This is a genomic window from Copranaerobaculum intestinale (genome assembly GCF_009831105.1).
In the GTDB taxonomy this organism is placed as follows: Bacteria; Bacillota_I; Bacilli_A; order Erysipelotrichales; family Erysipelotrichaceae; genus Copranaerobaculum; species Copranaerobaculum intestinale.
This window is the reverse complement of sequence record NZ_WUUQ01000001.1, coordinates 922,745-979,300: the sequence shown is the minus strand read 5'-3', so window position 1 is coordinate 979,300 and position 56,556 is coordinate 922,745. Positions and strand designations below refer to the sequence as shown.

The following is a 56,556-nucleotide window of genomic DNA, read 5'->3' as shown; positions in this document are numbered from 1 at the left end:
AGAAGATGCCTTCTCCTCACCTATCCGGTTTTAGCTACCGTTTCCAGCAGTTATCCCGGGCACATGGGCAGGTTACCTACGTGTTACTCACCCGTTCGCCACTCACTTCCAAGAAAGCAAGCTCTCTTTTCCGTGCGTTCGACTTGCATGTATTAGGCATGCCGCCAGCGTTCATCCTGAGCCAGGATCAAACTCTCCATTTGATTGTTTGTTTAGCTCTTCTTTACACTTTCACGTTTCTGTTTTCTTGAGTTTCTTTTGAATTGACGTATTCTGTTTAGTTTTCAAAGATCGTCGCCCTCGCTTGAGCGCTTGTATATAATAGCAAATCTCTTCTACCTATGTCAATCCTTTTCTTTACCTTTTTTATTTTTGTTTCAAAACAAAAAAACAGACGTGTCAAATAGCATGAACACATCTGTTTAGATTTTTATGATATTTTCTTTTCGATTACAGCTTCTAAAGCAATTTTACCGCTCTTCAAAACCGATACCGTATACTCAACCGGCGTATCTTTTTCAAACAATAGACGGGAGAATCGAAAGGTCGGTACATTATCCTCCAAATCCAGTAAGCGCTGTTCTTCTTCATTTGGCAAATACGGGCGATATTTTTCTTTACCGTGCACCATGCGGATACCGCTATGGGAGAATACATCGTATAAGCTCTGATTTTCCAGTTCTTCCTGATGCAGATATAAAAATCGTTTGCCCGGCAAATAGGTTGTCTCTAACAGCACCGGATCTTCATCGATCAGACGAAGCCACTGGATCATAATAACCTCTTCTTGCGAAGACAGGGATAAACGCTGCTGTATTTTCTTAGACGGACATCTCATCCGCTCAAACTGAGTAATCAAGGTATGCGGAGTTTGGTTGAGCTTCTTTGCTTCCTCATTAAAACTGAAGAATCCATTCATTTCAATAGATACCTTCGGTTCAGCAACAAAGGTTCCTAAACCATGCTTTTTTTCAATGATACCCTCATTTTCCAATTCCTGCATTGCCTGCCGAACCGTTGCACGACTAACTTGAAACTGATTCATCAGTTCCACTTCAGAGGGAATTTGTTCCCCCGGCTTTAATCCACGGTCACTGATATAGTTCTGAACGCTCTCCATGATTACCACATAAAGCGGTCTGCGATCAAATGCCATTCCTATCACCTGCCTTTCTCATTATACCATACCTATTTTGGAAAAATATACCTCGCTACGGTTAAAAGACTTTGAAATATACGCCAACCAGAGAAAATACAACTGTCAGCGCGATCAAGAGGATCGGACTTGCTTTCTTCTTACGAATCAGCCAGAAAATAAATAATGTATACAGCAGCGGCAGCATGCAAGGCATGATCTTATCAAATAAATCAGCCTGCAGGGCAACCTTTGCCTTACCGGCAGTAATCGTAAGCTTGGTACTCAAAGATACATAAGATGCAATCAATGCGCCGATCACCGTCATTCCAAGAATCGATGCGGAGCGCACAACTTTTTCACTGATATCCTTTAAACGATCGATAACCCCGACCCCCAGTGAATAGCCCCAATGGACAAATCCAAAGCGCACCAGGTTCTCCACGATATTGAATGCCAGAATAAAGAAGATCGGACCCAAAATATTGCCGTCCATCGCGAAGCTCACTCCGATACCAGCCAAAATCGGCATGATCGTAAACCAGATCATCGAATCTCCGAGGCCAGCCAGCGGTCCCATCAATGCAACCTTTACACTCTTGATCAATTCGGGATTTTCCTTACGTTCTTCCATCGCCGCACTGATTCCCAGAATCAAGCTGATCACATACGTATGACAGTTGATAAAGTTTAAATGATTATGCAGCGCGGTCTGCTTGTCAGCTTCATTGGTATGTACCTTATTGATAACCGGCAGCAGGGAGTATGTAAAACCGATAGCCTGCATGCGCTCATAGTTAAACGAAGCATTGATCAGCATCGTGCGCAGAGCAACTTTATTCAGATCTTTTTTGGTGATCACACCCGGTTTTGTATCCATGTATCCTTTAGAGTCCGTCATGATAATCCTCCTCTTCCGCTACCGCAATAACTTCTTTTTTCTGATGATAGATATAGTAATCGTAAACGGCAATACAAGCCGCAATTGCGGAAACTGCCAGAATCGGCAGATTGCCGTAAGCTACAAAGATAAAGCCGAGTGCCAGGAAAATAACATATTCCATCTTAAACATCGTATTCAAAAGGATCGCGAAGCCAATTGCCGGCATAATGCCTCCGGCCACCGTAAGACCGTCCACCACCCAGGTCGGCAGCAGTGATACGATAAACTGCGCTTTATCAGCACCCAGATAAATCGGCAGGAATGCCACCAAAAAGTAACAAATAAAGACAATTGCCAATGCGCCGAACTGGATACCTTCGATGCCCTTGGTTTTATTTTTATCCGCAAATCCATCAGCGATCGGCATAAACATGGAGAATACGGTATAGATCAGGGTGATGATCCCCTGCATCAAAATCGAAAACGGAACGCCGATACCGATAGCCGTAGAAGCTCCTTCGTGACTGGCGATAGCAAATACGACACCGATGACCGTACCGATCACCATGTTCGGCGGCTGTGCTCCGCCAATCGGCATGAGTCCCATCCACATCAATTCAAATGTGGCACCGATCATAAGACCGGTTTTAACATCACCCATAGCGATACCGATGATCGTACCTAACACCAACGGACGGTATGTCTGAAACACTTCCATATAATAATCCACACCGGCCAAACCGGCGATCAATGCGATAAGCAGTGCCTGTGCAATAGACATCTTTCTAATCCTCCTTTATGACAGCCGCAAAATCAGCTGAATTTTCTGACGGCAGCATCCGATATTCCACATGTACCCCACGCTTCATCAGCTCACTGATAGCGGCTTTCTCTGCTTCATTCACATAAACGGTTTTAAATAGCTTTTCTTTCCCCTCCGCCATATGAATATTTCCGATATTCAATTCGTTTAAGACAATTCCTCCCTCAACCAATTTCAAAGCATCGAGGGGACTTTCAAAAATCAAGGCTATTTTGCGGCGGGGATCTGCTCCCGGTAACAGTTCCAGCGTTTTTTCTACAGTGAAGAAACGCACCGGCATCGCATTGGCGATTGCCATGCTGAGCAGGTTCTGCTCCATCGGATCCTGCGCCACGCGATCATTGACCACGATGCAGAAATTTGCGGCATAATTTTTCAGCCAGTTGGTTGCAACTTGCCCATGAATCAGACGATTATCCACTCTTGATAAAACGATATTCGGCATTTAAAGCACCTCTCTTTCATAGATATTGACACGGTTTGCCACCTTTGGCACGAGCTCATCGCTGCTTGGCCAGTCGGCGTTCACCCCTTTTTTCAAAGCAATCAGGGTAATAAAGGTCTGCATTGCCAAGGCATATAAGAAGATACCGGCAACCGGACAGCGTTCAAGCTGCGGATGCGCTTTAAATTCGTAATAGAAATTTGGCTTCGTGATTTTCTGCGGCAGCGGCTGATAGCCGAATCCGACAATCGTTCCGTGATTTTCATCACCGCTTACTTCACTCATCATATCGAGATCATACTTTGCAATATATGGATCCGGATGAAGGTAAAACAAGCAGAGCACTGGTGAAGTCAAAATCAGCTTCGGTCCATGACGGAATTCTACCGAAGAATTGTAATTGCTGAGATAGCGGCCATTTGTAAACTCCACTGCTTTCAAAGCAGTTTCCGCCGCCAGCACTTCCATTTCCCGTGAACCCAGCGCGGTCAGCGAAACTGTGTCTGAAGCGGCTATTTCATGCATCATGGAAATGTTCTCATGAAATAAACGATCCGCTTCGCTTGCAAAATACGGAATCAGGGATTCATAATCACTTAGATGCTCATAATCAAACAGCAGCATTGCCTGTAGTACCAGGCAGGTAAATTCCGCTGTGGCCGCAAAGCTTTCACCCTTGGTCTGCTTCGGCAACGGGATATACAAAACATTATCCTGACCGGCATTTTCCTGTACTAGAATACCGTCCTCCACACAGACGATCATGATCTGATACAAGGATTTCACCATTTTTTTCGCCAATCGGTTGCAGGCCACTCCCTCCGGGGTACTTCCGCTGCTTCCAAAGGAAACTAACAAAAGCGGCTGATCAGCCTGAAAATATTCCTGCGGATCCAGAATAACCTTGGTTGATGGTTCACAGACAATCTCCCATGGTGTGTGCATCGCCGCGTGATGGGCAACGCTGCGGGCAGCCAGATTAGAACTGCCGGCTCCCATCAACAATACTTTTAGATTGGTTTCCTGATGCAGTTTTGAGAAAAATGCCTGAATATCCGATTCGTGTGATCGAATACTCTCATACACCTGTTTCCACAACTGCGGCTGACGTTCAATTTCATAAGCCGCATAATAGCCATGCTTGGCTTTTAGTTCCTCTTCGTCGATTCCAATATATTTCATCTTGTCCTCCATTCGTACGTACGTCTATACATATAATAAGAGAAGTTATGTATTTTGTCAATGCTGGAATCCAAAAAATTAACAAATACATAATAAATACCGTATTCCCCATATCCTTACCTTCTAAGATAGGTTGTTGTCCCCTATTGATTCAGGCTTGCCTGCGTTATTAGCTTGAATGTTTTATTCGTTTCCCTCCTTACACATGGATATCACAGCTTTCATTGCCCGTACATGTAATACCGCATTATTCAAGAATTCATGTAAAAAACAAATGTCTTATAATGTATGACATTCATCATTCACAGAGAATACAATCACTGCCCTTTTCACAATAAAAAAACTACCCTTTCGGATAGTCTATTGAGCTGCTTCTCGCGTCTTGCCGCAAATTTGATAATTTGGACAGCTGCTGTTGCAGGCAGTTGAAGCCAGCGCTCGCAGTTCTCCCGGCACAAATGAGGTAATCTCGTCATCATCGTAGCCGACGACAAAGTTTTTTTCACTGATAATGATCGGACGTTTCATCACCGAAGGATTTTTTTGGATAAAATCTACCAATTCCTTCATTGAAAAATCATCAAGATCTTTCCCCAGTTCTTGAAATGCTTTTGAACGGGTAGAAATCAAATCAGCGGTTCCGTTTTCAGAACGCTGCAGTAAATATTTTATCTCTTCTTCTTTCAGTAAAGTTGTAAATATGTTTTTTTCCACAAATTCCAAATGGTTGTCTTTCAGCCACTGTTTAGCCTTGCGGCAGCTGGCGCAGCCCGGAGATGTATATAATATAATCATGTAGTTACCTCCTACCTCATTATTATATAGTATCTGCAAAATGATGAAAAGAAAAATGTTTGTTTTTTCACCCTTGCATTTTAAAATTGGCAGTAGTATGATAGTACCAACTTGAATGATGATGAAGAATAAGTAGTGAAAAAATGATATGCTGAAGAGAGTTTGCGGCCGGTGAAAGCAAACGCTGTCCTTTTCATGAATTGGGTCTTCGGAGTTCGGGCATGTCCCCGGCAGCGGCCGTTATCCGTTACGAGCGGTTTTGATACAATCAGAACAAGTCGGGTGGCACCACGCATACATTTCGCGTCCCAACAATATATAGGGACGTTTTTTTATGTAAAGGAGGAAGTTTTATGAAAAGAATGCTTACCGGTATTAAACCGACGGGAAAATTGACGCTGGGGAATTATATCGGTGCGATCAAGCCGTGCCTGGATTACCAGGATGATTATGAAATGTTCATTTTTATCGCCAATCAGCATGCGATCACGATCAATATCGATCCAAAAGAACTAAAACAGAATACGAAGGACTTGATCACTTTGTATCTGGCCAGCGGTCTGGATCCAAATAAGGTAACACTGTTTCTACAAAGTGATGTGCCTGCTCACGCACAGCTTGGATGGGCAATGACCTGTCATGCTTATATGGGTGAGTTAAACCGCATGACCCAGTACAAGGACAAATGTGCAAAGGGTGAAACCAATCTGACTGCAGGATTGTTTACCTATCCAGCACTGATGGCTGCGGACATACTGCTGTATGATGCTGATTATGTGCCGGTAGGCGTTGATCAGAAGCAGCATGTCGAGCTGACCAGAACCTTGGCTGAACGTTTTAATAACCGTTACGGAGAAGTTTTTCGTGTACCAGATCCGCTGATTTCAAAAGTCGGTGCGAAAATTTATTCATTACAGGATCCGACCAAGAAGATGTCTAAATCTGAAGACAATCCAAAAGGAACGATCAATTTACTGGATGAGCCAAGCGTAGCCCGTAAAAAGATTATGTCCGCCGTAACTGACAGCTATGCAAATCTTGTATACGATCCTGAAAAGCAGCCCGGGTTGGCTAACCTCATGCAAATCTTATCGGTAATTACCGGTGAAGCGATTGAATCGATCGCTGATCGTTTTAACGGCAAGGGTTATGGAGAATTGAAAAAAGAAGTCGGAGATGCCGTGTACGAATTGCTGAGCGGTCTGCAGGCTCGCTACCATGAAATTCAAAATAGCGGTATCGTGGAAGAAATACTTGCCCAAGGAGCTGCCAAGGCCAGCGTAATTGCAGATCGCAAGGTTGCGAAAATCTATCGTAAATTAGGTTTCAAACTGTTTAAAAAATAAGGTTTCACGCAAATATGCAAATTACTTCGAAATCGATCATGACTGATACCCTTCTACAAGCATATAAAACTAATTTTTTGTTTACAGACTAAAGCGAATCGGATATAATACTCAAGGGAATGATGTTCTCCCTTGGGAAACCTAAACCGCTTATATAAGCTGATGACTTCTGTGATTTTTATGTCGCAGAATGCATCAGTTTTTTTGTATTAAAAGGAGATAGGCTATGTTGACTTCACTTGCGTTTATTTTTTTATTAGGCTTAGCTATGGCTTCAATCTGCCAAAAGATCAAATTGCCGCGTATTATCGGCATGCTGGCTACCGGCATTGTACTAGGTCCATATGTTTTAGATCTGCTTGATCCATCCATTCTATCCATTTCATCGGAATTGCGGCAAATGGCTTTAATCATTATCTTGATCAAGGCAGGATTATCCCTTGATCTTGCGGAATTAAAAAAGGTAGGAAGACCTGCAGTCCTGATGTCCTTTGTGCCGGCTTGCTTTGAGATTTTGGCATTCGTACTGTTTGCCCCCTCTATTCTGAGCGTAACCAGAATGGAAGCAGCGGTTATGGGCTCCGTGCTCGCGGCCGTGTCACCAGCCGTGGTCGTACCGCGCATGGTTCAGCTCATCGATATGAAATACGGCTTATCCAAAAGCATACCCCAGTTAATTTTGGCTGGTGCTTCCTGTGATGATATTTTTGTCATTGTGCTGTTTTCCACTTTTATTAACATGACGCAAGGAGGAAGCGCAAATATTTTAGATTTTATGAGCATTCCGATTTCCATTGTGCTGGGAGTGATCTTGGGTGCTGTTATCGGATATCTTCTCAGTCACTTTTTTGAAACCGCATATGCACATAAGCATTACGTACGTAACAGCACGAAAGTTGTCATTGTGCTGGGAGTATCTTTTATTCTATTAGCGATGGAAACATGGCTGAAGGGTATTGTGTCTGTGTCCGGTCTGCTTGCGGTTATGAGCATGGCCTGCACCTTAAAAATCAAAAGTATAGCATTTGTATCAAAACGGCTGGCGGAGAAATTCGGCAAACTATGGATCGCGGCGGAGGTTATTCTCTTTGTGCTGGTTGGCGCTGCAGTGGATATCCGCTATACGGTGACTGCTGGTTTGGCTGCCGTATGTATGATTATGCTTGCGCTCATTTTTCGGGCCGTCGGAGTTTCTATTTGTCTGATCAAAACGAAGCTCAATCGAAAGGAACGCCTTTTCTGTATCCTCGCTTATCTTCCGAAAGCGACCGTACAGGCTGCGATCGGATCTGTTCCGCTCGCTATGGGCCTTGCTTGCGGCAGACTAGTTCTCTCGGTTGCGGTATTGGCTATTTTGATCACCGCTCCGCTGGGCGCCATCGGCATGGATATGACATATAAAAAGCTCCTTTCCAAAGCAGAAGCATCGTAAAAGGGCTAAATTATCTTCGCTTTTGTCGGTGTGAGAAATAAAATGCTTCGCTATAGCAATCAGATCAATTCCATATAAATGCACAGCGGTAAGCTTTTCTAGTACACCCCGCAGCCGACCAGTTCCACAGCTTATTCCCCTTCTTTGGAAGTGCCGTCATGCTGAGCCATCTCATGATAAGTCTGGTGAGACTGTTCTGCTTTTTTCTCCATGCTTATGTTCTTCTTCCTCTTTATTTTTCATCATAGCATGTTGATTCATTACCGGCAAATTCACATACTGAAAATTTCTTGGCGAGATCTGTAATAAAAAACGTCAGCTAAACGCCGGCGTTTTTCTTATACAAGGGTAAAATACAGGATCACGATAATGCCGAGGACAATCCGATAATATCCAAACAGCTTGAAATCATGCTTACGGATATAACTCAACAGCAGCCGGATGGCAAAGATAGATACAATGAAGGCTACAACCGTACCCACCAGCAGCAATCCCCACTGTTCAGCCGTAAACATACCGACCTTCATAAAATATTTAACCAGCTTTAAGCCGCTGGCACCTGCCATTACCGGCACGGCCAGAAAAAAGGAAAACTCACTTGCGACATAGCGGGAACAGCCCAGCAAAATCGCACCCAAAATCGTAGCCCCGCTGCGGGATGTGCCGGGTACCGCTGCCAGTACCTGAAAGCATCCGATGAAGAACGCTGTTTTATACGACAGGGTTTCTAATGATCTTGTAGTTGGGGTATGACGCTTACTTTCTATCACAATAAATGCAATACCATAAATAATCAATGTCGCCGCAATCACATAAACGCCGGACAGGTAATCCTCCAGAATCATATCCAAAGGAAGTCCGACAATCGCAATCGGAACTAAACCGACAATAACCTTCTTCCATAAATCAAAGGTTTGGCGCTTTTCACTGATTGATTTACGTCCGGAAAACGGATTCAGCTTATGAAAAAACAATACACAGACCGCAATGATCGATCCGAATTGAATAACTACTTTAAATACCTCAAAAAACGCAGGGGTCGATGTCATCGGCCAGATTTTATCAAATAATATCAAATGTCCAGTGCTGCTGATCGGCAGCCATTCCGTGATTCCCTGGATAATTCCAAGAACGACGGCTTTTAATATCTCTATCATATCCATATAGTCGTACTCCTTTTGTGTTTATTGTATCCGATAGGAATCAGAATTACAATTCATGATGAGGAACAGATTAGTTTTGCTGAAGATATTCCAGTACATATGCTTTAAAGATACGACCTCGTTCTTCATAGTTTTTAAATTGATCATAGCTGGAGCATGCCGGACTAAGCACGACCACGTCTCCGGGAGCTGCAAGTCCTACCGCTCGATCAAACGCTTCTTTCATCGTCTCACAAATATTTACATGCGAGAAGATCGGCTGAAATTTATGACGAGTTTCTCCGAAGGCGATGCAGCACTTGATTCGATCATCAAATTCTTTCAATTCATCGAAGGGAATCCCCTTATCATGACCGCCGGCTAACAGAATTATATTTTTCTCAAAGGACTGCAAAGCGGTCACAACCGCTCCGGTATTGGTTGCCTTGGAATCGTTGTAAAAGGTTACCCCGTTTCGTTCACCGATATATTCCAAGCGATGTTCCACTGCCTGAAATGCTTTGATTCGTTTTTGGATGGAGGGTATTGATACACCCAGCTTATATGCCATGCAGGCAGCCACCATGGCATTTGCGACATTGTGATCACCGACGATCTTTAAATCATTCTGATGAAACAGCAGCTGTTCATGCAGATAGATGCCCCCGTCTTTGCGATATAGATCTACATCCTGGCGAATCAGGGAAAAATCAATGACCGTCGATGGAATATCCTTCGCATATTTCATTACCAGCGGATCATCGACATTGCGTAAGAACCAGTCATCCTTGTGTTGATTTTTAAAAATCCGCATTTTGCTTTTATAATAAGCCTCCACACTGTCCATATAATCCAGATGATCCGGTGCCAGATTACAGACGACACTGACCTCAGGGCGGAATGTATCAATGCCCAGAAGCTGAAAATTACTGAGCTCCAAAGCAATATCCTTTTCTTCCTCACCAAAGATCAGGGCTTGTTCACTAAGCGGACAGCCGATGTTGCCGGCTGCTAATGCCCGACCATTTTCCTGAAGCAGTTCATAGAGAATCGAAGTGATGGTTGTCTTTCCATTGGTACCGGTAATCGCACCGTAATGGAACCTTGGTGCACACGCATAGGCAATTTCCACTTCAGTTAAAATCTTCGTATGCTTTTCCACAAATTTTTTGATGAATGGATTATGATATGGAATGCCTGGATTCTTTACAATGAAATCCCACTCGCCATCCAGCAAGAAGTCCGGATGGCCGCCGTCAAAAACCGCAATACCCATATCCTGCAAAGCTTGTTTATGAGCGATACATGCGCTGTCGGTAATCGTAATATCCGCGCCGCGGGCCAACAGCAGCTTTGCCGCTGCTTCACCGCTTTTAGCACAGCCGATAACCAAAACTTTCTTGTTCTTAAAATCCATCCTACATCACTCCCAACCAGCAGCCGATTGCCGCAAATACCAATCCCATGGACCAAAAAATCAATACTACCTGTGTTTCTTTGAAACCGCTCAATTCAAAATGATGATGTAGCGGCGCCATTTTAAACACTCGCTTTTTCGTTAATTTATAACTGGTAACCTGAATGACTACCGACAGCACTTCCAGTAAGAATACACCGCCGATAATCACCAGCAGTAATTCCTGTTTCAATACCATTGCGGTTGCGGCTAACAAGCCGCCAAGTGCTAATGATCCGGTATCACCCATGAATATTTTAGCCGGATGCAGATTATAGCGAAGATAGCCAAGCAATGCTCCGACCACTGCCAAAAGCAGCATTGCCAAATCCTTGTTATCCTGCAGCAAAGCAAAAATCACATAGGGAGAAATTGCGATGATGACCGTTCCGGCACTTAAACCATCCAGTCCATCGGTCAGATTAACCGCATTGCTCTCTGCCGTAAACATAATATATACGAGAACAAAGTAAAGCCATCCCAGATCCAGGGTTTGATCAAGCAAAGGAATGTATACGGTCGAAGATGCGATATTGCGATAAAACAGATAAAAGGCAACTGCCAGAATTGACTGCAGCAGAAACTTCATACCGGGACGAAGTCCTACATTATCTTTTTTCACAACAATTATATAATCATCCAGAAAACCGATCATACCATAACCGACATAAGCCATCGCCACCAGCAGCATCTCTTTGGATGCGAATGCTGTATGATCCAGCACCACAAGAACTAACAGCGGTACAAGGATAAATACGACACCGCCCATCGTCGGGGTACCGCCCTTAATCAAATGCGACTGCGGGCCGTCCTTACGTATCTCCTGACCGAATTTAATCTTATGTAAGAAGGGAATCAGCATGGGCATTGCGATGAGTGTAATGACCAGACTGATTACCAGTGCAGCTATATATTTGAAATCCATGGAACTTCCTCCCTCAGTAAAATTTCCTTGACAGCGTCCTGATCCAGAAATCGTATTCGCTGTCCGTAGATGGTTTGATATGCTTCATTTCCTCTACCGGCGATTATTATTATATCACCATTACCGGCATTTTTAACAGCATGTTTTATCGCACACCTACGATCTTCAATAATCACCGTATTCGGTTTCGGTTCGGGACACATATCGAACAGAATCTGCGGCAGCCATTCGCTGCGCGGATTATCTGCTGTGAGAATGGTCAAATCACTGTAATGAGCACTTAATTCTGCCATCAGCGGACGCTTGATCCGATCCCGTTCCCCACCGCAGCCGATTACGGTTATAATGCGATTTGTTTTCACCTTTTCAGCAAACAGCAGCACATTCTTAAGCGCGTCGCTGGTATGCGCGTAATCGATCCAGATCGTATATGCTTGCGTGCGAATACATTCCAATCGCCCCGGAATGCCTTGAAAACGTGATACCGTTTCCTGCAGCTTTGCATAGCTTACCTGAATGAGCCGGCCATAGGCGATCACCGCTGCCGTATTCAAGATGTTCACATCGCTCAATAAGGGACTGTGAAAAGTATAATCATGCATCACAAAGCTGCTGTCACGATCGGTGACAACCGGACTTTCAGCAGTAAAATGCGCTGCCTGAAAGCCGTATGTGATCAGCTTATGATGATTCAGCTGATAGAACTCACGCATTTTTTGATCATCATTATGAAGAATCACGGTGCCCTGCGGCTTCAGCGAAAAACGCAGCTTAAACTTGGTGTAGCGGTACTGCGATTGTGTAAAATGAAAATCCAGATGATCACTGGTAATACGGGTAAAGATAATCACATCATAACGGATATTGCCGATGCGATGGGTTGCGACAGCATGGGAAGAAACCTCCATAACGACATGGGTAATGCCTCTTTCAAGCGCTTCATGAAGGCAGCGCATCAAAATAAACAATGAGGGAGTTGTATTGCCGGTCGGTATCATTTGCTGTTCATACTGGATGCCATTGGTTCCGATCAGCATTGTTTTCAGCCCCTGAGCATTCAACAGCTGAACACAGAGCGAGGACACGCTCGTCTTACCGCTTGTCCCGGTTACACCGCACACATGCAGCTTCTCATAGGGGCGTGCATAGTAGACATCCAGCAGCTCTGCCGCAGCCTTATGAAGATGCTCGTGAAAAAAGATGCGTTCATCATCATGCGGCTCACTGCTAAGCACATATGCTCCCTTTGCCAGCACCTCATCCAAATACTTCTCACCGCTGTCTCTTGTTCCATGCAGACTGATAAACAACCAATCTTGTTTCGCTTCATCACTGCGATCGGTGATTCCCTGCACTTCAATGGTTGTCTGGCAGGCTACGCCAATACACTTTAACAGCTTATTTAACGTTATCTTTACCAAGATATATCCACACCTTTCCGCCTTCACTCAGCGTAGTTCCTTTTTTCGGAAGCTGCTCCACAACCTTATCTCCCTCGCCGACAAACTCAAACACCAAGCCTTCCTGCTTCACTTCATCTTTATTTTTTCCAATAAAACCATCCACCTGAATATCGATTAGGTCCAGCCACATCTTTTTCTTTGGAATTTGATCGTCTGTTTTCTTCACATTGAGATACGGAAGAATATCCTCATAACAGTTTTTCAGCACCGGACCGATGACCGTACCGCCATACAGCACATCATTTTTGGGTGCATCGGCCGCGATATAAATCACAATTTCCGGATCGTCAATCGGCGCCGCACTGATCATCGAAAGAATATATTCATTCGACAGATACACTCCGTTTACCGCCTTCTGTGCAGTACCGGTTTTACCGCCGATCTTATACCCTTTGATATATGCATTCTTGCCGCCGCCGTTTGCGACGACACTCTCCAACGCATATTTCATTTTTTCACTCGTATCTTTACTGATAACCTGCCGTTTTTTTGTAGGATTGACCTCCAGCAGCGGATCCTGTGTAATTGGATCGAGAATAGCTTTGGTAATATACGGCGTATACAGCGTACCGCCGTTTACGATTGCACTGAAAGCCGTTACCAGCTGAATCGGAGTAACACTCAACCCTTGACCAAAGGCAACCGTAGCCTGTTCGACTTCTCCCATTGCCGATTTCTTAAACATGATACCTTTGGATTCACCCGGCAGATCAATACCGGTCTTTTCTCCAAATCCAAATTTTTTGACATATTCATATTCATTATCCAACCCCAGCCGCCGCGATATTTCAACAAATCCTGGGTTAGAGGAGTTCTCCAGTACCTGCAGAAATGTCTGTTGCCCGTGTCCGCCGGCTTTCCAGCTCTTAATACGGGCCCCACCGACCATTTCATATCCCTTGTCATAATAGGTGTCCTTAAACATATCAAACAGCTTCAGCTCCAAAGCGGAAGCAAATGTCACACTTTTAAAAGTAGAGCCCGGTTCATAGCTCATCCAAATCGGCAGATTGCGATTATATACATCTTTGGAATACTGCTGATAATGATTAGGATCAAAATCCGGTTTGGAAACCATGGCTAATATTTCTCCGGTTTTCGGATTCATCGCTAAGGCGAGTGCCTGATCAGGATGATAGCGTTTCATCAGATTATTTAATTCTCGTTCAATGACATCCTGGATATAGGAATCAATTGTAAGTACCAGATCAAGCCCCTTTCCCGGAGCTTCATAGGATTCATGATACAGTGTGACATTATGCCCTTTCGCATCGAAAGGAATGTTCAGACTTCCCGATTTTGCAGTTAAAATATCGTTATATTGAAGCTCCAATCCAGCTAATCCCTGGTTGTCGATACCGGTAAAACCAAGCACCTGTGCCAGATAAGCATTATTTGGATAGTGACGAAGCGAATCCTGGACCAGATAAACACCGGGAAGATCCAGCTCTTCCAGCTTCTTGGCTCGATCATCACTGATGAGCCTGCCCTCCGGCTGAATCTTCTGAGTCGATACATGTTTGGTAATCGTCTTATAAATTTTTGATTCATCCGCACCCAATATTTCAGCCAGTGTTTTTGCGGTCTGCTTCGGCTTTTCAATCTGTGCCGGTACCACCATAACCGAGGTGGATGGAATATCCTGCGCCAGCACCTTACCGTTTTTATCAAGTATACTGCCGCGCAGACCTGCTACGGTAAAATCACGTTCCCACAGCTCCATTGCCTTTTCCATAATATTTTCATGATGGATAATTTGTTCATAGCCAAGTTTACCTAAAATTAAAGAAAAGATCAGTACCGTGCATAAAAAAATGCGATCCATTCTCTTTTTTACTTTTCCTCTAATCATATACACACCTCAGTGTATTGTATGAAGATATCAGATGATTCATGTTGTTCGATTTTTATAAACAAAAGAAAAAGCAGCTTAACACAATCGGTAAGCTGCTGATAAATAGGTTTATCATCAATCAAATTTCGATAATCGTATACATATTTCAAATAAATTTGTTTGATGACTATTTTAATTTCACTTCAATGCTGGTAGCCTTATCGATAACACTTCCTGCTGCCACGCTCTGCTCGCTGACCGAGCCATAGCCGCTGATCGTAATCGGTATGCCCGTGATATCCCAAAAGGATGCCACATCCTTACGTGACCAGCCAAGCATATTCGGCATCGTGATATTGTTGCCGTCAGTTAGGATAAATATGTTTTGACTTGTAACCACCGAGCTGCCAGCAGCCGGATACTGCTTGATGACACTGTTTCCATCCCCGATCATTACCTTATTGACATTCATATTCTTCATCTTATTTTCCGTATAAGCCAAGGAATGATTGACTAAGGAAGGCATTTCAAACTTTTTCCAAGCGCTGTTCTGCTTTTTGGAATCTTCATTTGACGTGGAAGTACCCGTAATATTTTCCGCAATCAGTGCTTCGCGGAAAGCCTGTTTAAAATAATCACCTGTATATGTCAAGAATTGAGGACTTTCAAAAGCATAATACATCAATACTTTGGGATTGTCATATGGAGCAGCTGCCATAACTGAGTTAATATATGTAGAAGCGGAATAGGATGCTCCCTTCGCAATCTGACCGGTTCCGGTCTTTGCGATGATATCGACGTCATCCATTTTATAGCGCTGTCCGGAGCCGTCCGGATCATTAACAACATGATGCATCAGATCTACGATTTTATGTGCAGTGGATGCCTTGATCGGCTGTCCTACTACTTCGGTCTTGCCTTTATAAAGCGTTTCATTCGTATAAGAATCTTCTATTTTGTTGATGACATAAGGTTTAACCATTTTACCATCATTTAAAATAGCCGTATAGGCCTGAACCATTTGAAGTGCGGTCACACTGGATGCCTGACCGAATCCGGTGGATAATTTATCAGATGGATACGTAAAGTTTTTCAAGCCGACATCTTCCTTTCCCGACAGTCCATAAAGTCCAACGGGTTTGAAAAATCCGAACTTTCCCAAATAATCCATAAAAACTTCCGGTTTCAGATGATAAGTCAGCAGTTCACAGATTCCGGTATTCAAAGATAGGATAAATCCCTTGTCATAAGTTACCATGCCATGATCCTTATCCAGCGCATCCTTAATCGGACTGAATCCTGCGACCGGAGTCGGTGATCGATAAATACCTTCTTCATCGCTGTAGCCCCAATTAAAGGTACCGGATCGAAACGTCGCGTCTTCCGCCGGATAGACACCGGAATCGATCGCGGCGGCATAAGTGAATGCCTTCATGACCGAACCGGGCTCATAGGCGTACTGGCTTGGCAGATCACGATAATCCTTGATATCAAGCTCATTCAGATCAAAAGAAGGATAGCCGCTGTAAGCTAAAATTTTACCAGTCTCCACCTCCATGATGATCGACCATGCATTGGCACTGTCAAATTCACTCATCGTTTTTTGCAGGGCATTTTCTAGTGCCAACTGCACATTCTTATCAATTGTAAGCGTAACATTTGCCCCGTTTACCGCATTTTTTTCTACATATTCAGAACCCGCCAGCTTATTTCCGGCAGCATCTTTTCGATATTTCACTTTACCGTCGGTACCGGTCAGCTCTTTGTTTAAAAAACGTTCCAGTCCCATGCGGCCAACAAGCTGTTTCTTCTTTTCATCATAGCTCGCAAAGCCGATCAGCGAAGAAGCAAACTTACCGTTAGGATAATAACGTTTCGCCGACTTCTCAAATTCAATGCCCGGCAGCTCCAGCGCTTCAACCTGTTCTTTCTGTTCAATGGACAGATTTTTTCCTTTTGTGCCGAATTCGACCTGATAGGAACCATTTTTAACACCGGTTTTCAGCTTATTTAAAATCTCATCTTCATCCATACCAAGGATCGGCGCAAGTTCTTTTGCGGTCTTTTTCTGATCCTTCACGTATGCCGGTTTATCACCGTCTTTACGCCGCTTATCTATAATGGCAACGATTTTATATGTCTCCACATCCTGAGCGATCACTTCCTTGCCGGATCGATCATAAATGACCCCGCGTGAGGCGGTTACCACGTTCACACTGGTTTCACTGCCGCCCCAAGCGGTCTTAATATTGCGCCCGGAATGCAGATGAATACCGGTAACCATAGTAAAAAGGACATTTGCGATAACAAGTGCCCCAATTAAACTGATGACTAAAATCAAATATGTAATCGTTCGATTGGATCTCTTTGTGTTCAATGCAAAACATCCTTTCAGTCGCGGTATATCTTATCCCTTAAGATCATACTTACCAGTATGCTTTGTAATATTAATTATTACCGTCTAAAATTACAACGCTGTCCTGGTTTACGTCAATACCCGCATCCTTCGCAACCGCTAAGATACGGTCGCGGTTCTGCAGCTGTTCCACAGCCACACGCATCGATTCTTTATCTTTCTTGGCTGCGATAATTTCATTTTCGCGTTTCGTATCCAGCTTTGAAAGGCTCATGTTGTAGGATTGTAAAAACAATGAGGAACCCAGATATAAGAATATCGATAAAGCAAAAAACATGGATACTAAACGCTCTACGCGCAATCTGCGTTTCTTTTTCACAATTTTGGCCACTGCAATCACCTGATCCTTTCAATCACTCTTAATTTCGCTGAGTGAGCACGATTATTTTCCATTAATTCCTCACTTCCCGGCAAGATCGGCTTACGGCAGACCAACCGATAAGGAGGTGTTTCCAACTGCTCCGGAAGCAGCGGTATGCGTTTATCGATCTTCGGTACACTGGAATATTCTTTAAATGTATCTTTCACAATTCTGTCCTCCAGTGACTGAAAGGTGATAACCGCAATTCGGCCCTGCGGATTCAGCATCGATAACGCATCATGCAATACAATATGTAATTCCTGCAATTCATCATTTACCGCGATGCGGATCGCCTGAAAGATTTTTTTCGCCGGATGTCCTTTGGTATTCAGCACTTTCATCGGCAATGCGGATTTGATGACGTCAACAAGTTCAAATGTCGTACGAATCGGCTGCTGATCCCTTACCTGTTCAATACGGCGGGCAATCTGCTTTGCAAACTTTTCCTCTCCGTATCTAAAAAAGATCGAAACCAAATCATGATAATCCCATTCGTTAACCACTTCATAAGCACTGAGGGACTGACGCTGATCCATGCGCATATCGAGCGGCGCATCAAATCGATAAGAGAATCCTCGGCTCGCATCATCAAACTGCGGTGATGAAACGCCTAAATCCAACAGCAGTCCGTCAATATGCTTGACGTCATGTTTTGCCAGTTCAGCTTTCAAGCTGGCGAAATTGCTGCGGATGATTGTGTAATGATCAGAAATTCCCGATAATCGCTGATCTGATGCCTTGATCGCCGCTTCATCCCGGTCAAATGCATAGAGATGACCGCTGTCCAACTGCTTTAAAATTTCACTGCTGTGACCGCCGCGTCCCAGCGTGCCGTCGACATAAATGCCGTTTGATCGAATTGCCAAAGCATCGATCGACTCTTTCAGCAGAACACTAGTATGTTCCATTACAGAAAGAACTCCGTCAAACTTTCAGCCATATCTTCAAAGGATTCGGCGTTATCCTCATTAACTGCATTCCAGCGATCCTTCGCCCAAATTTCAACGCGATTTCCGGTACCGGAAATGACACACTCCTTTTTCAGGTCAGCGAGCTGAATAAGGGTCTGCGGCAGTGAAATTCTTCCCTGGGCATCTAATTCACACTCAGCCGCCTTACTGGTTACCATGCGCACATACATGCGGGCTTCCTTTTTGGTCGTGGGAAGCTTCATCAGCTGTTCATAAAGCAGCTTCCACTGTTCCAGCGTATACACGCACAAACAGCCGTCTAGTCCTCGGGTCACAATCATTTTAAAACCCAATTCATCACGGAATTTGGCAGGGATGATAAGGCGCCCTTTGGCGTCGATGTTATGTGCATATTCACCGATCAGCATCCTTCAATCCTCCACTTTCTACCACTTTCCGCTACTTTACACCACTATTATATCGTTTTCAGGGTTATTTGTATATAAAAAATTACCTGAAATTTATGGATTTGCGGAGATTGATAAAACGGTCGCTTGTAGCTTCAGATAAAAGATAGGAAAAGACTGGAGAAGATCAACGTTTCCTGCGGATAATTGGCGAATGATGCGGCGTATCCAAAAAAAGGATGATGCATCCCCAGCTCTTCAGGGCTTCATCATCCTTATCTATATCTAAAATTTTTACTTATTCTTTTACGCCGCAGCATTTCGCAAATGCATGCTTCACGTAAGCAGAATCACCCTCATTTAGCAGTGCTACCAGGATATCGCCGCAATGGATGATCGTTTCACCGTTCGGTATGATCTCCTTACCGCCTCTTTCGATACTGACGATCAAGCAATGGCGCGGCCAGTTGACTTCACAGATCTTCTTTTCACAAATATGGCTTCCCAGCTCCACAACATTTTGAACCAACAGTTTTTCTCCTTTTTCTTCACCGGTGCTGACACCGTTTTTCAGCAGCAGCCGATGCAGCAGGCTCTCATAAATCGGATCGCAGTTCAGCATCGTTGCAGTAAGATAAGCGGCGATCGAAACTACCGCCAGCGGCAGCAGATGGGTCAGAGTGCCGCACATTTCCGCAATCAGGATAATTCCTGTGATCGGCGCTCTTACGATGGCCGCAAACATGCCAGCCATTGCCACAATGATAAAATTGGGCATATACATTGATGAAACTCCGAAATATCGGATCGCAATCACAGCGAAGATCGCCCCGATGAAGCTGCCCAGCACCAACAGCGGGAAGAAAATGCCGCCGGGCGCTCCGGAACCGAAGCTGATCAAGGAAAAGATAAATTTCATCACCAGCAGCATGCCCATCGTCTTGATGAGCATCGCATCGTTATTGGTGAGCATTTCAATCATGCGATGGCCGCCGCCCAGCACTTGCGGCAGACATAGGGCAAAAATACCGGCAAGCAAAAAGGCCAGCAGAATACTGTAACCCGGTTTAAATTTAGATCTTGCCAGGGTATCCTGCATTTTGATCGTGCATTTGTTATAGACGACGCCCAGCACGCCCGCGAAGATTCCCAGCACCAACAGATAGCCGTAATTATGAAGCGGCATCGTTTCTTCCACAACAAAATGAAAGGCCGGCGCCAGACCAAAGATATTTTGAGAGATAAAGGTTCCGGTCACGGAAGCGCACATGACGGATATCAATACATTGACATTAAAATTCTTATGCACTTCCTCTAAGGCAAACATCACCCCGGCAAGCGGTGCATTAAAGGCTGCGGACAAACCGGCAGCTGCTCCGCAGGTAAGCAGCAGATGTTCTTCTACCTTAGCTCGATGAAAGGTTTTCGCCAATCCTTTACCGGCCATTGCCCCAAGCTGAATGCTCGGCCCTTCCCGTCCCAAAGACAGCCCGCCGATCGCGCACAGCACCCCGGACACTGCCTTTGCCGGCAGCACCCGATACCATTTCTGATCGATGAAAGAAATCACCTCGCCCTCAACCTGAGGAATGCCGCTGCCGCTGATATACGGTTCCCATTGACTGATTTTCATTACTAAAAACCCGAGTATCAAGAGAACAATAAACCAACCGGCAATATACAAATAATTTCCCTTGATAAAGGAAGCCGCAGCCATCACAAAGGATTCAGCATGCTCCAGCAGAATACGGTAAAGCACCGCGATCAATCCAGCTGCCGCACCGGTTGCCAGTCCTTCTACCACCAGCACATATTTAAATTTCTTGGCTGTTCCCAGCACATGCTGGGTTGATCCCCGTTTATACGATCTCATCCTATCCCTCGATTCTTTTTTATCATAGCACAAAGACAAAGCTCATTACAAATCCATGTGTCGAGCCAAGTGAAAACGGTTCATTTATTAAAAACAAACCGTTTTGATCATCCCTCAATTTTAAAACAATGAAAGCTGATTTTCCTCCTGCAGATCACCGAGCGCGCCCAGCGCTTCCAGCTTTTTCACCAGAGTTCCATTTAACGCAGTGCGATCCTGCAAGTCCTGCTTAGACAGAAATGCCCCCTGCTTACGGGCTTCAATTACCGTGATCGCAACGTTTTCACCCAAGCCGTCAATACTGGTAAACGGCGGAATGATGATATTGTCATCATCTGGATCAACGATAAATTCTTTTGCTTCAGAGCGCATAATATCAATATTGCCAAAGCGGTAACCGCGCAGTACCATTTCCAGTGCCAGCTCCAGACAGGTGTAAATATCCCGCTCCTTCTTGGTTACCTCATTCTTGAATTCATTGCTTTCCATCCGTCCTGCAATCTCCGTCATCCGACGGCGGATCGACTGTTCGCCCTTGATCATCGTTTCAATATCATAAGCATCACAGCGGATCGAAAAGAACATACAGTAATAATACTGCGGCATATGCACCTTGAACCAGGCAATTCTTACCGCCATCATGACATAGGCAACAGCGTGTGCCTTCGGAAACATATATTTGATCTTCTCACAGGAATCCACATACCAGCTGTCTACGTCATGTTCCTTCATGACTTCGATCCATTCATCCTTCAGCCCTTTGCCCTTACGAACTGATTCCATAATCGTAAAGGCCGTTTTCGGCGGTAATCCCTTATGAAGCAGATAGACCATGATATCATCACGGCAGCCGATTACATTTTTCAGGGTGCAGGTCTTAGCTTCAACCAGATCCTTAGCATTGTTCAGCCAAACATCCGTTCCATGCGACAAGCCGGAAATACGCACCAGCTCATCGAAGGTTGTCGGCCTCGTCATTTCTAAGATGCCCCGGACAAAAGAGGTTCCGAATTCAGGAATCCCCGCGGCGCCGGTAATTTCCGTGTTCTTGCTGGTATCAATATGCAAAGCATCCACACTTGAGAAGATGCTCATTGTTGCCGGATCGTTCATTGGGATCGTTGTCACATCAATACCGCTCATCCGTTCCAACATTTTCATCGCGGTCGGATCGACATGTCCCAGTATATCAAATTTCAGGACATTGTCATGAATTTGATGGAAGTCGAAATGGGTGGTCTTCCATTCCGCAAAAGGGTTATTGGCCGGATACTGCACCGGAGTAAAATCATGCACATCCATATCCTGCGGAATGACGATGATCCCGCCGGGATGCTGACCGGTTGTACGTTTTACCCCTTCACAGCCCTTTGCCAGCCGCAGTATCTGCGCCTTACGGGTCGTTCCCTCAATGCCCATTTCTTCCTCATAGCCCTTGACATACCCAAATGCCGTCTGTTCAGCGACCGTACCGATGGTTCCGGCACGGAATACATGATCCTCACCGAATACCTCTTTGGTATAAGCATGAGCAGTTGGCTGATAATCACCGGAAAAGTTCAGATCGATATCGGGCACCTTATCACCTTCAAAGCCCAAAAAGGTTTCAAACGGTATATCCTGACCATCTCCGCGTATTGTTTCATTACAGATTGGACACTTCTTGTCCGGCAAATCAAAACCAGATGCAATACTGCCGTCGGTAAAAAACTCCACATAATGACATTTAGGACACACATAATGCGGGGCCAGCGGATTTACCTCTGTAATACCAGCCATCGTTGCCACAAATGAAGAGCCGACCGATCCTCGGGAACCAACCAGATAACCGTCCTCATTGGATTTTTTAACCAACAGATGTGATATATAGTAAACCACATAGAAGCCGTGTCCGATAATGCTCTTTAATTCCTTTTCCAATCGGTTGGACACAATTTCCGGCAGCTTTGGTCCATATATTTCATGTGCCCGTTTATAACAGATATCCCGCAACTTCTGATCTGATCCTTCGATATCTGGGGGATACAGACGATCCTTTACCGGATAGACCGGTTCAATCATTTCCGCAATCTTCTGGGTATTGGTAACAACCATCTCATAAGCTCGGTCCTTACCAACCCAAGCAAATGCATCCAGCATTTCATCAGTAGTCAAAAAATGCTGATCCGGCGCCTTGCTTTTGCGCCGCCGCTCCTGATTATAAATATACAGGGGATGGCGCACTCCTCCGATCGCCTGAGAGGAAATATAAATATCACGAATCTGTTTTTCTTCCGGATGCACATAATGCGCGTCACCCGTTGCGACGACAATTTTACCAAGCTGATAACCGGTGCTGATAATATCACCAAGAATCTGCTTCAGCCGGTCCATAGAACCGATCTGATCCCGGGCGATGAGATGCTCATAGCACGCCAATGGCTGAATTTCAACATAGTCGTACCATGCCATTGCCGCTTCCAGCTCCTGCTGATTACGGGTATGCGCCAAGTCAAAAACTTCTCCATTCAAACAGCTGGTGCCGATCAGCAAATTTCCGTTTTTTCTAACCTTATCGATCTCCTCACGGGGGATGCGCGGTTCCGCGACGATATTGGCGGTATTTTTACCGTTAAAGGCAAGGTACTTACAGTGTGACAGGGTAATTAATTCAAACAGTTCTTTTAAGCCGGTTTTATTCTTCACCAAAATGGTAACATGCTTTTTAAATACTTTCTTAAAACAGGATGGATCCTGCATTTCCTGCAGTTCCTTCAGCGTTTTGATATGCTTCAGTTCATTCAGCATATTCATATATACCTGAGCCAGAATTTCCGCATCATAGTCAGCACGGTGAGCGACATCTTCCTCATAGCGGATGCCATAGGAGCGGGCAATCTGACCAAGCCGATATCCCTTGCGGTCGCTGTGCAGCGAACGGGCCAGATCAAGCGTATCAATCACCGGATTCATCAATGGCGCACGGCCGCTTCGAACCAGCTCATCATTTAGAAAGTTATAGTCGAAATCAGCATTGTGGGCAACCAGAATGCGTTCACCGATAAATTCCAGAATTTCATCAACACATTCTTCAAACGGTCTGGCGGTACGCATTTCTTCTTCTGTGATATTGGTAAGCTCCATCGTAAACGCACTCAGCGCCACCGGCGGTTTTATGAATAATTGAAGCTTGCGAATGCAGGTGCGGTCTTTCATGATCTGACCGCCAAACTCAATGATGTGGTCATAGCGTGAGGACAGCCCCGTAGTTTCCAAGTCAAATACACAATACTCGCCCTTTTCCAGTTCCGTATCATCGGCATTGCGGACAATATGCAGAAGCGGATCAACCATGTTCATCTCAACTCCATACAGCATTTTGAAAGGTTTTTCCCGCTTTTTATTGATTGCGGTTACTGCATGCTGCGCCTTTGGGAATGCCTGTACGACCATATGATCGGTCAAAGCAATCGCATCATGACCCCATTCATTCGCCTGGGCGATAAATTCCTCGATATCACAGACTCCATCCATTTCCGAAAGCTTCGTATGAACATGAAGCTCTACACGTTTTTCATCAGCGGTATCATGGCGTTTTTTCTCTGCTGTTTGCTCAATGACATCCGGCATGAACACCAGCTCCCGCGTATACGTATCGTATTCCACACGGCCATATGCAATCACGCTGTCTCCAACATTGATTTCATTTAATACTTCCTTGGTTAGCGCACCGCGTTCAAACCGTTTAATGATGATCGCATCATCCTCATCCGCAATCCATAAGCTCTGTATATCCTTGCCATTGCGCAGCGTACGGTTTTCCCGTTCAAAAATCTTACCGCGAATCTTAATATCGTGACAAGCTTCACTAATATCATGAATCGCAAAAGGTACATACCGATCCAAGCCCTTCTTCCCCTTGGGTCTCATAAATTTTTTTTCTTCATAAATTGGAGCAGGTCGTTCAGTCCGGGATTGTTTGCAGGCAACTTCCGGTATGCTTTTTTCCAGAGTCAGCTCCTGAACCGTGATTTCCTGAGTTATACCGCAGTCCTTTAGAAAAGCCGTGAGCAGATGCTTGTTTTGAATCAGATGATCCCGCTTTCCTGCATCCGTCAGCTGATAGACGATATAGCCGTCTTCTACCTTCGGCCATACCTCTTCAAAAACCCTCAAATGGGCATGCTTGGATACAAAATGCCGAATGTATTTTCTTAGCTCCATAAAATCGATCGCCGGATCTTCACAATATACCTTTAAATCGATCTGGGAACGGGTAATTTTGATTAAGCGCGCCAAAAAGATATCATAGACTTCATAAGGCAATACTTTGGGAAGCTGCAGCTCGATCCGCAGACGGTTCTGATTCCGTATATAGATTGGATCCATCACAAAAGATCCGCCTTCAAAATACTGCAGGTCCGGATTATCCACTTCCATTTTTTTCACAATATCAAGCAGATTTAAACTCATCAAATTCCCCATTTCTAATCTTACCTATCATATCATTTTTTCCTCGTAAAGGAAATGAAAAACCGGTCCTTTTTTTGAACCGGCCAAGCCTTTTTACATCGAACATACAATACTGAAAACATAGCAGCCTAAGATCAGTACACTCAGTATACGCAATACCCAGACATGCTTTTTCCCATACAGAAATCCCAATGCCAGCACGGATGACAGTGCGCCGAATCCGATCAGATTCATGACCTGACCATCGTTTAAATAAATACTTCCCTTCGTGTAAATGATATCGGCAAAGCAGAAAATAATGAAATTAAACAAGTTGCTTCCTACTACATTACCAAATGATGCATTGAAATTACCAAGCCGCATGAGGGACAAAGAAGCGGACAGCTCCGGCAGTGAAGTGGCTACCCCTAAGAAGATCGCCCCTGCCACGGTAGCTCCCATATTCAAATCCTCGGCAATGATATTGGTAACCTGAGTCAATAAAATGCTGACCAGCACCAGCGCCACACTGAATAAAAGAAAGCGAACAGTAATTTGCGGTACGCTCAAATCAAGATCGCATGGTTCCTCGTTGTCTGCGGAATCATCATGCTTCATGCTGTGAACATTTACCGCATATACAAGCAGGATCAAAATGGTCATTAAATTGACATTGATGATCCCCAAATCAAGCGTGATCGGCTTTATAATCGCTAAAAACACCAAAGCGTACATGATCAAGCCATAAAGCAGCGTCTGTTTATGGGAACGGGAAACCTGTGAATCACGATAGCCCTTGGCCGCAATCAAAATTACCACTGCAATGATACATAAATTGAAAACATTGCTTCCCAGCACATCTCCCTGTACCAGCTGGGGCTGATCCAAAGCCAATACTGCCGTAAGCGATGTAAACAGCTCCGGCAGCGAAGTGACTGCCGCCAGCATGACCCCGCCGATAAACGCACCCGATAAATTCGTTTTCTTATCAAGTGCATCCACATACTGAGACAGCTTGATCGAGAAGAGTACTACCAGTACCGCAAGCAAGCCATATGCCAAATAAATCATGAAACCTCCTTAATCCCGTATAAGGGCACCGGCAATGCGGTTCAAACAATCTTTCAAAATACACTGCGGACAAGCCAGATTGATGCGTTCGTAGCCATTGCCATTTTCCCCGAATAATGAGCCCTCATCGAGAATTACCTTTGCTTCATGACGCATAATCCGCTCCAGCTCAGCCGCATCGCTCACATAGGCGCGAAAATCGATCCAAGCCAGATAGGTGCCTTCACACGGTGTTAATACTGCCTTGGGCAGATGTTCCTTTAAAAAAGATGATAAGTATTGAAAATTCGCATCCACATAGGCATTTACCTCCCGCAGCCATGCTTCTCCATCCTTATATGCCGCAATTGTGGCGGTGCGGCTGAAGGTATTGCATTCGCTGATTGAAAAACGGTCGATGACCTTCTTCTTCCACAGCTTTCGGTATGCTTCCTTATGAATGATAATATTACTGTTCTGCAGACCGGCCAAATTAAATGTCTTGCTAGGGGCCGTGCAGGTGATAATTTCCTCCCGATATTTGGGATACGCTTTTGCTAACGGCGTATGCTGATAACCGCTGCGAATCAGATCACAATGAATTTCATCACTGATGATCCATTTATGATTCGCTTCCGCAATCGCTGCTACCTGTTTCAGCTCCGCTTTGCTCCACACCCGGCCGACCGGGTTATGCGGATTGCATAAAATCATCCCGCGTACCTGTGAAAGACGCATTTTTTCTGCCAAATCGTCAAAATCCATACGATAACAGCCATTTTCACAAATCAGCGGATTATCAATCACTTCTCGATGATTCGCACGAATCTTAGCCGCAAACGGATAATAGACCGGACTCTGAATGATAATTCCTTCTCCTTCTTCACTCAGCATATCGATTAAAAAGCCCAGTGCCGGCACTACCCCGGGACTGAAAAACAAATCCTCCCGCCGCAGTTCCCAATCAAACTGCCGCTTAAACCAACCGGTAACCGCCTCGGTATAGGCTTCATCATAGCCATCCTCATAGCCGAAAACGGGATGTGTAATCCGCTCCTTCAGCGCTGCCAGGATTGGATCTGCACAGGCAAAATCCATATCTGCTACCCAAAGCGGAAGCGCATCCTCATCACATCCAAACGCCTCCGCTAAATGATTCCATTTTACCGCAGTCGTACCACGGCGTTCAATTATTTCATCTAAATTTTTCATAAATCCTCCTACAAATACCGACGGTATTTTTTACGCCAGATAATAATGATAACCACCCCAAAGCATGCAGCGATCAGCAGCACCGTAGCTAAGGCATTTGTTTTGAAAAAATTCAAAATCGGTTCGCTGTAATACAGCAGCGGATTTCGGCCAATTTCTTCGGTCGAACGCATCTCCAAACTGGTTAACAATTCATTACCATACATAAATTCCAACTGTCCAAGCAGCTGCTGCTTTGCAATCGGGGTTTTTACTGTCTTTTCACCGATGAAGTGCTTTTTGACAGCATCCTCCTTCATATCCGACGGAGCCAGCGTAGTCAAATCTTTATCTGCCTTAAATTCCAGTTTGGATTGAGAAAAATTCCATTTTACCGGAAGTGTTAAATAAACCATTCCCTTCTTTACAATGGTTTTGCGTGCATAATTCTTAAAATAATACTGGTACATGGTATAGGCATCCATAATGTTATTGCCGCTGTTGTGATCCAGCCCGCCGTTTGCCGTAACCGCAAGATAATGCGTACCCTCATGCCATGCTGTTGAGGCCAAGCATAAGCCGCCGCCCTCCGTATAACCGGTTTTTCCTCCTTCGATCAGATTATCCTCATACCCTAGATTTTCAATTTGTCCCAGCATGGTGCTTTTCAGCTGTATGCCAGTTTCACGTACTTCATTGCCCAGCAGCGTATACTCTCTGGTTTTAAAAATTTTCAGAAACTGTTTATTTTGAATCGCTGACTCAAGCAGCTTTGCGATATCACTAACTGTAGCGTAATGATCGTCATCATCTAATCCTGTCGTGTTGACAAAATGAGTATTCGTCAATCCCAGCTCTTTTGCTTTCTGATTCATCAGCTTTACAAAATTTGCTTCACTGCCGCTGACATGAATGGCCAGCGCCCGCGCTGCATCCGCTCCACTGGCAATCATCGTCGCATACAGCAGTTCCCGCATTGTCACTTCTTCCCGCAGCAGGAAACCCGCTACACTCGCATTTGCCTCCAGCAGGCCTTCAAACACATCATCGTCCAATACCATGGTCTGATCCAGATCATCGATATGTTCAATTGCTACTAGCACGGTCATGATCTTCGTCATCGAGGCCGGATGAATCCGTTTATTTTGATCCTTCTGATACAGGATTTTCTGATCCGTCAGATCTATCAGGATTGCCTGCTCACTCTTTAGATCAAATTCATGTCCGTTGGCCACTAGCTTAGAAGCTGATGATGGCTGCTTAGCCTGTATGCTGACAATGGGCAGACAGGTGATCACAAGCAGCGCCAGCAATATTTTTTTACCAAGTTTTTTCAACATAACATCCCTCCCGAGCAACCGCTATTTTAACAGAGTTTCTTATGATTAGAAAAAAGCAATACGAATAATGTGTATTGCTTATTTTACCATTTTTTCAAACGCATCCTTCGCAGCCTGCTGTTCCGCCCGCTTCTTCGAATATCCAATGCCTTTTCCCAATGTGATATCCTCCAGCTTTACAATTACTTCAAATAATGGCTTATTACTGGGGCCGGTCACATTAACAACTTCATAGTGCACCGTTTTGCGGGAATCCGACTGCACATATTCCTGCAGCTTTGTTTTATAATCAATCACCCGTTCACTTTTCGGTGAGCGAATTGTCGGCGTAATCACTTCTTCCAGCAGCGTATTGATCGGCTCCAGTCCCTGATCCAGGTAAATGGCCCCTAAGAGCGCTTCAAACATATCCGCAAGAATTGAATCGCGATTACGGCCGCCGGTTTTTTCTTCCCCGACCCCCAGTTTCAAGTAGGCTGCCAAACCCAGCTTGCGGTTATAGGCTGCCAGCGCCTCTTCACAAACCAGCTGCGCGCGCAGCGTTGTCATCTTGCCTTCATCAAGGGGCGGCTGCATTAAAAACAGCTTTTTGCTGGTCCAAATCTGCAGCACGGCATCACCCATAAATTCCAACCGTTCATTATCGCACTGCGCATGCTTATGCTCATTGACATAAGAAGAATGCGTCAGCGCTACTTCAATCAGTTCTTTATTATCGTAAGGAATTCCCTTAGCATCCAGCCAATCGTATATTGTATCCATGATTTCACCAGTTCTTTCATTCTTTCCGTAATATTATAGCACACTTCAATCCAAATAACGCGTTTCATCAAGCTGTTCTTTCAACTTCTGATACAGAGGGGCAAACGCCGGTTCTTCCGCATGTTTCAATGCGTAGGCCGCATCAGCACGAGCCACCTCAAGAATATTTGCATCAGCAATTACATCCCCCAGAATAAAACCCGGGATACCGCTTTGACGTGTACCCAGGATATCACCGGGGCCGCGGATTTGTAAATCTGCCCGCGCAATTTCAAAGCCATCGTTCGTCCTCTCACAGATTTCCAAGCGTTTTAGACTATCTGGATCCTTTGTTGAAGTCAGCAGATAGCAATATCCGGGGCGTGTCCCTCTGCCGACTCTTCCCCGCAGCTGATGAATCTGAGACAGACCAAAGCGATGGGCATCGTAGATAACCATGATGTTGGCATCCTTCACATCAATACCGACCTCAATTACCGTAGTCGATACCAAAATATCGTATGCATGAGCCGCGAAGCCATGCATGACCGAATCCTTTTGCTGGGAGTTCATGCGTCCGTGCAGGAGCGCAATGCGATATCTTCGGCCGATCGCACTTTGAAGCGCATCATAAATATCTGTAACATTGCGTACCGCAAATTCTTCATTCTTTTCTATCGCGGGACAAACTATATAGCACTGGTTCGCATCATCGATCTGTTTCAGCACATCCTGCAAGATCGGCTGCATCGAATTCGCCTTGACCAGCTTCGTGGTTACCGGCATTCTTCCTTTTGGAAGCTCGCTGATGGTTGACACATCCATATCACCAAACAGTGACATTGCCAGGGTACGCGGGATCGGCGTTGCACTCATCAAAAGAAAATCCACCTTATCTCCCTTATCCAACAGCCGCCGCCGTTGTTCAACCCCAAAACGGTGCTGTTCATCCGCGACCACCATGCCCAAATCATAAAACTGTACTTCTTCTTGAAACAGCGCATGGGTACCGACCAGAATATCAATTTCATTATTTGCCAAGCGCTTCAAAACAGCGCGGCGCTCCGGCAGCCCCAGCGAGGCATACAATACTTCTACCTGCACATCAAAGTCCTGGAACAGCTGCTTCAGATTATCCCCGTGCTGCTTCGCCAGTATCTCCGTCGGCGCCATCAAAGCCGCCTGCTTATGAGCCAGTACGCAGGCATACATGCCGAATGCCGCAACCAACGTTTTCCCGCATCCAACATCACCCTGCACCATACGGTACATTATGCTCTCACTGTGCATATCATTCAGTATATCCTGGATGGTTTCCACTTGACCGCTTGTCAGATCAAAGCGCAGCGTTTTTTTCAATTCCCATACATCCTCATTATCAAATTGCTTTCCCGATTTGACCGCCGCGGTTTTCTCAACCTGCTTCAGCAGCTGCATCGTAAACTGAAACTTAAAAAATTCTTCATATTTAAGATGACGCAGACTCTGTTTGATTAACGATGAATTATTTGGATGATGCACACCGTAAATAGCATCCTTTCGGTCTATTAATCGGTATTTATCAAGAAATGGCTGCGGTATCACATTTTCAATCGTAGCGGATAATGCATCATAGGCTTTTCTGATATAGTTACGTATATCCTTTTGGGTGATACCCTCCTTCACCGTATAAACGGGTTCGATGCCAAGCTGTTCAGCCAGCGGGTTAAAATTATATTGCAGAGCGGTAATTTTACTGCCCCCCTCATATTTTCCGATTACCGTGATTTTTTTGCCAATCGCAAATGTGCTCGGCCACGGACGATTAAATAATGCAATATCAAACTCACCAGCCTCATTGTCAATTTTAAATCTGGTGATACTTTTATGATAACCGTAGCGAAAAACGCTCGCACGCGTAATAATGGTTCCCTCTAATGCTACTTTTCCGCCTTTTTCCCAATTTTCATAGGGAATAAATTCAATCTGTTCATAACGAAAAGGATAGTATGTCAGCAAATCCTCTGCCTTACCTATCCCCATGCTGTTTAACAATGCGATTTTTTTATCAGATATTTTCAGCGCTTTTAATTCCATGATATTATTATAGCTTGTAAATGAAATGCCCTCAAGTCAAAATAACGTTCAATCACCGGAGTTGCTGTTTTTTGATTCAGCCACCTTCGTTTCATGAATATTTAGGATTGCTTTTTCTTCATTTTACTTTTATACATCTGCTGATCGGCAAAAGAAATAAGGTCATCCAAAAGCACCGCATCGCTTGGATAGTGTGAAATGCCGAAGCTGACACCTCGAAACCGAACATTGGCGGAGGGTATGACAAAATCCAAACGGTGCAGGGCATCCAGCACATGCGTAACATCCTGCTCAAAAATCAACATCACAAACTCATCCCCGGAAATCCGAAACGTCAAGCCGGGACGACCAATCTCCTTGATCCGGGACGAAAACTCCTGTAAATATTGATCACCCATCAGATGCCCGTGATCATCGTTTATCTTCTTAAATTCATCAAGATCCATATATAAGAAGTAGAACGGTTTCCCCTCTGACATTTTCTGTTCCATTACCTTATCAAAAGCGAGCCTGCTGCCTACACCAGTCAGCGTATCTTTATAAACAATGCTCTGCAGTGATCCAATCTGATCACGTTTCATGAGAATTTCATAAAGCAGGATAAAGTTATAAAAAGCATTGATAATCAAGGCCAGAAACGCAATTATTTTCAAGGCTTTGCTTGTTTCAAAGATAAAATGCATATTAATCAGAAAGATACAGATAAACCAAAGCAAGCTGGTCAAGTTCAAATTTTGTTGGATTTTCTCATCCTGACACTGCATTAGGGCAATATATACCTGATTCATAAACTTGTTTACAAAATAATAGGTGATGAAAAACAATCCTGTCTGAATGATCATGACGATCACCGACAGCGATAAATATGATGTAAAAAGTGAGCCTAACTGTACCGATATAATAAACACGGAAAGGGTATAGATCCACGCAAAGCAAATAATATAGAAATGTTTATGGGTAGGACCTTCATACAAATAGTGCAGAGGCAGCAGATAAAAAAATCCGAACAGCGTAAACAAACCATTGCCGTTTCCATAGATGCCAAGCAAATTTATAATATATATTCCGGCTGTTATAAGGATCATAGTATAAATCAACAATATACTGAATACAGCAGAAAAGGGATAACGGCTGTTGGCATTTTTTCTAAAAATACAAAGATTCATCATAATGATTTCTAAAACAACAATCATTTCACATAAGAATTCCATATCTTGGCCACCTTAATTTTTTGTGAAAGGCCGCCCTGCATGACAACCTTTCAGTCTATGAAGTCACTCTTTCTATGAATCGTTTTGTAACGGGAAATATTGATTTTCATCCTATAAGCAAAGCGCAGTTCATTGATCTTGTGACTTGAATACGCACATCAGATATCCTGATCAAGCAGCCAACAATGCCATGAGCACTGATACATGAAAGAATGACCGCATCTCCCTTAATACTTATCATTTTTTAACACACATTCTTATGTATTTATTTTAACATGAAAAAGCATTGCCAAAACAGCAGATATTCCTGCTTGGCTGAAATTTCTTCTTATCTGGTAATAAACCATAAGATTCTTCATCCTTATTAATATTCTCGAAACACAAGGACCAAAATAAGCTTTGCGGGAATATCCTTTACCCATGCTTTATCTCCTTTCAGAATTACGACAACCGGCCTATTCAAGCTCCATGCGCAGTATGTATTTTGCGATCGCGCTTAAGAATCGCGGTTCAATGAAAAATTATCAGCAGCTGGTAATACATATCTGCTATTGTTTCTTTCGTCTAATAACCTTATTTGTAAAAGGTTCCTTATGCTGTTCAACTTTTGAGCTCCTTCAATATTGAAAAATATCAATTTGCTATAACTTTATTAACTTTACGTAATTTAAATAGACTTCAAGCCCTGGATGATTACCGCATATAAAAAGTGAACCCCCTTTTTGGGTTGTCCAATCTTTGGGGTTCACTTCATGATTCAGCACTGTATCTTTGCTTTTATTATTCAACACCGATGATAAAAGAATACACCGGCTGGTTACCGCGATTGACTTCTACTTCTGCTTCATAATTTGCTTCCAGATAAGATGTTACGTCGTGCAGCTCTTCATCGCTCACATCTTCACCGGCAATCAATGTAACAATTTCACTGTCCTCATCGATCAACTGACTCAACAGCTGTTTGGTCGCCTCTACCTTATTCGGAGTGGATACTGTGATATCTTTTTCTTTGATGCCCATGTAATCACCGGCTTTAATTTCAAGACCTTCGAAGGTAGTATCCTTGATCGCATAAGTGACCTGTCCGGTTTTTACTAATGATAGTGCATCGTTCATTTCCGCAAAATTGATGTCAAATTCAACATCCGGATTAAAGTTGATACATGCACACAAGCCCTGAGGTATCGTTTTCGATGGAATTACGTGTACCTGAGTATCTTCACAGACCGTAGCAGCCTGCTGGGCAGCTAATACAATATTGGAATTGTTCGGCAGAACAAAGATGTGTTCCGCGTGCAGCTTATTGATTGCTTCTACAAAATCCTCGGTAGATGGATTCATTGTCTGACCGCCGCTGATGACATAGTCAACCCGCAGTTCTTCAAACATATCCTTTAATCCGCTTCCGGCCGCAACTGCAATTAGCGCATATTTCTGTTTTGGTTTCTTTTCCGCTTTCGGAGTTTCCGCATTAATCAGCACATTTTCATGCTGCTCCTGCATATTTTCAATTTTCAGTTTCACAAACTCACCGTGACGCTGGCCAAGATTCAATGCATCACCAGGAGTCAGCGTATGCACATGCACCTTCACGATATCCTCATCCTGTACGCAAACGATCGAATTACCGATACGCGCCAGAGCATCTCTTAGCGCCTCTTCATTAAATGTCTTTTGGGCATGTTCACTCAGACGAATAATAAATTCAGTACAGTACCCGAATTCTTCACTCTCCATTTTTTCCGCTGCCATGGACTGCGTATCATTTGATTCACTGCGTTCAAACGGATGACCCTCGATTGCAGCCTGAAAGCCTTCCAAGATCGCTAATAAACCAGTACCGCCGCTGTCCACTACACCGACTTCTTTTAATACCGGAAGCAGATCCGGTGTGCGTTTCAGGGATTCTCTGGCTTCCTCCACCATTTTATCAACAACCTGCTTACAGGTTATGTTCTCAGTTTTCACAGCCATATCATACGTATAATCTGCTGCTTCGCGAATGACGGTTAAAATAGTACCTTCAACCGGACGCATAACCGCCTTATAGGCAACTCTTGAACCATTGACAAAAGCATTGGCCAACTGCAGGCCGTTTACTTCTTTCATACCTTCCACACCCTGATAAAGACCGCGGAAAATCTGTGATAAAATAACTCCGGAATTACCGCGAGCTCCCATCAACAAGCCTTTTGACAGAACCTTTGCCAGTTCGCTGACATAATTGGCATCCGTCTTCATCGTCTCTTTGACGCCGGCTGTAAACGTCAGAGTCATATTGGTGCCGGTATCTCCATCCGGCACCGGGAAAACATTCAGCGCATCAATATCGCTCTGATGGTTCATCAGATTATTTGCACCGCTTTCCAGCATCTGCTTAAATACTATTCCATTAATGATTTCCATACTCTATCCCTACTTTATTACCTTTACGCCCTGGACATAGACATTAATCGCATTAAATTCCAATTCCAGAGATTTTTCAAGCATATATTTTACTTTTTTCTGTGCTTCATGTACCACCTCGGAGATTTTAATACCATGAGACACAATAATATACAGATCGAGCTCTAACTGCCCTTCTTCATTTTGACGGACAACGACACCCTTCGAGTAATTTTCTTTTTTTAACAGTTCCGCCCAATTATCCTTCACCAGCTTCTGCGATGCCATACCTACGACACCGTAGCATTCGGTAACGACTCCTCCCGCAAGGGACGCAATCGCCTCGATGGAAATATTGATATCGCCAAACTGAGTGTTTTTCGTGATTGACATAATATTCCTCCTTATATCTAAATTATTATATCAAAGAAACTTTAAAATGCAAAACATTACCGATAATTTCCTGTAATTCCGGTTTCCTCGATATGCTTCATTCTTATTATACCGCGATTGACTTGGGTTACAACTAAAAAGCGTTCTCTCAAACGCTTTTACGGACATTTATTTTTCTGTATGCTGTTGGTGTCTTCATCAACGAACAAACAGACGTGTGATCCCTGCAGATAGGCCAAGATTTTCGTATACTGATCCAGCAGCTTGACCCCTTTCAGGGAAGTATAGACGCGGTTGCCGTCCTGCATAACCAGCTGCAGCATATTTGCATCATAATTGGTTGAATATGGATGTATTTCCGAAATCATGGAAATGATGGCATTTGTCGTTTGTGCATTCTTTCCCTTAAACGCTTTGGCAATTTTAGGAAGCTGACTTTTTTTAAAGCCGTCCAGCTGCGGATACAGCACCACGCTGCTTAAATATTTTTGATCAACATTCACAGTCTTGCCATTGGTCAGCAAAAGCTTCAGCTTACCGCCGTCCTCCGCAAGATAACCAACTACAGGAATTTCATTTACCTGTATGATAATCGCTCCATCCAGATTTTTCGATACATCGACTGAATCGATCAGCGGATCGTTTTCCAGCTTATGTGATATGTAAAAGCCGGGAACCAGCAAATACCGAGTATTATAGCTGAGTCCTGCTTTATTTAATATTTCTTCTTCGGTATAAAAGGTTGAATTCTTAACCGTCAAAGATTTTACTTTGGAATAATCCGAAACAAAATAAAGCGTTCCCAGCACTAAGATCATGCAGAAAAAACTCCAGCGAAAGATTTTCCATTTACGGCGACGGTGTTTCTTTCGAATTTGAAGTTCCTGCATTTTTCGATCATGTTCATCATAAATCTCGTCTAGCTTCACCAGTTAAAACGCTCCACTTCCATTTTCAATTCCATTTGATATTCATCCTGAACCCGACGCTGTATTTCCTCGACCAGCTCCATTACCTCACTGGCTTTTGCTCCTCCGGCATTTACGATAAAATTAGCATGCTTCTCTGAAACCATAGCGCCGCCGATTCGTTTTCCGCGCATGCCGATATCTTCGATCAGTTTCCAAGCCGGAATCTCTCCCGGATTGCGGAACACCGAACCGGCACAAGGATATTCCAGCGGCTGTGAGGCCAGCCGACGCGTTCGGCGCGAATCCATCAAATCCGCGATTTCCTTTTGATCACCCGGCTCCAGGGCAAATTTCACACCCAGCACAATCCAGTCAGGATGTTCCTGAAAGATGCTGTGACGATAAGAAAAATCTGCTTCATCCGCATCGATCCAAGACATCTCACCATCCCGATACACATAGATAGAGGTGACCACCTGTGACATGTCGCTGCGATAGGCGCCGGCATTCATAAAGACACAGCCGCCGATTGTCGCCGGAATACCACTGGCGAATTCCAAGCCGCTAAGACTTCGCTTCATTGCTTCGTGGGCTGCCAGAATAATACTGCAGCCAGCCTGTGCCACACAGGTTCCGTCTGCCTCAAAGCTTAAATCATTAAAGTAACGGTCGAGACAGATAATCGCTCCGCTGTAATCACGATCCGAAGCCAAGATATTACTGCCTTTTCCCAGCACCTTGAACGGCAATTGTTCCGCCTGCAAAATATCAATAATTTGGGTGAGTCCGATTTCACTTTTCGGATAAACCAAATAGCGGCACGCGCCGCCGATACGAAATGTAGTATGCTTACTCAGCAATGCGCTGCATTCCACATCACCGTATTGTTCTAATCGTTTTTCAATCATATACTCTTCACCTTTTCACTTCAGTAATTCTTCGATCCAGTCCAGCATATCCTCACAGGCATGGGGAAATCCAAGCTTTAAGGAAGCAGCCCGCATCGACTGCCGACGAATTGGATCGGACATGATTTTTTCAATAGCCTTATTCAGCGTTTTACCATCAAGCTTAGTTTCTTCTATCATCATGGCCGCCTTAGCATCCACCAGAACCCCGGCATTATAAAACTGGTGATTGTGTGCGACATAAGGACTTGGAATCAAAATTCCGGGAATTCCCATCGCAGTCATTTCGGCCAGGGTCGATGCTCCGGCACGGCAGATCATCAGCGATACGGCATCCATCAGCTGAAGCTGATCGACATAATCAACAACTGTAATATTCGTTTGCGAAAAACTGTTTTTCATTTCTTCATAGTTGTTTCTGCCGCTGACAAAAACAATCTGATACTGTGGATTCACTTCCGGCAGCGCCTGTTTCATCAAATCATTGACACTTGTTGATCCAAGCGATCCCATGACCACAAGAAGGATTGGTTTTTTGTCATTTAACCCCAGTTCCTGTAAATACGGCCTGGTTTTATCATGATCAATTTTCTGTACCATCGAGGCCCGCGGATTTCCCAGCAATCGGGTCTTCTCGCTGTCGAATACTTCCAAACATTTTTCATAGCAGATAACAATTGCATCAACTTTTTTAGCAACCGCCTTATTGGCAACTCCCACAATGGAATTCTGTTCATGAATCATCGTTTTCACATGACAGCTATGTGCCGCCAGCATGACCGGGGCGCTCACATAGCCGCCGAAACCAACGACGATATCCGGATGAAACCGACGGATTATTTTCTTTGCCTGCTGATAGCAGCGAGCGGTACGAAGCAGTGCCTTCGCCTTATTGATCAGTCCTCCGCTCAATCCGGAAGCATGTATCCCTTCAAAGGCGTAACCATGCTTTGGTATCTCAACCGCTTCCATGCGGTCATCGTTTCCAACAAACAATATTTCACATTTTGGATCGCGTGCTTTCGCTCCGTCAGCCAAAGCAATCGCCGGATATATATGACCACCGGTACCTCCGGTAGTAATCAACATTCTCATGGAATCACTCCCTGTTTTTTATTATACCATGGATTCAGTTTGCCCACGCTAATATTTTCATAAATTTCTGACTGATATTTCTTTCAAAATCAATCATAACTGCTATTTGCTATACTTATCAATAACCCCATACTACCCATCATAACCATAAGTGAACTGCCGCCGTATGAAATAAAAGGAAGGGTGATCCCGGTAACGGGAAAAAGTCCGACTACGACTCCCAGATTGATCATCACCTGAATCGCAAACAAGGCAATTAATCCGATCGCTACATAGCTTAAATAAGGATCGCCGCATTGCTTGGCAATTTTGACGCCCTCATAGATCACCAACAAAAAAACACTGATCAGCAAGGCGCAGCCGATAAAACCGAATTCTTCGGCAAAAATGGCAAAAATGAAATCTGTCTGCGGTTCCGGCAGATAAAAATTTTTCTGCATGCTCTGATCAAACCCAACACCAAGAATCCCCCCAGGCGCGATGGCAAACAGCGATTGGATGATCTGGAATCCCGAGCCTAAGGGATCCTTCCAGGGATTGACAAAGGATGTGATACGGGCTAGCCGATACGGGGCTGAAATAATTAAGCCGCCAAGGCCAACAGCGCCAAGAAATCCCACCCGCACAAAATAATGAAGCGGCGAATCCGCCGCCAGCACCATGACTACAATACTGCACACCATAACGATGCCGCTGCCGAAATCCGGCTGCAATAAAATCAAGCCAAAGCCCAGCATGGTCGCCATTGCCGGACGCAGAAGATCCTTCATGAAGGTTTTCACCCGATAGCGCTTTGCCAGAAAATCCGCAATGTAAATGATAATCGCAATTTTAAAGAATTCCGATGGCTGAATCAAAAACGATCCAGCACCAAACCAGCTGCGCGATCCATTGCGCTGAACCCCCAGACCGGGAATCAGCACCAAAATCAACAGCAGCACACAAAAGTAAAACAGCGGCTTGGCGTACTTCCGCAGACGCTGCAGATCAATTTTACTGAACACATACATAACCGCCAAGCCCAGCACCGCAAAAATTGCCTGGCGGCTCATAAAGTAATACGGATCATGAAACTTAAATTTTGCCCATACGCGGCTGGAGCTTCCGACCATAATAATTCCCGTCAAAACCAGGGTCAAAATAGACATTGTAAGAACTCGGCATTTTGGTTTCCACATAACTTCACCTCAATGCAGTATATGTAAAAAACATGAAAAAAAGTAGCCGCGGCTACTTTCTTATTTTTCTTTAAACGAGCCTTCTTTGAAAAATCGTACCGGTACCTGGACAATGTGCACATAACCTAGGACACTGGATACATCCACAGGTATCTCATAGCTGCCGGTTTTACCATCACACTTGCAGAAACCGATCACATTATCAGAGCTGATGATCGGTGTCACATCATCAGGGATGCGTACTTCAATATTACCAATTACTGTTTCCAGGGTCATAAACATCAGATTATGCAGATCGCAGTCCGTCAGATCCAAGGTGATGCTGGCAAACACACTCTCGATATGCACACTGTTGATCTTTCCCGATTCTACAAATGTATGAGCGGAAAAATAAGCTTCCTGGCGGATGTCGGCATATCCATCCTCATTCACATAGGACTTCTTTTTTTTTCGATCTTCGCCGTATGACTGCGTGACAGCAGCAGCTTCAGCCCGAAGATTACCAGAAAGATCGGAATGATGTAGGCAAAGCTCAGCCGGATACTGATCCAATCATTGGCAGCAGCCAAAAGGTAAGCTCCGAAAATCAGAAACGTCACATTACCGACATGGAAGCCTTCCTGGGTGATGGACCAAAGACATGGCAAAATGATAAACAGCGTCCACCATCCAGGGAAGAAAATACTGAAATACCAATATCCCATCAAATCTCCAATATATCCTGCACCAACTGCAATCAGTGCTAAGCCGATCAAACGGCGTCCTAATGTATCTCTCATTGCGTTCACCTCACGAAACATTGTTTTGTTGATGCTCTGATAATAACATAACATTGTTTTGTTGTAAAGTGTTTTTGTATGATTTCTTTCCAAAAAAACAGCAGTCAAAGAAAAAGGAATGATCCCTGTTCATTACAGAATCAATCCTTTATAGCTGCTTGTTTATGCTTGCTTACTTTTAGTTCACATTATTACGATTGTTCTTTTGCTTCCACTTTCTGAATCAGAGCATGTAATACATAGCGTTTATCGCTGATATCCGGTCCATCCTCATAGGAACAGGTAGACAGGGTTATGATCTTGTCTCCCTCCTGCACCGGTACATCAATTTTGAAATCCGCATTTTGCTTGATCATATCAATGTATGAGGAGAAGCTCGTCCATGAGGTATAGCCCATGATATAGGTATCAGAGCCATCCACGGTAGAGTACATGCTGATGATCGGGCATTTATAATTACCCTCTGCCGTCATCAGATACACATAACGATGCTTATTATAAAAATCCTCTTTTTTAAATTTTTCCAGTTCGGCAAACATTGTACCATGCTTGACATTATGACCATAAATGAAGGTATTCAAATCCTGAAAATCAGGATTGGCACGGTAATCCAAAAAAATCGCGCCGGCATAATTCTCGGCTTTTTTATAGGTATGATTCAAATAGTATTCATTGTCCTTGCCCTGTACGACCGCATAAGAAATATTTGTTCCCGGAATGGCGATCCACGCTTTAATGTCCGGATTGACCTTTTGAAGCTTCTTAAAATCAATTTTAAAATTTTCATCGATCTTTTCCAAATCTTTCGGAAGCTTGGCAATATCGTCAAGTGATTTTACTTCCTGCTTTTCCTCATGATTGGCAACATAAATACGATACAGCTGATAGCCGCTGAATACAAATACTCCCAGCGCTGCCACAAGCATACATGCATATAGTCTTTTCTTCCAAACTTTATCTAGTTTTTTTGGCATAAGTTCACCTTCCAAATATCATTTTATCACACATATGAAGAAAGCAAACAACAATTTTTTAAGAAAGCCGTAAGCCTTATCATTTCGATTGTCATCAAAATGATATTGACAAGCTTTGGTGAAGGTTTATAATGACATTTAGATAGATATCGAAATGAAAGGAGGAGTCATGAGTTTTCAGGAGACCTTTAAAGCATTGTCGGATCCGACCCGACGGGAAATCGTTGAACTGCTGAAACACGGAAAGCTCAGCGCCGGTGAGATATCCGCACACTTCTCCAGCAGTGACGCAACCATTTCACACCATTTGAATATTTTGAAAAAAGCTGGTTTGGTAATGGATGAGCATGTCGGAAAATATATCTACTACGAACTGAATATGACGGTTATGGAAGACATGATCGGCTGGTTTCGTTCCTTTAAGAGGTGATTTTAATGAAAAAATATTGGTTTATCATCACATTATGTATACTAATGCTGGGGGCTGGGGCGTTGACATACCCAAGTCTGCCGTCAAAAATCCCCATTCATTTTAACATACATGGTCAAATTGACGGCTACTGTGATAAGATTTATATATTTGCCATACCATTGATGACTGCGATTTTGTCAGCCGTTATGGCCTTTCTTCCCCACCTTGATCCGCACAAAGCGAATTATGCGAAATTTCAAAAATCGTACGATGCATTTATCAATGTTTTTGCTTTGTTTATATCCATGATGTTTGCAATTACGATGTATTCCGCCTACTACCCGAATTCCCTGGATGTACCGATGATCATTACCTTGGCAGTAGGACTGCTGGTAAGCTGGATCGGCAATGTCATGCCGAAGTTTCGATGGAATTATTTCATCGGGATTCGCTGTCCTTGGACGCTGGCAAGTGAACAGGTTTGGTTTTTGACGCATCGCTTTGCCGGAAAAGTTTGGATGATCGGCGGTCTGCTGATCATAGCCGGAGCATTTTTACCGCCGATGATCAGTTTCCTCTATTTGATCACTGTCGTACTGATGATGTCTTTTATACCTATGATTTATGCCTATTTAAAATATCAGGAAATTGATAAAGGAGAAAAAATATGATTGAAATTAAACATGTAACAAAGATTTACGGCGGTACCACAAAGGCGGTGGATGATATCGATATCACACTGCCCACCGGTGAAATTATTGGATTCATCGGACCTAACGGAGCCGGCAAAACCACTACGATCAAAATGATCACCGGAGTGCTGGCGCCGGATGAGGGAGAAATACTAATCAATGGGAAAAACATTGTCAAGGAACCGTTGGAAGCAAAGCGTGAATTTGGTCTGGTTCCGGATAATGCGGATATTTTCTTACGGCTGAAGGGCATTGAGTATCTGAATTTCATCGCCGACATTTACCAGGTGGATGGAGCTGTACGCAAAAAGCGGATCGAGCAGCTTTCCAAGACATTTGAAATGGAATCTGCTCTGCAGGATAAAATTCTGAGTTATTCTCACGGCATGCGGCAGAAAATTGTCATCATGGGTGTATTGATCACCGATCCTAACGTATGGATTCTGGATGAGCCGCTGACCGGCCTTGATCCCCAGAGCGCCTACTCCTTAAAAGAAATGATGCGGGAACACGCCAGCCGCGGCAACACCGTCTTCTTTTCGACCCATGTCTTAGAAGTTGCGGAACGGCTTTGTGATAAAGTTGCTATCATTAATAAAGGCAAGATAATCTATTTCGGAACGCTGGAGGATTTAAAGGCTGCTCACAGTGAGCTTAATTCCTTGGAAGACATCTTCCTGGAGGTTATCAGCCATGCGTAATTATATCGCTTTGACCAAGGTATTATTAAAAAACAGTACCGGCACGCTGAGCGATGGAAAGGCACGAAAAAGCTGGACCGTTCTGATTTTTATTTTACTGGCGGTCTGCTTCATCCCGCTGCTGGTGCCGCTATACAAGTTTTATGAATTGATGATTCAAGCGTATGCTCCCATTCAGCAAAGCGGCAGTGTCCTCGCTCTCAGCCTCTATCTGAGTGCTTTCATTACCTTCTTCTTTTCTCTTTTTATGATTCCCGGTGTCTTTTATTTCTCCCGGGATATTCAAAACTTGTTATATCTGCCATTAAAGCCGGCAACGATTCTCGCTTCTAAATTTACCGTCTGCTTGCTTTATGAATATATCTTTGAGGCCTTTTTGACAATTCCGGCTGTTTATGCCTTCTTTACTCTGGGTTATGGCTCACCGATGTTTCTGATCGCGTTCATCCTCGTCTTTTTGACCCTGCCGATCCTGCCGCTGGTGTATTCTTCCCTTATTACGATGCTGATCATGCGATTTATTCCGTTCTTTAAAGACCGTGATAAATTCAATTTGGTCAGCGGCTTTCTTGGTGTAATTGTCGGTGTAGGCTTCAGCATGTTTATTCAGCAGCTGAACTTCGCCGATGTAACGCAGATGACCAGTATGCTGATGCAGGGGCAGAATTCGCTGATTGCCGTGTTCTCCTATGTCTTCCCGAATATTTCATATGCAGCCTTAGCTTGTATCGATGGTGACATTCTGCAGCTGCTCATTTATTTGGCAATGGTTTTGGCGGCACTGGCAATCTTCCTCGGTTTTGCAAAGCGGCTGTACTTCAAAGGGGCAATCGGCATCAGCGAATCGAAGAGCTCCCGCAAGCGCTTCAGTGAAAAAGCGCTTACCAAACAGAGCGCTAAGAAATCCGTTATTTATTCCTATATGATGAAAGAAATCCGTTTGTTGGTACGTACGCCGATCTATTTCCTGAACTGTGTCAGCATCATGTTTTTGATGCCGATCATCCTGTTGATCTCTTTTGTCTCTCAGGGCTCCCTTGATTTGCTGTCTCAGATTCCATCGATCCCATTCAGCCGGGAATGGATCTTTGCGATGATCCTGATCGGCTGTGCGCTGGGAATTCTGTATTCCAATATGAATATGATTTCCTCTACCGCGATTTCCCGCGAAGGACAGAATTTTAATTTTATGAAATATATTCCGGTGTCTTACATTGATCAGATTAAAGCCAAGACCCTAGTCGGCTTCCTGTTCTCGGAGATCGGCATTCTAATTTTGCTGATTCCGGCCGCAGTGCTGCTCAAGCTGCCGCTATTATATGGAGCCATCATCATAATCACTTCCGCAGCCGCAAACCTCATGGGCAATTTGATCGGTATTCTCATTGATATCATTCATCCCAAATTGGTTTGGGAACAGGAAGCGGCTGCCGTTAAGCAGAACATCAACAGTATGATTCCGCTGTTGGTCGGTATGGCTCTGCCTGTGGGCATGATTTTCCTGATGTTTAAACTGGACTCTGATTATTGGACGATGTACAGTATCTTAATTCTGATCATTGTGATCGTACTCATTCCCATTTTGTATAAAGCTGCTGATAAACTGGCAGAAAAGCGATTCCGTACTCTGCAATAAAGATAAAAGGATGCACTTCAGTAAAGTGCATCCTTTTATATTGGTTCAATTTTCTATCGCGGAGTAATTTTTCATGATTCGCGCCGCTGAACCGTCCTCGACCCGTCGCTTCAAAATGGCGACAATCCTCGCATCGTATTTTTCCGGCTGGCCTTCCAAATAGGCAACCACATCCATCATCGGCTGAGGTTCATTATAAGTACGCCGACAGGTCATGGCATCAAAGACATCCGCAACAGCAATAATCCGTGCGTCCATACTAATTGCTTCACCCTTAAGGCCTTTGGGATAACCGCTTCCGTCCAGCCGCTCATGGTGCTGAGCAGCAGCTTCCGCAATTTTCACGCTTGTCGTTTCAACCAGCAGCCGATATGTATCCGCTGGGTGATTTTTGATTATTTCAAATTCTTCTTTTGTCAATTTTCCCGGCTTTTGCAGGATTTCCTTTGGGGTATAAACCTTACCTAAATCATGCAGGGCCGCTGCCGTCCCTAAATCAACAATATTATAACCGGCATCATAAGACAGCGCGAGCGACATGGCATAAGCGCTTACGCGGTTGCTGTGTCCGTATGTATACTTATCTTTTTCCTCTACCTTTTTGATCAATTCTCCATATTCACCTGCCGCAGCGACACTTTGATTATGTTCACTGGTAACCGCCAGCACGCGGGAAAATTCACTGGCGTGAAATTCCACGCTCTGGGTTGGATCTACAAATAAGAAAACATCATTTGCCTGATAATTTCTTGTCCCTTTTTGATCTTGTACCTTGAATGAGCCAGACAGTATGTAAAACATCGTGGTAACGCTGTAATCATTTGGGGTAAGCACAATCCGATGATCTGCCTCAACCGCATAATAGACAACCTGCATTTTTTGATCAGTTAACAATTCGACCGCCTTTGTAGTTTCATCCTCATAGAAAGATGATCCTTTTTTCACTTTCATTGCTGATCACTCCGCTTCTCGTCCTTCAAACGTATAAAACAAGAATATCAGATTCGATCTTTTTTTACAAGCGCCGGTCGATTGCTTATAAAAAAACGGAAGAATTTAAATTCTTCCGTCATTCTTCTTCAAACTGAGAATTATACAGCTGTGTATAGAATCCATTTTCTGCCATCAGCTCATCATGGGTACCGACTTCAACGATATCGCCCTCCCGCATGACCAGAATCAGATCAGCATCACGGATCGTCGATAAACGATGCGCGATAATGAAGCAGGTGCGGTTCTTCATCAAATTATCCATACCCTTCTGAATCAGAACTTCAGTACGGGTATCAACTGAAGAAGTAGCTTCATCCAATATCAGAATCTTCGGATCTGCCAGGAAGGCTCGGGCAATCGTCAGAAGCTGTTTTTGACCCTGAGAAATATTAGAGCTTTCTTCATTGATCTCAGTATGATAACCATGATCCAGCGTACGGATAAAGTGATCGACATAGGCTGCATCAGCGGCTGCGATTACTTCTTCATCGGTTGCGTCAAGACGGCCGTAGCGCAGGTTCTCCATAATGGTACCGTTGAACAGCCACGCGTCCTGAAGCACCATACCGAAGAGAGAGCGCAGATCACCACGCTTGAATTCCTTGATGTCAGTGCCGTCAACATAGATCGTACCGCTGTTAAGCTCATAAAAGCGCATCAGCAGCTTTACGATCGTTGTCTTGCCGGCTCCGGTAGGGCCGACGATCGCTACGCGCTTACCGGCATTGATATACATCGAGAAATCATTGATAACGATCTTATCCGGATTATAACCAAAGTGTACGTTTTCAAACGAAACCGTTCCCTTGATCAAAGAGTTGCCGGATTCATCAACAATTGGTTTCGGAGTTGTAGTTTCCGGTACCTCTTCCGGTTCTTCCAAAAACTCAAAGATCCGTTCTGCGGCAGCCGCTGCAGACTGCAGCGTATTCATAACCTGCGCGAGCTGTGAGATCGGCTGATTGAAATTTCGTACATAGGTAATAAATGCCTGAATATCACCGACCGTAATCGAACCGGCTGCGGCCAGCCATCCGCCCAGCAGGCAGACGCCTACATAACCAAGATTGCCGACAAACTGCGTGATCGGCATCATCATGCCGGATAAAAACTGACTCTTCCATGCAGTTTCATACAGGTGATTGTTATGCACTTTAAATTCATCGATGGATTTCTGTTCACCATTGAAGGCTTTCATTACGATATGTCCGCTGTACATTTCTTCAACGTGACCATTGACTTCCGCCAGATAGCGCTGCTGCTTTACAAAGTACACCTGGGATTTTTTCACAATGAATGAAACCAGGATCAAGGACAACGGAATGACACACAAAGCCATCAGCGTCATCTGCCAACTGATTGTCAGCATCATAATCGGATAACCGACTACCTGAATCGCAGACTGTACAGTCTGTGACAGTGATTGACCAAGTGACATCTGCAGCGTATCGACGTCGTTGGTCACACGTGATAAAACATCTCCATGCGGGCGGGAATCAAAATAGCTGAACGGCATGCGGTCGATCTTTTCCGCAATTTGTTTACGCAGTGAATATGCTGTTTTCTGCGTAGCCGTAGCCATAATGATACTCATTACATACTGCAGAACCGAGCTGACCAGATAAAGACCGATCAGAATACCGATGATCTGCAAAATATATTCGAAATCGATGCTTCCGGTTTTATAGACAACTCGCAAAAAGCCGGATACCAGCTCATCGGTTGCCTTGGCCAGAATTTTTGGCCCAATGATCATCAGAATAACACTGATTGCGGCAAATATGATACCGATCAGCATCTTTCCATAATGCGGACGCATAAATTTAATCAGTTTCTTAATGGTTCCGGAGAAGTCCTTTGCCTTTTCAACCGGACGGCCACCGCCGCCCATCGGTCCATGTCCAGGACGGCCCATAGGTCTTGAAGTTTTCTCATTACTCATTTCCTAGTTCCTCCTTTGACAACTGTGAATATGCAATTTCCTGATATACTTCACAGGATTTCATTAATTCCTCATGCGTTCCGATACCGGCAACCATTCCTTTATCCAATACGACAATGCGTTCTGCATGCATAATGGAGGAAATACGCTGCGCAACCAACAGCACCGTTGCTTTGGTCTGTTTTGTCAGCTTATTAAGCTCACCGCGCAGCTTGGCATCGGTCTTGAAGTCAAGCGCACTGAAGGAATCATCAAAAATAAAGATTTCCGGCTGTTTTACCAGGGCTCGAGCAATCGACAGACGCTGTTTCTGTCCGCCTGATACGTTTGTACCGCCTTGAGCAATCAAGGTCGCATATCCCTCCGGCTTCGAATCAATAAATTCAGTAGCCTGTGCGATATCCGAGGCAATACGCAGCTCTTCATCCGTAGCATCTGCCTTTGCATACCGCAGATTGCTGGCGATATCACCGGTGAAGAGTACGCCCTTCTGCGGTACATAGCCGATTTTTTCACGCAGCTCATGCTGGGTGACATCACGGATGTCTACGCCATCGACCAGAATTGCACCCTCAGTGACATCGAAGAAACGCGGTACTAGATTAATCACAGTTGATTTACCGCTGCCGGTACTTCCGATAAAGGCGGTTGTTTCCCCCGGCTTAGCCGTAAAGTTGATATCGTGAAGCACATCTTCTTCAGCTCCCGGATAGCGGAAACTGACATGCTGAAAGTCGATATAGCCCTTCTGCTCATCATTGAAATGCTTCGGTTCCTGCGGATCATGGATACAGAAGTCTGTTGACAGCACCTCCAGCACACGCTTTCCGGAAACACTCGCACGCGGCAGCATGACCGCAACCATCGCGATCATTAAGAAGGCCATGATAATCTGCATGGAATACTGCATAAAAGCCATCATATCGCCGACCTGGATGCTTCCGCTTTCGATCTGATGTCCGCCGACCCAGATAATCAGCAGGGAAGCACCGTTCATGACCAACGTCATCGCCGGCATCATACAGGACATCGTACGATTGATAAACAGCTGATTTTTCAAGATACGCTGATTGACATCATCAAACTTTTCTTCTTCGTTTTTCTGGTTATTAAAGGCGCGGACAACCGGCATGCCGTCTAAGAATTCTCTGGTAACACCGTTGATTTTATCAATCAGCTTCTGCGAGATCTTAAACTTCGGCATCGCCAGCATCATCAAAATGCCGATGATACCAAGCAGGATGATGACACACATCGCAATGATCCAGGTCATTGACGCGCCGGAGCTGATGACATGAAGAACTGCTCCAAACCCGATGATCGGTGCATAAACGACGATTCTTAAAAACATGACCATGACCATCTGTACCTGCTGTACATCATTGGTCGTACGGGTGATTAAAGAGGATGTGGAGAAGCGATTGAATTCCTCACTGGAGAAATTTTCAACCTTCTTGAATACATCACCGCGCAGATCCCGAGAGAAACCGGCTGATACACGTGATGCCAGCAGACCTACTAGGATCGCACACAACGCGCTGCCTAAGGCAATCAGCAGCATCTTCGCTCCGGCGATCATGATATAGTTATCTTTCATTGCATCGGTATCATACCCGATGGCCTTCAGCTCATTTTTGACAAAAGCTGCCCCGCTGGCTCTGGTAACCGACGCGCCGATTTTCTTAATCTGCTTATCGATCATTTTCTCCTGGGCCTTCAGCTGATCAGCCGGCATCATGGAGATCATCTGAAATGGATCAGTAATATGATACTGATTCATCATCTTATACAGATCACCGTCTTTATCAGCAGCACTTTTGGCAATAGCGGTAACCATCATTTCCGGCTTCACCAAAAGATCATTCAGCTTATCACGATTTTTACTGCTGATATCCTTTAACTCATAAACGTTTTCCTTTTTTAGGACCGGATAGTCCTGAAGCTGATCCTTAGCGGCATCACCGGTTTTGATCAGCCGATAACTGTCTTCAAAAAATGCTTTATCGGCATCAGACATAAAGAGTGTGAGATGCTGAAACTCGCTTTCCCGGATAGCCAAGGGTACTCCGTCTTCAATACCGCCGTTTTGAATACCGGTATCCACGATGTTTGACATATAGTCAGGCAAAGCCAGCTCACACTGCGCCTGCCCAAACAATAAGGCAATGATCGCGATCACCGGAATCAGGAACGGTTTTATATATTTCTTTACTAATTGAAACATATCCTTACTCCTTTCATAATTTACTGCTCATGCTTTTGATTCACAAATACTACACATTTACGCATAATGCGAAGCAGTGCCTCGGCATCCTCCTCACCTAGATAATGAAGCAGTTCAATCATATTCTGATTGATCTTTGCTTCCTGTTTCCCGATAATCTCGGAGGCCAGCTCTGTGATTCTGACATAAACACTTCGGCGATCACTTTCCAGGACTACGCGTTCCACGAGTCCTTCATGCTCCAGATGTCTTACCACCTGCGATATTGCAGCCGGTGTGATCCGGAAGCTGGAAGATAGTTCACTCATTTTCACAAGCTCGCCTTCATGCAGCTGACGAATGCCGTTCAGAAACATCATATCCCGATGACTGATGCGTAAGGATGCACCATGTCGGCAAGTGCGACCCTCATGAATATGATCATCCGGATTGTCTGCTTGACGCCGAAACAGAAACATCAGATGATACATTTCACGGGCAACTGCTTTTTCATCCATTTTTTCACCTCTTATCAAAATACTTAAGTAGCTTAAATATTAAGCATGTTTAATATTATACGCAGGTTCAAAAGATTGTCAACTGCTTTTTCTAATTTCCCATAGTTCTACATAATTAAAAAATCATTCCCATATTTGAAAATATGAAACAGCCCTTAAAGGAAAGCGTTTTCTACATAGTAACAGGGTCGCACAAATTCTCCTTTTTATACCGATAAGAGATATACGACGGAAGCTTACAGCAAGCTTGAAGCAGGATCGCTTCCTATCTCATTCTCCACTTTTCATGGTTTCATGACAGCGTATTTAAATAGATCAGACATTGTTTTTCAATGTCAGTTTTTATGAACCTTACATTGTAAATAATTTTTGATATTCATTCTCCAGATGATGCAAACAAAAAGGACCGCATGAAATACAGTCCTTATTCATTACCAAAGCAGGCGGTTTATAAGCGGCCGGTATCTTTAAGCAGAAGTGTTCTTCTTGTTGCGGCGATAGCACAGCAGATCATCCCACTCCTCATAAAGTATGAAATCATGATACTCCAGCACCTTCCGCGAGGCCACATTGTTTTTCAGCACCCGTGCCTGTATTTCCTGTATCCTCTCATCCTTCTGAATCTGTTTCAGCAGACAGTGCAGCGCTTTCTTCATATAGCCGTGATTGCGCTTTGATTCATCCATATAATAACCGACCTCCCAACGTGTCTCATGAAGCTGAAGCAGCTGTACATAGCCAATGATACACAGATGATGCCAGACCGCATAAATACGGCCGCGGCTTTTTGGAAGCAGCTGATAATGTATGATAAGTTCGCGAGCATGTTCCTCTGTATCCGCGATCAGATAGCCGGAGGGTGCTTCTTCCATATTATGACGACTGATTCTTACCAGTGCCGGTGCATCTTTTAGACGCCATGGCCGCAGATTCATAAAAAAGACCCCTTTAACTCTACCATATGTCACATGATCTGCATTGTCTCGCACATATAACCAAAAAAAGAACTGTTTTCAACAGTTCTTTAAGGTTTCACATTCACACATGATCCATCCGGACCCGGCGTCTGATTCAAATATTCGGCGATTTTTTCTTTCGCTTCCGGCTTGCTTGGCTTACAGGTTCCAACCGTAGTGACCTCGCCATTTACCAGTGCTTCGGCCAGTCCCGAGCAACCGGCATAGCCGCAGCCGCCACAGTTATAACCCGGCAGCATGCCCGTAACCGCTTCGACACGTTCATCAGCTTCTACCTTCAGAAATTTATCAGCGATTCCAAGCCCGAAGCCCAGCAGCGCTCCCAGAACGACCATCACAATGATTGCAGTTATCATATTCTCTCATCCTTTCTACAGCTCATGTGCCGGATGATTGGCACAAGCTGTATCATGACATCCCTTGCATTCTGCTTTGATATCCTCACAGCCCTTCGGCACCGGTGTTTTGTGATTCAGATAATAAAGCAGAGCATATAGTCCGCCTAACAGTGCGAACAGCACCGCAGCATATAGATATGACATGCTATACCAAGCCTGCCAAACCGCTGAAGGCAAGCGCCATGATACCGGCAACAATCAGCGCTATTGGATTACCTTTAAATGCAAGCGGCGTTTTTGCGGCATCCAGACGTTCACGGATCGTCGAGAAAATGTATAAGACGAGTGTGAATCCGATCGGGATCGCAAAGGAATACGTCAGCATCTGGACAAAATCAAATCCCTGCTTGATATTTTCCAGCGCTACATTCAATACGACACAGTTGGTCGTTATCAAAGGGAGATACACACCAAGCGCCTTATATAATGACGGCGATGTTTTCTTGATGATCATTTCTGTCAGCTGAACCAGCGCTGCGATAACCAGGATAAAGGTTAACAGATCCATATACTGAATGTTTAAAGGATCCAATACCAGCTTATACAGCACATACGTTACGATTGAAGCCGCAACGACGACAAAGGTAACCGCTGCCCCCATGCCGACTGCGCTGCTGGATTTTTTAGATACCCCCATGAACGGACACATACCGAGAAACTGGTTCAGGACGACGTTGTTAATCAATACCGCAGTAATAAATAATGTGAATAGCTCCATATTTATTTCGCCTCCTTCGCAGCAGCTTTTGCCTTGTTGACTTTATAATTTTTATATCCCGCTACAGCAGCAGCCAGCAGTGCGAACGTACAGAACGCGCCGAACGGCTGAGAAAACAAGGAAATGATATAATCCTCAGGTATGATCTTTATAGAAAAGATCGTTTGTTCAATATTGAACGGATTGCTGAAGCTTAATATTCCGGTTGCCAGAATCTGACGAATGCTTGACATGACGATCAAAGCAAACATATAGCCAAGTCCCATGCCCAGTCCATCCAGGGCTGAATCAAATATACCGTTTTTGCTGGCAAACGCTTCCGCTCTTCCCAGAATAATACAGTTTACAACAATCAGCGGAATAAATACACCGAGCGCGGTATCCAGACTTGGGGCATAAGCCTTGATCACCATCTGAATGATCTTAACCAATGCGGCGATTACCACGATATAAACCGGAATCCGGATTTCATTGGGAGTAATCTTGCGCAGCGCTGATATCAGCACATTTGATAAAATCAGAACTACGATAACCGCCACCCCCATGCCGATTGCATTGTTTAATGACGTGGAAATAGCCAGGGTTGAACAGATTCCGAGATACAGGGAGAAGACAGGATTTTCACGGATAAATCCTGCCGTAAAGTTTTCTCTACGATTCATGTCTATCCACCTCCTACTTCAAGTACTGCGCATAGTATGCCGCAGCCTCATGAATACCATCGATTACCGGGGTTGAAGATATCGTAGCGCCGGAAATTGTATCCAGCTGACCGCTGGCATCCTTACCGATCAGCGTATCAATGAACGGCTGATCCGCTACCTGAGTGCCGATATCTTTAGTATCCCCTTGTGAATCTACTACATAGTTGACAATTTTACCGGACTTATCGATCGCTACCAAATAAACCGTACCATCCTTATAGCCCTTCACTTCCATTTTGAATATATATGTTCCATTCTCTACTGCAAATATCTTTTGGATGTTTGCATATTTCTCATTTTTCTTAACTTCTACGCTTTGAAAGCTATCCGCATCCGGAAACAGCTTCTTCAAATTTTTCTGTTCACTGGCCAATGCGTTTTTTTCGATGATCGGAGCTGTGACATCATTGGCAAACGCCAGCGCTCCCCCGGCAATTGCCGCAATGACTGCTAAGAAAATCGTCAAATGAAGAATCTTTTTCATCGCTGTACCTCCTGAGCAATACCGGCAGTGTGTCCCGCAGGTTCTGCTTTTTCACCGGTTGCCCCTAATACATAGGAAGTACCAACCGCGAACAGCGCCAGTACCGCAAATATCGTTACGGCTTTTTTCATGATTTGATTCTGCTTGCCGTCCAGTGCTTTTTCTATCATCGGTGTCAGCATATTCATCAATAGGATAGAATACAAAACGCCTTCCGGCAGATTGCCCTTCAGACGGATCAGCATCGTGATGAACGCACAGCCCAGTGCGAAGATACAGCGTCCCGGAGCGCTTGTCGGTGAGGTGACCGGATCACTCAGCATAAAGACTGCGCCGAACATGACCCCGCCGCTCAGCACATGAAAGGCAGCGTATTGAATCCACAGATCAGCACTCATGCCGGCCGCGATACCGACAACCGCACCTAAAACAAATACCGTACTGATGAAGATCAGCGGTACCCGCCAGTCAATGACTTTACGAACCGCCAATACCACGCCGACAATCAGCAGTAAAATCGCGCTGGTTTCACCGATAGCTCCAGCATACCAGCCAGTCGCCATATTGCCAAGGCCGCCGATGGAATCCAGCAGCTGGGTAAAAGCCGCGTTATTGGCCGGCAGCCAGTTATAAGAAGTGGCCATGAGCGTAGTCGGAGTCGCCCCGGTGATAACATCGGTAGACGCCTTCGCAAAGGCCGCAAAAACAATCGCACGTCCAAACGCTGCCGGATTAAAGATATTCTGTCCGAAACCGCCAAACAGCAACTTGCCGAAAAAGATGGCAAAAAATGTCGCAATCCCTAATGCAAATGGGGTTATATTCAACGGACACATCAGCGTTAAAATAATCGCAGTCACAAAACCGAAGGAATTCATCAAAAACGTTTTTACCTTCTGTTTTGTCACCAAGGCCCAGATACTTTCCGTTGCCAGTGCTACTGCCAGGGAAACCACCATCAGCTTCACCGCTTGCATTGCCCGATCCAGATCGTATCGGGTGTAATAAAAATACAAACTGAATGCGTAAACGACAAGTAAAGCAGCTGTCAGTTCCGCCATGATTCGCCGTGTACTCTGCTTCTGGCGCAGGTTCGGCGACACGTTAAAATTAAATTTCATTCTGTCTCCTCCTTACTTCTTCGCCTTCAGCATCATCAGACGCTTCGCTTTTCGCATATTTTCCGTAACATCCAGACGCGATGGGCAGACATAAGAACAAAGTCCGCACTCCACACAGTCTAATACCGATAAACGCTCCATCGTGACCGGATCGTTGGCATTGAGCGCCTGCGCGATCCGCACCGGCTGTAAGCCGCTTGGGCAATGATCGGAGCAGCTTCCACAGCGCAGACAGGCTACGCTGGACAACGGTTTATTTTCCAGCACCGTCAGCGCATTAACAGCCCGGTCGATCACAAACTGATCATTCACGATGGTTTTGCCCATCATCGGACCGCCGCTGATCAGCTTTACATCCTCACAGGTATAACCGCCGATCGCTTCCATGATCTCATGTACCGGAGTTCCGATCCTTACCCGCACATTGCATGGATGCTTTACCGCATCTCCGGATACCGTCACGATTTTCTCAACCAGCGGAGTACCTTCCTTTAACGCCTGACCCAGCGTAATTGCGGTTGATGCGTTGTTGACAATGGCGCCAACCTCACTGGGCAGCTTATTGTAGGTCTTTTTCAGCAGCTGCTGTACCAGAGTTTTCTCCCATCCCATCGGATAGACGTCCGGTACTTTCGCTACTGATACATGATCGCGATCACCTTCTACAGCTTTTTCCAATACCGCGATCATTTCTTTCTTAGTTTCTTTAATTGCAATCAGAACCTCCGGATTACCTGCCATTTTCCGCATTGCCTGAATGCCATACAGCATGTCATCCAGATATTCATTCAGCATTTTATAATCCGATGTTATGTACGGCTCACACTCTACCGCATTGATAATCAGCGTATCGATCTTCGCATCCGACGCATATTTGATATACGTGGGAAAGCATGCGCCGCCGCAGCCGACAATGCCGGCATTCTTCACAAATTCCACAAGTTCTGCCTTATCCGCTTCCAAATAATCCAACGGAGCAAATGCCTTCGTCGTTTCATACTGATCATCATTTTCAATCACAATATGCTCCACCGGCTTCAGCGCCGCATGCATGATCTTTGCGGTTCCTTTCACCGTACCGGATACACTGGAATAAATCGGTACGATCATACGATCATTGCATTGCGCCAGCTTTGTACCGACACATACATGATCGCCCTCTTTAACCAAAACATCAAAGTTGGCGGAATGCGTCGCATACAGCGGAATTTTAACTTCTTTGCCAGCCTTCACCGCTTTTATATCGCCGTGATCGCTCAGATCCTTGTGTCCATTGATATGCTGCCGCATCGGGCCTTTAAACAATGATATCACACTCATCCTTCCTTTCCTTATCTCCTACGAACTGTCCTTCTCTTACAGTTACGCCAGCATAATTATAGCATTTTCACCAATCTATAAAAAGCTTTAATTATAAATTTCACAATTTACCAATTCCCTGCATTCTTTCGCTCTTTCTTATCGGTTTCACAAACTTCATGAAATGCGTAAATCATTTAAAAATGTGGTATAATACCCCCGGTGAAGCTATGAAAAAAACAATTTTAACGATCTTGGCCGCACTC

At 44.5% G+C, this 56,556-nt stretch carries 52 protein-coding genes, 1 rRNA gene, 1 riboswitch and 1 other annotated feature (1 of these 55 running past the window's edge); of the genes, 7 read left to right on the top strand and 46 right to left on the bottom strand.

All coding sequences use genetic code 11. The features are described from left to right. The 7 genes from GSF08_RS04785 to GSF08_RS04755 all read right to left on the bottom strand — a co-directional run. Positions 1-203 (bottom strand): 16S ribosomal RNA (locus tag GSF08_RS04785); the annotation flags it as partial. Positions 204-430: 227 nt separating this feature from the next. After that, positions 431-1,156 (bottom strand): GntR family transcriptional regulator, encoded by a 726-nt coding sequence (locus GSF08_RS04780; protein WP_160624668.1) that lies wholly within the window; start codon positions 1,154-1,156, stop codon positions 431-433. Between the two features lie 61 nt (positions 1,157-1,217). After that, positions 1,218-2,036, bottom strand: a complete 819-nt coding sequence (locus tag GSF08_RS04775) for a PTS system mannose/fructose/sorbose family transporter subunit IID (protein ID WP_160624667.1) — start codon at positions 2,034-2,036, stop codon at positions 1,218-1,220. After that, the gene (locus GSF08_RS04770) at positions 2,023-2,799 is read right to left on the bottom strand and encodes a PTS sugar transporter subunit IIC (protein WP_160624666.1); all 777 of its coding nucleotides are present in this window, start codon (positions 2,797-2,799) and stop codon (positions 2,023-2,025) included. The genes GSF08_RS04775 and GSF08_RS04770 overlap by 14 nt, the downstream gene beginning before the upstream one ends. A 4-nt stretch (positions 2,800-2,803) precedes the next feature. Beyond that, positions 2,804-3,286 carry a PTS sugar transporter subunit IIB gene (locus GSF08_RS04765; RefSeq protein ID WP_160624665.1) on the bottom strand — a complete coding sequence of 161 codons (483 nt, stop codon included), beginning with the start codon at positions 3,284-3,286 and terminating at the stop codon, positions 2,804-2,806. Beyond that, complete coding sequence (locus GSF08_RS04760; protein ID WP_160624664.1) at positions 3,287-4,468, bottom strand: AgaS family sugar isomerase; 1,182 nt, start codon at positions 4,466-4,468, stop codon at positions 3,287-3,289. Between the two features lie 360 nt (positions 4,469-4,828). Then, positions 4,829-5,263, bottom strand: a complete 435-nt coding sequence (locus GSF08_RS04755) for a Spx/MgsR family RNA polymerase-binding regulatory protein (RefSeq protein WP_160624663.1) — start codon at positions 5,261-5,263, stop codon at positions 4,829-4,831. A gap of 109 nt (positions 5,264-5,372) precedes the next feature. Next, positions 5,373-5,577: a binding site (T-box leader), on the top strand. A gap of 39 nt (positions 5,578-5,616) precedes the next feature. Here GSF08_RS04755 and trpS point away from each other — a divergent pair. Together trpS and GSF08_RS04745 are read left to right on the top strand one after the other, a co-directional pair. After that, on the top strand, positions 5,617-6,609 hold the full coding sequence (gene trpS / locus GSF08_RS04750; protein ID WP_160624662.1) for a tryptophan--tRNA ligase: 993 nt from the start codon (positions 5,617-5,619) through the stop codon (positions 6,607-6,609). A 106-nt stretch (positions 6,610-6,715) separates the two neighbouring features. Continuing rightward, positions 6,716-6,788, top strand: a riboswitch (Fluoride riboswitch). 47 nt (positions 6,789-6,835) lie between these two features. Continuing rightward, the gene (locus tag GSF08_RS04745) at positions 6,836-8,041 is read left to right on the top strand and encodes a cation:proton antiporter (protein ID WP_160624661.1); all 1,206 of its coding nucleotides are present in this window, start codon (positions 6,836-6,838) and stop codon (positions 8,039-8,041) included. A gap of 338 nt (positions 8,042-8,379) precedes the next feature. Here GSF08_RS04745 and GSF08_RS04740 read toward each other — a convergent pair whose 3' ends face one another. From GSF08_RS04740 to srtB, 27 genes are all read right to left on the bottom strand, one after another. Continuing rightward, positions 8,380-9,204: an undecaprenyl-diphosphate phosphatase gene (locus GSF08_RS04740; protein ID WP_160624660.1), complete on the bottom strand. Its 825-nt coding sequence runs from the start codon at positions 9,202-9,204 to the stop codon at positions 8,380-8,382. 70 nt (positions 9,205-9,274) lie between these two features. Next, complete coding sequence (murD, locus tag GSF08_RS04735; RefSeq protein ID WP_160624659.1) at positions 9,275-10,600, bottom strand: UDP-N-acetylmuramoyl-L-alanine--D-glutamate ligase; 1,326 nt, start codon at positions 10,598-10,600, stop codon at positions 9,275-9,277. Position 10,601: 1 nt separating this feature from the next. Next, positions 10,602-11,564 (bottom strand): phospho-N-acetylmuramoyl-pentapeptide-transferase, encoded by a 963-nt coding sequence (mraY, locus tag GSF08_RS04730; protein ID WP_160624658.1) that lies wholly within the window; start codon positions 11,562-11,564, stop codon positions 10,602-10,604. Further along, positions 11,546-12,985 carry a UDP-N-acetylmuramoyl-L-alanyl-D-glutamate--2,6-diaminopimelate ligase gene (locus GSF08_RS04725; protein ID WP_160624657.1) on the bottom strand — a complete coding sequence of 480 codons (1,440 nt, stop codon included), beginning with the start codon at positions 12,983-12,985 and terminating at the stop codon, positions 11,546-11,548. The genes mraY and GSF08_RS04725 overlap by 19 nt, the downstream gene beginning before the upstream one ends. Beyond that, positions 12,963-14,879 carry a penicillin-binding transpeptidase domain-containing protein gene (locus GSF08_RS04720; RefSeq protein WP_160624656.1) on the bottom strand — a complete coding sequence of 639 codons (1,917 nt, stop codon included), beginning with the start codon at positions 14,877-14,879 and terminating at the stop codon, positions 12,963-12,965. The genes GSF08_RS04725 and GSF08_RS04720 overlap by 23 nt, the downstream gene beginning before the upstream one ends. 169 nt (positions 14,880-15,048) lie before the next feature. Further along, entirely contained in the window at positions 15,049-17,238 is a 2,190-nt protein-coding gene (locus tag GSF08_RS04715) for a penicillin-binding protein (protein WP_160624655.1), read from the bottom strand. A 70-nt stretch (positions 17,239-17,308) separates the two neighbouring features. After that, positions 17,309-17,608, bottom strand: coding sequence for a cell division protein FtsL (locus tag GSF08_RS04710; RefSeq protein ID WP_160624654.1), 300 nt, complete (start codon positions 17,606-17,608; stop codon positions 17,309-17,311). Positions 17,609-17,613: 5 nt separating this feature from the next. Then, positions 17,614-18,546: a 16S rRNA (cytosine(1402)-N(4))-methyltransferase RsmH gene (rsmH, locus tag GSF08_RS04705; RefSeq protein ID WP_160624653.1), complete on the bottom strand. Its 933-nt coding sequence runs from the start codon at positions 18,544-18,546 to the stop codon at positions 17,614-17,616. Beyond that, positions 18,546-18,977, bottom strand: coding sequence for a division/cell wall cluster transcriptional repressor MraZ (gene mraZ / locus GSF08_RS04700; protein WP_160624652.1), 432 nt, complete (start codon positions 18,975-18,977; stop codon positions 18,546-18,548). The genes rsmH and mraZ overlap by 1 nt, the downstream gene beginning before the upstream one ends. A 277-nt stretch (positions 18,978-19,254) precedes the next feature. Then, positions 19,255-20,829 carry a ClC family H(+)/Cl(-) exchange transporter gene (locus tag GSF08_RS04695; protein WP_160624651.1) on the bottom strand — a complete coding sequence of 525 codons (1,575 nt, stop codon included), beginning with the start codon at positions 20,827-20,829 and terminating at the stop codon, positions 19,255-19,257. A gap of 120 nt (positions 20,830-20,949) precedes the next feature. Then, positions 20,950-25,281: a PolC-type DNA polymerase III gene (locus GSF08_RS04690; RefSeq protein WP_160624650.1), complete on the bottom strand. Its 4,332-nt coding sequence runs from the start codon at positions 25,279-25,281 to the stop codon at positions 20,950-20,952. 93 nt (positions 25,282-25,374) lie between these two features. Further along, positions 25,375-26,331 (bottom strand): sodium:calcium antiporter, encoded by a 957-nt coding sequence (locus tag GSF08_RS04685; RefSeq protein ID WP_160624649.1) that lies wholly within the window; start codon positions 26,329-26,331, stop codon positions 25,375-25,377. A 9-nt stretch (positions 26,332-26,340) separates the two neighbouring features. Continuing rightward, positions 26,341-27,522 carry a MalY/PatB family protein gene (locus GSF08_RS04680; RefSeq protein WP_160624648.1) on the bottom strand — a complete coding sequence of 394 codons (1,182 nt, stop codon included), beginning with the start codon at positions 27,520-27,522 and terminating at the stop codon, positions 26,341-26,343. 8 nt (positions 27,523-27,530) lie between these two features. Then, positions 27,531-28,841 (bottom strand): D-alanyl-D-alanine carboxypeptidase family protein, encoded by a 1,311-nt coding sequence (locus GSF08_RS04675; protein ID WP_160624647.1) that lies wholly within the window; start codon positions 28,839-28,841, stop codon positions 27,531-27,533. Between the two features lie 78 nt (positions 28,842-28,919). Beyond that, complete coding sequence (rnc, locus tag GSF08_RS04670; protein WP_160624646.1) at positions 28,920-29,603, bottom strand: ribonuclease III; 684 nt, start codon at positions 29,601-29,603, stop codon at positions 28,920-28,922. 45 nt (positions 29,604-29,648) lie between these two features. Next, positions 29,649-31,658 (bottom strand): ATP-dependent DNA helicase RecG, encoded by a 2,010-nt coding sequence (recG, locus tag GSF08_RS04665; RefSeq protein ID WP_160624645.1) that lies wholly within the window; start codon positions 31,656-31,658, stop codon positions 29,649-29,651. A 101-nt stretch (positions 31,659-31,759) separates the two neighbouring features. Next, on the bottom strand, positions 31,760-32,869 hold the full coding sequence (locus GSF08_RS04660) for a GGDEF domain-containing protein (RefSeq protein ID WP_160624644.1): 1,110 nt from the start codon (positions 32,867-32,869) through the stop codon (positions 31,760-31,762). A gap of 257 nt (positions 32,870-33,126) precedes the next feature. Then, positions 33,127-33,291, bottom strand: a complete 165-nt coding sequence (locus tag GSF08_RS04655; RefSeq protein WP_160624643.1) for a hypothetical protein — start codon at positions 33,289-33,291, stop codon at positions 33,127-33,129. Positions 33,292-33,649: 358 nt separating this feature from the next. Next, the gene (locus tag GSF08_RS04650; protein WP_160624642.1) at positions 33,650-35,275 is read right to left on the bottom strand and encodes a DAK2 domain-containing protein; all 1,626 of its coding nucleotides are present in this window, start codon (positions 35,273-35,275) and stop codon (positions 33,650-33,652) included. 9 nt (positions 35,276-35,284) lie between these two features. Then, positions 35,285-35,647 (bottom strand): Asp23/Gls24 family envelope stress response protein, encoded by a 363-nt coding sequence (locus tag GSF08_RS04645; protein WP_160624641.1) that lies wholly within the window; start codon positions 35,645-35,647, stop codon positions 35,285-35,287. A gap of 158 nt (positions 35,648-35,805) precedes the next feature. Beyond that, positions 35,806-36,576 (bottom strand): FtsQ-type POTRA domain-containing protein, encoded by a 771-nt coding sequence (locus GSF08_RS04640; RefSeq protein ID WP_160624640.1) that lies wholly within the window; start codon positions 36,574-36,576, stop codon positions 35,806-35,808. Continuing rightward, complete coding sequence (gene murB / locus GSF08_RS04635; RefSeq protein ID WP_160624639.1) at positions 36,573-37,466, bottom strand: UDP-N-acetylmuramate dehydrogenase; 894 nt, start codon at positions 37,464-37,466, stop codon at positions 36,573-36,575. Before murB ends, GSF08_RS04640 begins: the two co-directional genes overlap by 4 nt. A 15-nt stretch (positions 37,467-37,481) precedes the next feature. Continuing rightward, positions 37,482-38,561 carry an undecaprenyldiphospho-muramoylpentapeptide beta-N-acetylglucosaminyltransferase gene (gene murG, locus GSF08_RS04630; protein ID WP_160624638.1) on the bottom strand — a complete coding sequence of 360 codons (1,080 nt, stop codon included), beginning with the start codon at positions 38,559-38,561 and terminating at the stop codon, positions 37,482-37,484. Positions 38,562-38,650: 89 nt separating this feature from the next. Then, positions 38,651-39,739 carry a putative lipid II flippase FtsW gene (ftsW, locus tag GSF08_RS04625; RefSeq protein ID WP_160624637.1) on the bottom strand — a complete coding sequence of 363 codons (1,089 nt, stop codon included), beginning with the start codon at positions 39,737-39,739 and terminating at the stop codon, positions 38,651-38,653. Between the two features lie 60 nt (positions 39,740-39,799). Next, positions 39,800-40,171, bottom strand: coding sequence for a hypothetical protein (locus tag GSF08_RS04620; protein WP_160624636.1), 372 nt, complete (start codon positions 40,169-40,171; stop codon positions 39,800-39,802). Then, the gene (locus GSF08_RS04615; protein WP_160624635.1) at positions 40,168-40,518 is read right to left on the bottom strand and encodes a LiaF transmembrane domain-containing protein; all 351 of its coding nucleotides are present in this window, start codon (positions 40,516-40,518) and stop codon (positions 40,168-40,170) included. The genes GSF08_RS04620 and GSF08_RS04615 overlap by 4 nt, the downstream gene beginning before the upstream one ends. Positions 40,519-40,709: 191 nt before the next feature. Then, a complete protein-coding gene (gene srtB / locus GSF08_RS04610; RefSeq protein WP_160624634.1) occupies positions 40,710-41,492 on the bottom strand; it encodes a class B sortase in 783 nt (260 codons plus the stop codon). Between the two features lie 169 nt (positions 41,493-41,661). Between srtB and GSF08_RS04605 the strand changes: the two genes are divergently transcribed. From GSF08_RS04605 to GSF08_RS04590, 4 genes are read left to right on the top strand one after another with little or no spacing between them, the layout of a single operon-like run. Further along, positions 41,662-41,922, top strand: coding sequence for an autorepressor SdpR family transcription factor (locus GSF08_RS04605; protein WP_160624633.1), 261 nt, complete (start codon positions 41,662-41,664; stop codon positions 41,920-41,922). A gap of 5 nt (positions 41,923-41,927) precedes the next feature. Beyond that, positions 41,928-42,575 carry an SdpI family protein gene (locus tag GSF08_RS04600; protein WP_160624632.1) on the top strand — a complete coding sequence of 216 codons (648 nt, stop codon included), beginning with the start codon at positions 41,928-41,930 and terminating at the stop codon, positions 42,573-42,575. Continuing rightward, on the top strand, positions 42,572-43,297 hold the full coding sequence (locus GSF08_RS04595) for an ABC transporter ATP-binding protein (RefSeq protein WP_160624631.1): 726 nt from the start codon (positions 42,572-42,574) through the stop codon (positions 43,295-43,297). Before GSF08_RS04600 ends, GSF08_RS04595 begins: the two co-directional genes overlap by 4 nt. Beyond that, positions 43,290-44,933, top strand: a complete 1,644-nt coding sequence (locus GSF08_RS04590) for an ABC transporter permease (protein WP_160624630.1) — start codon at positions 43,290-43,292, stop codon at positions 44,931-44,933. The genes GSF08_RS04595 and GSF08_RS04590 overlap by 8 nt, the downstream gene beginning before the upstream one ends. A gap of 45 nt (positions 44,934-44,978) precedes the next feature. Here the strand turns inward: GSF08_RS04590 and GSF08_RS04585 are convergent, their stop codons facing one another. From GSF08_RS04585 to GSF08_RS04535, 12 genes are all read right to left on the bottom strand, one after another. After that, positions 44,979-45,884, bottom strand: a complete 906-nt coding sequence (locus GSF08_RS04585; protein WP_160624629.1) for an HD-GYP domain-containing protein — start codon at positions 45,882-45,884, stop codon at positions 44,979-44,981. Positions 45,885-46,002: 118 nt separating this feature from the next. Further along, positions 46,003-47,868: an ABC transporter ATP-binding protein gene (locus GSF08_RS04580; RefSeq protein ID WP_160624628.1), complete on the bottom strand. Its 1,866-nt coding sequence runs from the start codon at positions 47,866-47,868 to the stop codon at positions 46,003-46,005. Next, positions 47,861-50,092, bottom strand: coding sequence for an ABC transporter ATP-binding protein (locus GSF08_RS04575; protein ID WP_160624627.1), 2,232 nt, complete (start codon positions 50,090-50,092; stop codon positions 47,861-47,863). Before GSF08_RS04575 ends, GSF08_RS04580 begins: the two co-directional genes overlap by 8 nt. 20 nt (positions 50,093-50,112) lie before the next feature. Then, positions 50,113-50,589: a MarR family winged helix-turn-helix transcriptional regulator gene (locus GSF08_RS04570; protein WP_160624626.1), complete on the bottom strand. Its 477-nt coding sequence runs from the start codon at positions 50,587-50,589 to the stop codon at positions 50,113-50,115. A 467-nt stretch (positions 50,590-51,056) separates the two neighbouring features. Then, positions 51,057-51,524, bottom strand: a complete 468-nt coding sequence (locus tag GSF08_RS04565) for a GNAT family N-acetyltransferase (RefSeq protein ID WP_160624625.1) — start codon at positions 51,522-51,524, stop codon at positions 51,057-51,059. An 89-nt stretch (positions 51,525-51,613) separates the two neighbouring features. Continuing rightward, positions 51,614-51,922: a (Fe-S)-binding protein gene (locus GSF08_RS04560; protein WP_160624624.1), complete on the bottom strand. Its 309-nt coding sequence runs from the start codon at positions 51,920-51,922 to the stop codon at positions 51,614-51,616. Positions 51,923-51,937: 15 nt separating this feature from the next. Further along, positions 51,938-52,108: a hypothetical protein gene (locus GSF08_RS11515; protein ID WP_249805878.1), complete on the bottom strand. Its 171-nt coding sequence runs from the start codon at positions 52,106-52,108 to the stop codon at positions 51,938-51,940. 1 nt (position 52,109) lies between these two features. Further along, complete coding sequence (rsxA, locus tag GSF08_RS04555; RefSeq protein WP_160624623.1) at positions 52,110-52,682, bottom strand: electron transport complex subunit RsxA; 573 nt, start codon at positions 52,680-52,682, stop codon at positions 52,110-52,112. Between the two features lie 2 nt (positions 52,683-52,684). Next, positions 52,685-53,344, bottom strand: coding sequence for an electron transport complex subunit RsxE (rsxE, locus tag GSF08_RS04550; protein ID WP_160624622.1), 660 nt, complete (start codon positions 53,342-53,344; stop codon positions 52,685-52,687). Positions 53,345-53,357: 13 nt separating this feature from the next. Continuing rightward, positions 53,358-53,870, bottom strand: a complete 513-nt coding sequence (locus GSF08_RS04545; RefSeq protein WP_160624621.1) for an FMN-binding protein — start codon at positions 53,868-53,870, stop codon at positions 53,358-53,360. Continuing rightward, the gene (locus tag GSF08_RS04540; protein ID WP_160624620.1) at positions 53,867-54,991 is read right to left on the bottom strand and encodes an RnfABCDGE type electron transport complex subunit D; all 1,125 of its coding nucleotides are present in this window, start codon (positions 54,989-54,991) and stop codon (positions 53,867-53,869) included. Before GSF08_RS04540 ends, GSF08_RS04545 begins: the two co-directional genes overlap by 4 nt. 12 nt (positions 54,992-55,003) lie before the next feature. After that, positions 55,004-56,311 (bottom strand): RnfC family protein, encoded by a 1,308-nt coding sequence (locus GSF08_RS04535; RefSeq protein ID WP_249805876.1) that lies wholly within the window; start codon positions 56,309-56,311, stop codon positions 55,004-55,006. 209 nt (positions 56,312-56,520) lie between these two features. Here GSF08_RS04535 and GSF08_RS04530 point away from each other — a divergent pair, with 209 nt between their 5' ends. Further along, a protein-coding gene (locus GSF08_RS04530) for an FAD:protein FMN transferase (RefSeq protein WP_160624619.1) crosses the window boundary here: on the top strand, positions 56,521-56,556 show its beginning. 1,074 nt of this gene lie beyond the right edge of the window; the window shows 36 of its 1,110 coding nt (coding positions 1-36); its start codon is at positions 56,521-56,523; its stop codon lies beyond the right edge, outside the window.

What these genes read in the sequence shown, in the direction of transcription:
- trpS (WP_160624662.1), top strand. Translation starts at nt 5,617, where the DNA reads ATGAAAAGAATGCTTACCGGTATTAAACCGACGGGAAAATTGACGCTG.
- GSF08_RS04595 (WP_160624631.1), top strand. Translation starts at nt 42,572, where the DNA reads ATGATTGAAATTAAACATGTAACAAAGATTTACGGCGGTACCACAAAG.
- GSF08_RS04690 (WP_160624650.1), bottom strand. Translation starts at nt 25,281, where the DNA reads ATGAGTTTAAATCTGCTTGATATTGTGAAAAAAATGGAAGTGGATAAT.
- GSF08_RS04540 (WP_160624620.1), bottom strand. Translation starts at nt 54,991, where the DNA reads ATGAAATTTAATTTTAACGTGTCGCCGAACCTGCGCCAGAAGCAGAGT.
- GSF08_RS04600 (WP_160624632.1), top strand. Translation starts at nt 41,928, where the DNA reads ATGAAAAAATATTGGTTTATCATCACATTATGTATACTAATGCTGGGG.
- GSF08_RS04680 (WP_160624648.1), bottom strand. Translation starts at nt 27,522, where the DNA reads ATGAAAAATTTAGATGAAATAATTGAACGCCGTGGTACGACTGCGGTA.
- GSF08_RS11515 (WP_249805878.1), bottom strand. Translation starts at nt 52,108, where the DNA reads ATGTCATATCTATATGCTGCGGTGCTGTTCGCACTGTTAGGCGGACTA.
- GSF08_RS04660 (WP_160624644.1), bottom strand. Translation starts at nt 32,869, where the DNA reads ATGGAATTCTTATGTGAAATGATTGTTGTTTTAGAAATCATTATGATG.
- ftsW (WP_160624637.1), bottom strand. Translation starts at nt 39,739, where the DNA reads ATGTGGAAACCAAAATGCCGAGTTCTTACAATGTCTATTTTGACCCTG.
- rsmH (WP_160624653.1), bottom strand. Translation starts at nt 18,546, where the DNA reads ATGGAACATACTAGTGTTCTGCTGAAAGAGTCGATCGATGCTTTGGCA.
- GSF08_RS04605 (WP_160624633.1), top strand. Translation starts at nt 41,662, where the DNA reads ATGAGTTTTCAGGAGACCTTTAAAGCATTGTCGGATCCGACCCGACGG.
- GSF08_RS04720 (WP_160624656.1), bottom strand. Translation starts at nt 14,879, where the DNA reads ATGATTAGAGGAAAAGTAAAAAAGAGAATGGATCGCATTTTTTTATGC.
- GSF08_RS04535 (WP_249805876.1), bottom strand. Translation starts at nt 56,311, where the DNA reads ATGAGTGTGATATCATTGTTTAAAGGCCCGATGCGGCAGCATATCAAT.
- GSF08_RS04775 (WP_160624667.1), bottom strand. Translation starts at nt 2,036, where the DNA reads ATGACGGACTCTAAAGGATACATGGATACAAAACCGGGTGTGATCACC.
- GSF08_RS04685 (WP_160624649.1), bottom strand. Translation starts at nt 26,331, where the DNA reads ATGATTTATTTGGCATATGGCTTGCTTGCGGTACTGGTAGTACTCTTC.
- mraZ (WP_160624652.1), bottom strand. Translation starts at nt 18,977, where the DNA reads ATGCTGATCGGTGAATATGCACATAACATCGACGCCAAAGGGCGCCTT.
- srtB (WP_160624634.1), bottom strand. Translation starts at nt 41,492, where the DNA reads ATGCCAAAAAAACTAGATAAAGTTTGGAAGAAAAGACTATATGCATGT.
- GSF08_RS04765 (WP_160624665.1), bottom strand. Translation starts at nt 3,286, where the DNA reads ATGCCGAATATCGTTTTATCAAGAGTGGATAATCGTCTGATTCATGGG.
- GSF08_RS04695 (WP_160624651.1), bottom strand. Translation starts at nt 20,829, where the DNA reads ATGAGATCGTATAAACGGGGATCAACCCAGCATGTGCTGGGAACAGCC.
- GSF08_RS04560 (WP_160624624.1), bottom strand. Translation starts at nt 51,922, where the DNA reads ATGATAACTGCAATCATTGTGATGGTCGTTCTGGGAGCGCTGCTGGGC.
- murD (WP_160624659.1), bottom strand. Translation starts at nt 10,600, where the DNA reads ATGGATTTTAAGAACAAGAAAGTTTTGGTTATCGGCTGTGCTAAAAGC.
- murB (WP_160624639.1), bottom strand. Translation starts at nt 37,466, where the DNA reads ATGATTGAAAAACGATTAGAACAATACGGTGATGTGGAATGCAGCGCA.
- rsxA (WP_160624623.1), bottom strand. Translation starts at nt 52,682, where the DNA reads ATGGAGCTATTCACATTATTTATTACTGCGGTATTGATTAACAACGTC.
- GSF08_RS04580 (WP_160624628.1), bottom strand. Translation starts at nt 47,868, where the DNA reads ATGAGTAATGAGAAAACTTCAAGACCTATGGGCCGTCCTGGACATGGA.
- GSF08_RS04545 (WP_160624621.1), bottom strand. Translation starts at nt 53,870, where the DNA reads ATGAAAAAGATTCTTCATTTGACGATTTTCTTAGCAGTCATTGCGGCA.
- GSF08_RS04675 (WP_160624647.1), bottom strand. Translation starts at nt 28,841, where the DNA reads ATGTTGAAAAAACTTGGTAAAAAAATATTGCTGGCGCTGCTTGTGATC.
- GSF08_RS04770 (WP_160624666.1), bottom strand. Translation starts at nt 2,799, where the DNA reads ATGTCTATTGCACAGGCACTGCTTATCGCATTGATCGCCGGTTTGGCC.
- rsxE (WP_160624622.1), bottom strand. Translation starts at nt 53,344, where the DNA reads ATGAATCGTAGAGAAAACTTTACGGCAGGATTTATCCGTGAAAATCCT.
- GSF08_RS04615 (WP_160624635.1), bottom strand. Translation starts at nt 40,518, where the DNA reads ATGAGAGATACATTAGGACGCCGTTTGATCGGCTTAGCACTGATTGCA.
- GSF08_RS04755 (WP_160624663.1), bottom strand. Translation starts at nt 5,263, where the DNA reads ATGATTATATTATATACATCTCCGGGCTGCGCCAGCTGCCGCAAGGCT.
- murG (WP_160624638.1), bottom strand. Translation starts at nt 38,561, where the DNA reads ATGAGAATGTTGATTACTACCGGAGGTACCGGTGGTCATATATATCCG.
- GSF08_RS04590 (WP_160624630.1), top strand. Translation starts at nt 43,290, where the DNA reads ATGCGTAATTATATCGCTTTGACCAAGGTATTATTAAAAAACAGTACC.
- GSF08_RS04575 (WP_160624627.1), bottom strand. Translation starts at nt 50,092, where the DNA reads ATGTTTCAATTAGTAAAGAAATATATAAAACCGTTCCTGATTCCGGTG.
- GSF08_RS04740 (WP_160624660.1), bottom strand. Translation starts at nt 9,204, where the DNA reads ATGGATATGATAGAGATATTAAAAGCCGTCGTTCTTGGAATTATCCAG.
- GSF08_RS04565 (WP_160624625.1), bottom strand. Translation starts at nt 51,524, where the DNA reads ATGAATCTGCGGCCATGGCGTCTAAAAGATGCACCGGCACTGGTAAGA.
- recG (WP_160624645.1), bottom strand. Translation starts at nt 31,658, where the DNA reads ATGGAATTAAAAGCGCTGAAAATATCTGATAAAAAAATCGCATTGTTA.
- GSF08_RS04570 (WP_160624626.1), bottom strand. Translation starts at nt 50,589, where the DNA reads ATGGATGAAAAAGCAGTTGCCCGTGAAATGTATCATCTGATGTTTCTG.
- GSF08_RS04650 (WP_160624642.1), bottom strand. Translation starts at nt 35,275, where the DNA reads ATGGAAATCATTAATGGAATAGTATTTAAGCAGATGCTGGAAAGCGGT.
- GSF08_RS04645 (WP_160624641.1), bottom strand. Translation starts at nt 35,647, where the DNA reads ATGTCAATCACGAAAAACACTCAGTTTGGCGATATCAATATTTCCATC.
- rnc (WP_160624646.1), bottom strand. Translation starts at nt 29,603, where the DNA reads ATGGATACAATATACGATTGGCTGGATGCTAAGGGAATTCCTTACGAT.
- mraY (WP_160624658.1), bottom strand. Translation starts at nt 11,564, where the DNA reads ATGGATTTCAAATATATAGCTGCACTGGTAATCAGTCTGGTCATTACA.
- GSF08_RS04745 (WP_160624661.1), top strand. Translation starts at nt 6,836, where the DNA reads ATGTTGACTTCACTTGCGTTTATTTTTTTATTAGGCTTAGCTATGGCT.
- GSF08_RS04585 (WP_160624629.1), bottom strand. Translation starts at nt 45,884, where the DNA reads ATGAAAGTGAAAAAAGGATCATCTTTCTATGAGGATGAAACTACAAAG.
- GSF08_RS04760 (WP_160624664.1), bottom strand. Translation starts at nt 4,468, where the DNA reads ATGAAATATATTGGAATCGACGAAGAGGAACTAAAAGCCAAGCATGGC.
- GSF08_RS04655 (WP_160624643.1), bottom strand. Translation starts at nt 33,291, where the DNA reads ATGGGTAAAGGATATTCCCGCAAAGCTTATTTTGGTCCTTGTGTTTCG.
- GSF08_RS04780 (WP_160624668.1), bottom strand. Translation starts at nt 1,156, where the DNA reads ATGGCATTTGATCGCAGACCGCTTTATGTGGTAATCATGGAGAGCGTT.